This is a genomic window from Nannocystis sp. RBIL2 (assembly GCF_026626745.1).
Classification (GTDB): Bacteria; Myxococcota_A; Polyangia; order Nannocystales; family Nannocystaceae; genus Nannocystis.
In genome coordinates this window covers 5832071-5889741 of the sequence record NZ_JAPNJW010000001.1, presented here as the reverse complement: position 1 = coordinate 5889741, position 57671 = coordinate 5832071, and the positions used below count along the sequence as shown (strand labels likewise).

44 protein-coding genes (1 of these 44 cut by a window edge) are annotated in these 57671 nt (G+C 70.4%); 19 read left to right on the top strand and 25 right to left on the bottom strand.

Annotated features, from left to right (window positions below; all coding sequences use genetic code 11):
• Window positions 1-98: 98 nt before the first annotated feature.
• Window positions 99-623: a hypothetical protein gene (locus OV090_RS23420; RefSeq protein ID WP_267706441.1), complete on the bottom strand. Its 525-nt coding sequence runs from the start codon at window positions 621-623 to the stop codon at window positions 99-101.
• Window positions 624-852: 229 nt separating this feature from the next.
• Between OV090_RS23420 and OV090_RS23415 the strand changes: the two genes are divergently transcribed.
• The gene (locus tag OV090_RS23415) at window positions 853-1347 is read left to right on the top strand and encodes a CarD family transcriptional regulator (RefSeq protein WP_267706439.1); all 495 of its coding nucleotides are present in this window, start codon (window positions 853-855) and stop codon (window positions 1345-1347) included.
• 95 nt (window positions 1348-1442) lie between these two features.
• Here OV090_RS23415 and OV090_RS23410 read toward each other — a convergent pair whose 3' ends face one another.
• The 4 genes from OV090_RS23410 to OV090_RS23395 all read right to left on the bottom strand — a co-directional run bounded on the left by OV090_RS23410 (window position 1443) and on the right by OV090_RS23395 (window position 7576).
• On the bottom strand, window positions 1443-3578 hold the full coding sequence (locus OV090_RS23410) for a 4Fe-4S binding protein (RefSeq protein ID WP_267706437.1): 2136 nt from the start codon (window positions 3576-3578) through the stop codon (window positions 1443-1445).
• Window positions 3578-5050 carry a hypothetical protein gene (locus OV090_RS23405; RefSeq protein WP_267706436.1) on the bottom strand — a complete coding sequence of 491 codons (1473 nt, stop codon included), beginning with the start codon at window positions 5048-5050 and terminating at the stop codon, window positions 3578-3580. The genes OV090_RS23410 and OV090_RS23405 overlap by 1 nt, the downstream gene beginning before the upstream one ends.
• 34 nt (window positions 5051-5084) lie before the next feature.
• Window positions 5085-5699: a hypothetical protein gene (locus tag OV090_RS23400; protein WP_267706435.1), complete on the bottom strand. Its 615-nt coding sequence runs from the start codon at window positions 5697-5699 to the stop codon at window positions 5085-5087.
• A gap of 131 nt (window positions 5700-5830) precedes the next feature.
• Window positions 5831-7576 (bottom strand): hypothetical protein, encoded by a 1746-nt coding sequence (locus OV090_RS23395; RefSeq protein ID WP_267706434.1) that lies wholly within the window; start codon window positions 7574-7576, stop codon window positions 5831-5833.
• Window positions 7577-7626: 50 nt separating this feature from the next.
• Between OV090_RS23395 and OV090_RS23390 the strand changes: the two genes are divergently transcribed.
• Window positions 7627-8103: a hypothetical protein gene (locus tag OV090_RS23390; RefSeq protein ID WP_267706433.1), complete on the top strand. Its 477-nt coding sequence runs from the start codon at window positions 7627-7629 to the stop codon at window positions 8101-8103.
• Window positions 8104-8448: 345 nt separating this feature from the next.
• On the opposite strand, the gene gyrB is transcribed toward OV090_RS23390, so the two are convergent.
• From gyrB to dnaA, 4 genes are all read right to left on the bottom strand, one after another.
• Window positions 8449-10923, bottom strand: coding sequence for a DNA topoisomerase (ATP-hydrolyzing) subunit B (gyrB, locus tag OV090_RS23385; protein WP_267706432.1), 2475 nt, complete (start codon window positions 10921-10923; stop codon window positions 8449-8451).
• A gap of 115 nt (window positions 10924-11038) precedes the next feature.
• Complete coding sequence (locus tag OV090_RS23380; RefSeq protein WP_267706431.1) at window positions 11039-12196, bottom strand: DNA replication/repair protein RecF; 1158 nt, start codon at window positions 12194-12196, stop codon at window positions 11039-11041.
• Window positions 12197-12230: 34 nt separating this feature from the next.
• Window positions 12231-13334 (bottom strand): DNA polymerase III subunit beta, encoded by a 1104-nt coding sequence (dnaN, locus tag OV090_RS23375; RefSeq protein WP_267706430.1) that lies wholly within the window; start codon window positions 13332-13334, stop codon window positions 12231-12233.
• Window positions 13335-13829: 495 nt separating this feature from the next.
• The gene (gene dnaA / locus OV090_RS23370; RefSeq protein ID WP_267706428.1) at window positions 13830-15221 is read right to left on the bottom strand and encodes a chromosomal replication initiator protein DnaA; all 1392 of its coding nucleotides are present in this window, start codon (window positions 15219-15221) and stop codon (window positions 13830-13832) included.
• 888 nt (window positions 15222-16109) lie between these two features.
• On the opposite strand from dnaA, the gene rpmH reads away from it, so the two are divergent.
• Genes rpmH through OV090_RS23345 form a run of 6 tightly spaced genes read left to right on the top strand, consistent with a single transcriptional unit; the run spans window position 16110 to window position 20477 of the window.
• Window positions 16110-16259 (top strand): 50S ribosomal protein L34, encoded by a 150-nt coding sequence (gene rpmH / locus OV090_RS23365; RefSeq protein WP_096329051.1) that lies wholly within the window; start codon window positions 16110-16112, stop codon window positions 16257-16259.
• Window positions 16260-16284: 25 nt separating this feature from the next.
• Window positions 16285-16740 carry a ribonuclease P protein component gene (gene rnpA, locus OV090_RS50830; RefSeq protein WP_346660374.1) on the top strand — a complete coding sequence of 152 codons (456 nt, stop codon included), beginning with the start codon at window positions 16285-16287 and terminating at the stop codon, window positions 16738-16740.
• The gene (gene yidD / locus OV090_RS23360; RefSeq protein WP_096329049.1) at window positions 16734-16970 is read left to right on the top strand and encodes a membrane protein insertion efficiency factor YidD; all 237 of its coding nucleotides are present in this window, start codon (window positions 16734-16736) and stop codon (window positions 16968-16970) included. The genes rnpA and yidD overlap by 7 nt, the downstream gene beginning before the upstream one ends.
• Before the next feature lie 4 nt (window positions 16971-16974).
• Window positions 16975-18585 carry a membrane protein insertase YidC gene (gene yidC, locus OV090_RS23355; RefSeq protein WP_267706425.1) on the top strand — a complete coding sequence of 537 codons (1611 nt, stop codon included), beginning with the start codon at window positions 16975-16977 and terminating at the stop codon, window positions 18583-18585.
• 15 nt (window positions 18586-18600) lie between these two features.
• Window positions 18601-19158: a R3H domain-containing nucleic acid-binding protein gene (locus tag OV090_RS23350; protein WP_267706422.1), complete on the top strand. Its 558-nt coding sequence runs from the start codon at window positions 18601-18603 to the stop codon at window positions 19156-19158.
• On the top strand, window positions 19155-20477 hold the full coding sequence (locus tag OV090_RS23345) for a tRNA modification GTPase (RefSeq protein ID WP_267706420.1): 1323 nt from the start codon (window positions 19155-19157) through the stop codon (window positions 20475-20477). The genes OV090_RS23350 and OV090_RS23345 overlap by 4 nt, the downstream gene beginning before the upstream one ends.
• A gap of 429 nt (window positions 20478-20906) precedes the next feature.
• On the opposite strand, the gene OV090_RS23340 is transcribed toward OV090_RS23345, so the two are convergent.
• The gene (locus tag OV090_RS23340) at window positions 20907-22079 is read right to left on the bottom strand and encodes an aminotransferase class I/II-fold pyridoxal phosphate-dependent enzyme (RefSeq protein ID WP_267706418.1); all 1173 of its coding nucleotides are present in this window, start codon (window positions 22077-22079) and stop codon (window positions 20907-20909) included.
• Window positions 22080-22116: 37 nt separating this feature from the next.
• On the opposite strand from OV090_RS23340, the gene OV090_RS23335 reads away from it, so the two are divergent.
• Entirely contained in the window at window positions 22117-22758 is a 642-nt protein-coding gene (locus tag OV090_RS23335; protein ID WP_267706416.1) for an RsmG family class I SAM-dependent methyltransferase, read from the top strand.
• Between the two features lie 2641 nt (window positions 22759-25399).
• On the opposite strand, the gene OV090_RS23330 is transcribed toward OV090_RS23335, so the two are convergent.
• Window positions 25400-26590 (bottom strand): rhomboid family intramembrane serine protease, encoded by a 1191-nt coding sequence (locus OV090_RS23330; RefSeq protein ID WP_267706415.1) that lies wholly within the window; start codon window positions 26588-26590, stop codon window positions 25400-25402.
• Between the two features lie 215 nt (window positions 26591-26805).
• On the opposite strand from OV090_RS23330, the gene OV090_RS23325 reads away from it, so the two are divergent.
• The 5 genes from OV090_RS23325 to OV090_RS23305 all read left to right on the top strand — a co-directional run bounded on the left by OV090_RS23325 (window position 26806) and on the right by OV090_RS23305 (window position 32577).
• The gene (locus OV090_RS23325) at window positions 26806-29076 is read left to right on the top strand and encodes a DUF4388 domain-containing protein (protein ID WP_267706414.1); all 2271 of its coding nucleotides are present in this window, start codon (window positions 26806-26808) and stop codon (window positions 29074-29076) included.
• A gap of 12 nt (window positions 29077-29088) precedes the next feature.
• The gene (gene tsaD / locus OV090_RS23320) at window positions 29089-30135 is read left to right on the top strand and encodes a tRNA (adenosine(37)-N6)-threonylcarbamoyltransferase complex transferase subunit TsaD (RefSeq protein WP_267706413.1); all 1047 of its coding nucleotides are present in this window, start codon (window positions 29089-29091) and stop codon (window positions 30133-30135) included.
• A gap of 54 nt (window positions 30136-30189) precedes the next feature.
• Entirely contained in the window at window positions 30190-31038 is an 849-nt protein-coding gene (gene rsmA, locus OV090_RS23315) for a 16S rRNA (adenine(1518)-N(6)/adenine(1519)-N(6))-dimethyltransferase RsmA (protein ID WP_267706411.1), read from the top strand.
• Window positions 31022-31885 (top strand): bifunctional DNA-formamidopyrimidine glycosylase/DNA-(apurinic or apyrimidinic site) lyase, encoded by an 864-nt coding sequence (mutM, locus tag OV090_RS23310; RefSeq protein ID WP_267706409.1) that lies wholly within the window; start codon window positions 31022-31024, stop codon window positions 31883-31885. The genes rsmA and mutM overlap by 17 nt, the downstream gene beginning before the upstream one ends.
• A 77-nt stretch (window positions 31886-31962) precedes the next feature.
• Window positions 31963-32577: an RNA polymerase sigma factor gene (locus tag OV090_RS23305; protein WP_267706407.1), complete on the top strand. Its 615-nt coding sequence runs from the start codon at window positions 31963-31965 to the stop codon at window positions 32575-32577.
• A 137-nt stretch (window positions 32578-32714) separates the two neighbouring features.
• Here the strand turns inward: OV090_RS23305 and OV090_RS23300 are convergent, their stop codons facing one another.
• The 4 genes from OV090_RS23300 to OV090_RS23285 all read right to left on the bottom strand — a co-directional run bounded on the left by OV090_RS23300 (window position 32715) and on the right by OV090_RS23285 (window position 39527).
• Window positions 32715-33389, bottom strand: coding sequence for a hypothetical protein (locus tag OV090_RS23300; RefSeq protein ID WP_267706405.1), 675 nt, complete (start codon window positions 33387-33389; stop codon window positions 32715-32717).
• A 320-nt stretch (window positions 33390-33709) separates the two neighbouring features.
• Entirely contained in the window at window positions 33710-36763 is a 3054-nt protein-coding gene (locus tag OV090_RS23295) for a dynamin family protein (protein WP_267706403.1), read from the bottom strand.
• Window positions 36760-38601 (bottom strand): dynamin family protein, encoded by a 1842-nt coding sequence (locus OV090_RS23290; protein WP_267706401.1) that lies wholly within the window; start codon window positions 38599-38601, stop codon window positions 36760-36762. Before OV090_RS23290 ends, OV090_RS23295 begins: the two co-directional genes overlap by 4 nt.
• On the bottom strand, window positions 38601-39527 hold the full coding sequence (locus tag OV090_RS23285; protein WP_267706399.1) for a hypothetical protein: 927 nt from the start codon (window positions 39525-39527) through the stop codon (window positions 38601-38603). The genes OV090_RS23290 and OV090_RS23285 overlap by 1 nt, the downstream gene beginning before the upstream one ends.
• A gap of 120 nt (window positions 39528-39647) precedes the next feature.
• Between OV090_RS23285 and OV090_RS23280 the strand changes: the two genes are divergently transcribed.
• Window positions 39648-41399, top strand: a complete 1752-nt coding sequence (locus OV090_RS23280) for a hypothetical protein (protein ID WP_267706397.1) — start codon at window positions 39648-39650, stop codon at window positions 41397-41399.
• Window positions 41400-41715: 316 nt separating this feature from the next.
• Here OV090_RS23280 and OV090_RS23275 read toward each other — a convergent pair whose 3' ends face one another.
• From OV090_RS23275 to dnaX, 6 genes are all read right to left on the bottom strand, one after another.
• Window positions 41716-42564: a hypothetical protein gene (locus OV090_RS23275; RefSeq protein ID WP_267706394.1), complete on the bottom strand. Its 849-nt coding sequence runs from the start codon at window positions 42562-42564 to the stop codon at window positions 41716-41718.
• Window positions 42565-42887: 323 nt separating this feature from the next.
• Window positions 42888-43475: a GTPase domain-containing protein gene (locus OV090_RS23270; protein ID WP_267706392.1), complete on the bottom strand. Its 588-nt coding sequence runs from the start codon at window positions 43473-43475 to the stop codon at window positions 42888-42890.
• Window positions 43476-43484: 9 nt separating this feature from the next.
• Window positions 43485-43940 carry a roadblock/LC7 domain-containing protein gene (locus OV090_RS23265; RefSeq protein ID WP_346660397.1) on the bottom strand — a complete coding sequence of 152 codons (456 nt, stop codon included), beginning with the start codon at window positions 43938-43940 and terminating at the stop codon, window positions 43485-43487.
• 293 nt (window positions 43941-44233) lie between these two features.
• The gene (recR, locus tag OV090_RS23260; protein ID WP_267706390.1) at window positions 44234-44839 is read right to left on the bottom strand and encodes a recombination mediator RecR; all 606 of its coding nucleotides are present in this window, start codon (window positions 44837-44839) and stop codon (window positions 44234-44236) included.
• Window positions 44836-45162 carry a YbaB/EbfC family nucleoid-associated protein gene (locus tag OV090_RS23255; protein ID WP_224197196.1) on the bottom strand — a complete coding sequence of 109 codons (327 nt, stop codon included), beginning with the start codon at window positions 45160-45162 and terminating at the stop codon, window positions 44836-44838. Before OV090_RS23255 ends, recR begins: the two co-directional genes overlap by 4 nt.
• 89 nt (window positions 45163-45251) lie before the next feature.
• Complete coding sequence (gene dnaX / locus OV090_RS23250) at window positions 45252-47366, bottom strand: DNA polymerase III subunit gamma/tau (RefSeq protein WP_267706388.1); 2115 nt, start codon at window positions 47364-47366, stop codon at window positions 45252-45254.
• Window positions 47367-47441: 75 nt separating this feature from the next.
• Between dnaX and OV090_RS23245 the strand changes: the two genes are divergently transcribed.
• On the top strand, window positions 47442-48293 hold the full coding sequence (locus tag OV090_RS23245) for a class I SAM-dependent methyltransferase (protein WP_267706387.1): 852 nt from the start codon (window positions 47442-47444) through the stop codon (window positions 48291-48293).
• Between the two features lie 44 nt (window positions 48294-48337).
• On the top strand, window positions 48338-49147 hold the full coding sequence (locus OV090_RS23240; protein WP_267706385.1) for a HEAT repeat domain-containing protein: 810 nt from the start codon (window positions 48338-48340) through the stop codon (window positions 49145-49147).
• Window positions 49148-49178: 31 nt separating this feature from the next.
• On the opposite strand, the gene OV090_RS23235 is transcribed toward OV090_RS23240, so the two are convergent.
• The 4 genes from OV090_RS23235 to OV090_RS50825 are packed head-to-tail and all read right to left on the bottom strand — an operon-like array spanning window position 49179 to window position 53113.
• A complete protein-coding gene (locus OV090_RS23235; protein WP_267706383.1) occupies window positions 49179-50393 on the bottom strand; it encodes a hypothetical protein in 1215 nt (404 codons plus the stop codon).
• Between the two features lie 25 nt (window positions 50394-50418).
• The gene (locus tag OV090_RS23230; RefSeq protein WP_267706381.1) at window positions 50419-51078 is read right to left on the bottom strand and encodes a TylF/MycF/NovP-related O-methyltransferase; all 660 of its coding nucleotides are present in this window, start codon (window positions 51076-51078) and stop codon (window positions 50419-50421) included.
• Window positions 51079-51101: 23 nt separating this feature from the next.
• Window positions 51102-51971 (bottom strand): glycosyltransferase family 2 protein, encoded by an 870-nt coding sequence (locus tag OV090_RS23225; protein ID WP_267706379.1) that lies wholly within the window; start codon window positions 51969-51971, stop codon window positions 51102-51104.
• Entirely contained in the window at window positions 51968-53113 is a 1146-nt protein-coding gene (locus OV090_RS50825; protein WP_267706378.1) for an O-antigen ligase family protein, read from the bottom strand. Before OV090_RS50825 ends, OV090_RS23225 begins: the two co-directional genes overlap by 4 nt.
• A gap of 324 nt (window positions 53114-53437) precedes the next feature.
• Here OV090_RS50825 and OV090_RS23215 point away from each other — a divergent pair, with 324 nt between their 5' ends.
• Together OV090_RS23215 and OV090_RS23210 are read left to right on the top strand one after the other, a co-directional pair.
• On the top strand, window positions 53438-56374 hold the full coding sequence (locus OV090_RS23215) for a PD-(D/E)XK nuclease family protein (RefSeq protein WP_267706375.1): 2937 nt from the start codon (window positions 53438-53440) through the stop codon (window positions 56372-56374).
• A protein-coding gene (locus OV090_RS23210; RefSeq protein ID WP_267706373.1) for a UvrD-helicase domain-containing protein crosses the window boundary here: on the top strand, window positions 56371-57671 show its beginning. The gene runs 3208 nt beyond the window's last position; the window shows 1301 of its 4509 coding nt (coding positions 1-1301); it begins with the start codon at window positions 56371-56373; its stop codon lies beyond the right edge, outside the window. The genes OV090_RS23215 and OV090_RS23210 overlap by 4 nt, the downstream gene beginning before the upstream one ends.

Genomic DNA, 57671 nt, shown 5'->3' with positions numbered 1-57671 from the left:
CGACATGCTCTTTCGAGCAGGCTGAGGCCCTCGGCCGGAGCAGGCCGGTGCGCCCGCGCCTGTCTTAGGCGACAGGCTCCTTCGGGCAGCCGCGGCCGCTAGTTGAGGTACTTGACCTCGGTGATGAGGCCGTTCTCGACGGCGATCTCGACTTCGCTGGAGGTGCCGTCGCAGGCGAGGTTGCTGGCGACCCAGCGACCGACGCGCGGTCCGCTGGTGCAGCGGATGAAGGTGTGGAAGCGGACGCTGCGCTCGGGCGTCTTGCTCTCCTGCGTGTCGGCGGGGGCGCCCCAGGCCATCAGCGCCGTGAACTCCTTGTAGCCCGCCTTGACCTCGCCGCGCTGGGCCGCCTCGCGCTCCTCGGGCGACAGCTCCATCCACTTCGTCCACAGGCCCTTCTGCTCGAGGAACGGCTTGCGCTCGGTCTCCTTGAGCTTGAGGAACTTGGCTTTGTCCTCGGCGGAAGGCAGCGTGTAATAGAATTGGCGGTCAGGCGGGGGCAATCGGTCCGGGGTCGTCGCGCACGCCAGCGGGCCGAGGAACGCGAGGCCGAGGAGGAGCCGGGCCGCGGCCCGCTGAAAGCGCGGGCGCAGAGAGCGGCGCGAGGAGGTGCGCGGTGACATGGGGCGCATCATAGGAGAGCGGCGTTCGGGTTCAAGAATGCAGCGATCGATGGGACGGCGGCCGGCGTGCGCCGTGGATTTACTCACGCGTCCAGCGAGGTCATCCTGGCCAAACGGTCAGGACACCTGTTTTTGGCTTCGTGCTCCAGTACAAGGTTGACAAAACTGCGCTTTTTTGCCATCGTTTCGCGGCTTTTGGGCTGGGAAGGGCCGTCTTTGAAGGCGCTCCATGAGCGAGTTCAACATCGGTGACAAGGTCGTCTACCCCGCCCACGGAGTCGCGGAGGTCACTGGCGTCGATCGGCGAGAAATCGCCGGATCCGTCATGGAATTCTACGTCCTCCGGGTGCTCGAGAACGACATGAAGGTCATGGTCCCGAAGAAGAACGCCGGCTCGGTAGGCCTGCGTCCGATCGTGGACGACGTGCAGGTCCAGGAGGTCTACGAGGTCCTCTCCCGCCGCGGCGAGAAGATCTCGACGGCGACCTGGAACCGGCGCTACCGCGAGTACATGGAGAAGATCAAGACCGGGTCGCTCCTCGAGATCGCCAGCGTCCTGCGCGACCTCTGCATCCTCCGCGCCGACAAGGACCTGTCCTTCGGCGAGAAGAAGATGCTCGACACGGCCAGGACGTTGCTCGTGCAAGAGCTCGCCCTCGCCAAGGGCGTCCAGGGCGCCGACGTCGTGCGCGAGCTCGACGAGATGTTCCCCGCCCACGCCTGAGCCCGGGCTCACGTGCGGCGGACTCGAGCGCGGCTCGTCATCCGAGCCGCCTTCGCCATGTCCCGAAGGACATGCTCTTGCGAGCCGCCGACCTGTCACAGGTCGGCGGTGCGCATGAACATCGGCTGGGCCAGCAGCCACAGGCTGAGCAGGCTCATGAGGATCATGCCGACCATCATCACCAGGTGGACGCGCAGCGCGGCCTTGCGGTCGTCGGCGTAGAGGCGGTTCGACTCGCGCTGGGCGACGTAGATGCCGTAGATGTGGCCGATGACGATGAGCGCGACCTGGACGTACCAGATCGTCTCCGGCGACCACAACGCGGTCAGCGGCGCGCGGGCGGTGCCGAAGAAGTCGTGACCCCAGCCGAGCGGGTCGCTGACCAGGCGCCGGAGCTTCGACCACTCCCAGAACACGTGCACCGCGTTGTGGGCCAGGTGATAAAAGAGCGCGATCGGCAGCAGCGTGTAGCTGAACTTGACGAACAGCTTGCGCGTGGTGATGTCGCGGCGGCCGCTGGCCACGCGCATGAGCCAGCACAGCGCGGCGTAGATCGCCGCGGGGCCGAGGATGCAGGCCAGCATCATCACCGAGAAGGTCATCGTGCCGCCGTGGCTGCCGCCGAAGCCGAGCACGTCGGCGCCGAGCAGCGCGGTCTGACCGTCGATGATCGCGGTCCGCAGCGCGTTCTCCCACTCCATCCACAGCGGGATCATGGCCGCGCCGTGGAAGGCGCTGACGATGAAGATCAGCAGCGCCATGTAGGCCTCGTCCGAGCGCGAACGATGGGCGTGCAGCACGTCCTCGCCGCTCGGCCGCAGGTTCAAGGCGATATTGTCGTGCGGGCAGCTCTTCACGCACTCGGTGCAGAGCGTGCAGTACTGGTTCTCGTTCATCGCCCCCATGAACTCGTGCGTGGGGCAGGGGTAGCCGCGCGGGCTGCCGCGGTAGCAGTCCTTGGTGGCGCAGTGGCGGCACACGTCGTTGTCGCGGCGGCGCAGCTCGACCATCCCCATCATCGCGTACTGACCGGAGACGCGGCCGACGTAGCAGACGTAGCGGCACATCGCCTTGCGCTCGTACACGACCAGCAGCACCCAGCTCAGCAGGATCATGAAGATGCCGAGCACCGACGTCAGCCACGGGCGGTTGGCCGCGTCGAACACGATCTCGAGCCAGGTGATGAAGGCGAACAGCACGATCGCCGGCCACATCCACAGCTTGAAGCGCGGGTACTTCTTCGCCAGCGAGGCGACCGGGCGCACCTTGGTGAAGCTGCGGCGCATGATCCAGTCGGGGATCGCGGTCCACGGGCACATGAAGCACCACAGGTTGCCGAACAGCAGCACCATGAAGATGAGGCCGATCCACCAGATGTTCCAGGTGAGCACCGGCGCGAGGTTGCGGCCCGGCTCCTGCGAGCCGATGAGGCCGACGACGATCACGCCGAGGAACGCGAGCACCACCGGGAGCTGCACGGCCGGCTGGAACCATCGGCTCTTGATCGCCCGCTTGAGCCAGGCGAACCGGGTGAGCTCGAGGTGCCAGTAGTTGCGCGCCCGCTTGTCGCGGCTGCCGTGGCGCTCGAACAGGCTGAAGGACAGCAGCAGGATGAGCACGACGCCGGCGAAGAACGCCTCGTTCGGGATGCCCGGCATCAGGTGGACGTAGGCCTTCTTCTTGACCGTCTTGACGTCGTCGAAGGCCGTGGGGTCGAAGAAGCCGCCGCTGGCGATCTCCTTGCGCTGCTGGTTGGGCAAGCCGACCGACTCGTCGGGCTCGCCCTCCTCGAGCACGAGCGCGCCGGTGCCGGTGCGCTTGCGCCCGAAGGCGTCGGTGGACTCGCCGGGCTTGCGCGGCGGGGTGATGTCTTCGATCGGCGGAGGCGGCGGGGTCCGTGAAGGCGTGATGTCTTCGACGGGCGGACGCGGCGGCGTGATGTCCTCCACCGGCGGCTTCGGCGGTGTCGGCGTATCGTCCGCGAGAGGCCGCGGCGGCGTGATGTCTTCGATCGGAGGCTGCGGCGGGGCCTGCAGGGCGGTGTGGACGAGGACGACGGCGCGGGCGGTGTCGCGAGCCTCGACGCGACTGCTGACGATCCAGAACAGGCCGACCACCGCGAGCGACGACGCGAACCAGCGGGCGAAGCGGCCGCCCCGGAGCAGCGCCAGCGGATCTTCGTCGCCGCCCTCGAGGCGCGGTTGCAAGATCGGGAGACGCCGCCGCTGCATCACGAGCCTCCGAGCTCGGCGATGAGCAGCATGTTGGGCGCGCGCACCCACGTGCGCGGGTCGGTCGCCACGAATGTCCCTTCGGTCAGGTCGACCACATCCGTGGCCGCGACCGCGCAGCTGTCGAGCTCCGCGACGTCCAGCGTGGCCCACAGGACCTGCCCGCGGCCCTCGGCGAACGGCGGGTTGCTGACGGGCCCGGCGCCGATCGCCAGGTGCGTGCGCGTGCTGTCGAGCGTGAGCGCGAACGGGGCGTTCTCGGCGGCCTCGATCGCGTCGAGGCCGCTGACCTGACCGCACACCGTCGGCGACGCTCCGCCGCGGACGATCAGCACGCCCGGCGTCGGCGTCTCGCTGGCGAGCAGCCACATCGCCGGCTGACCGCCGCCCGCCGGGCGCAGCAGCACCGGTTCACGGACGACGCGGACGCTGTCGAGCTCGGGCGGGAGCTCGTCGCCCGGCGCCCCGGCGATGCCGCAGTTGCCGTTGATGCTCCACAACTTGGGCGGCTCGAGGATCTGCGACTGCACTGCGAGCAGGCCGCCGGCGCCGTCGGGTGCGACAAACTGCGTGGTGACGGTGCCGCTCGCCAGCGGGGTGCTGCAGGCGCTCATGCCGGCGGCGGCGGCGGCCGGGGCGAGCTCGGCGAAGTCGCCCGGCAAGCTGACGACGGCGACGGCGTCGTTGCCGTCACAGGCGAACGCGACGCGCGAGACTGCGTCGTCGAGAGCGGCGATCTTCCACCCGCCGTTGCACGGGGTGGTGTCGAGGTCGAGGCTGAACGCTCCGATCGCTTCGGATCGCAGGTCGGTCGGATCGACGACGAGGAGCTCGCTCGGCTCGGGCCAGCTGGCGGCGCGGAGGTCGTTGGCGAACACGCCGACGAGGATCTTTCCGCTCGGGTGACGCAGCAGGAAGATGGCCTCTTGGCGACCGAACGGCAGGTCGAGCACACCGGCCGAGAACTTACCTGCCCCGAAGTACTTGTCCTCGGCGAACACCTCGCCCTGCGCGACGTCGGCGAAGGCCGCGTGCGGGAAGGCGAGCAGCGAGCCGCGGTTGGTGTCGGGGTAGTGACCGATCGCCGCCCACAGGTGGTCGCCGTCGAGCAGGAGGCCGTAGGGCTCGTCGAGCAGGTTGCCCATGACCTGCTCGCCGGAGGCGTCGAACTTGAGGTCGGTGCCGATCCGTCCGCGCAGGAACGGGGCGGCGGTGACGTCGTAGACGTCGATGCGATCGTCGAGGGTCTGGCTGACGACCAGGAGGGTGCAGGGCGGGCTGGCGCACGCGAGCAGGCCGTCCTCGGCGCCGGCCGTGGTGGTGTCGCTGGTGCCGGCGGTCGGATCTTCCGTGCCCGCGGTGGCGGTCGGCTCGATGGGGTTGTCCTCGAGGCAGCCGGTCGCCAGCACGGTGCTCGTCGAGCAGAGCACGAGGCCGAGGCTGCGGACACGGAGCGCGCGGGACGATGCCATCGCCTGTGACGCTAGCACAGACGAGCGCAGCGGTTCAGCCGTCGCGGCGCCCCAGCGCGACCTTCATGAGGAGCAGCGCCTCGCGGGCGGCGTTGCCGACGAGCTGGCTCTCTTCCGGCTCGCCGCCGACGGCGACGAGGCCGCCGGTGCCCATCTTGAAGTTGGAGTCGAGCTCGCGGCCGCGGAGCTGGTTGAGGAACGCGTCCTGAGCGAGAGCGACGTTGCCGCGGTAGTCGTAGACCTTGATGCGGTTGATCTTGCCCTCGGCGTTGACACCGATCCCAACTTCGAGAGTCAAAATGCCGCCGTCGAGGATCTTCGGCTTCGTCCGCGGATCGATGAAGATGGCGACGCCGAGGAAGTTGCCCTGCGCGTCCGAGGCGATGAAGAACTCGGGCAGTTTGTCCTCGGGGTAGAGCTCGAAGCCGAGCTCGGCCTCGAGCAGCTTCACTTCGCTGTCCGAGTACTGGTAGCGCTTGATCCGCCAGCCGTTGGGGTCCGCGTCCGGAAACAACTTCATCAAGTTCCGGTGGGTAATCTCCCAACTTCCCCACTTCGCCAGGTGCGCCTCGGACTGCTGAGGCGCGAGCGCGAGGCAAAAGAGCAGTCCCAAACAAACCTTGGCGGCGAAGCGGGTCAGGCGGGTCATGAACGTCCTGCGGGCCTTCAGGGGGAAGCATCCCCGCGTGATGGCCGGGACGTCAAGGCACCCGGAAAGCTTCAGCGAGCCGAACCGCTGCGCCGTCACCCCTGTGCGCGCTCGCACGGGCGCGCGCGGCGCTAGAAGTCGGCCACTGCCTGCAGGCTGAAGGCGTCGTTGTGCACGCGGTTGCTGCGCCCGCCCTCCTCGCGCACGAACATGTATTCGCCCTTGAGGTTGAAGCGCGGCAGCACCGGGAACCGCAGACCGACGACGTGCGCCTGCAACGCCTCGTCGTAGAGATACCGATCGGCGAAGTCCGAGAGCACGTAACCGTCCTTGGTGCGGCCCGGGACGGCGCGATCGGGGTCGGCGAAGTCGAAGCGGTATTGCACGATGAGGCCAGGAAGCCTCGTCTTCTTGCGTCGCCACAGCGGCTGCGCGATCTGGGCGTAGCCGCCGAGCATGCGGCGATCGGCGAGCGCCTGCTCGCCGAGCATCATCGCCGCGGTCTTGCCGACGCTGTCGACGCCGTACACGACCTCACCGCGCAGGTGCGGCAAGGGGAAGCGGCTGGCGACGACCTCGTCGAGGTTCAAGTCGAAGTGCGCCCCGACGCGCCAGGTCGGCGCCTGCACCGTGTCGGGATAGCCCTTGCCCATGTACTGCGGCGACGGGAACTGACTCTGCGGGTGCGTGCCCCAGATGTACGAGCCTCCGAAGTTGAGCGCGGGCACCGGACGGATCTGCAGGCGAGCGAGCAGCGACTTGTTGCCGTTGTTGTCGGGCGTGATGCCGAGGACGAAGCCGTCGCCGCGCGGGACCTCGACGTCGCGCAGCTGTCGCTCGCACGGCGGCACCGCCTGGCCGACCGGTTGATAGCGGTAGAGCGCGTCCATCGTGCGGGTCTGCGTGCACGCGTCGCCGTTGACGACGCCGAGGTCGATCTCGATCGGGCGGATCGGGCGAGCGCCGCCGAAGGTCGGCTTCCACTTGATGGTGACGCCCATGTCGATCCACGAGCCGGGATAGACACGACCGACGCTCATCGCCAGCGGCCGCGTGACCCACCAGCGCACGGGTGCGTCGTGCTCCTCGTCCTCGAGGCCGAACGGGACGATGAAGACGCCGCCCGAAATTTTGAAACCCTCGGCGAACCACCGCGGCCCCTTCTTGGCCCACGCGAACGGGTTCACCTCGAGCACCGCGGCCTCCATGAGCACGATCGGGGCGTAGTTCGGGGTGACGTCGGGGGCGACGGGGCTGGCGCGGGGGATCGAGATGAACTCGAAGGCGATCCGCGCGTAGACGACGTCGCTGTAGATCGGGGCGCCGACGTAGAGGTTGGCCGCGCCGCCGCCGAAGTACGGCAAGGTCTTGAGCTGCGGGAAGGTGCCGGTCTCGGGGTCGCGCGCGCTGAGGTCGGTGCGCTGGGCGACGGTGAAGTTGAAGCCGAGGTAGCCGCGGACCTGGATGCCGCCGCTGCCGCCCGGGCCGGTATCGTCGAGCTTGCCGGGGTCGAAGAAGCCGACGCCGCCGCCGCTGACCGGCTTGCGATCCTTGGGACCGAACAGGGCCGAAAGGCCAGGTTTCTTCGCGGGCGGAGCGGCGCGCGACGGGAGCTCCTCGACCTCCGGCATCGGCGGCGCCTTGCTCGGTCCCTCGACCGGCGCAGGCGCAGCGGTCGTGACGTCGCCGCCGAAGAAGCCGCCGCTCGCAGGCTTGTTCGGCTCGGTCGTGTCACCACCACTCGTCGGCTCGGCGGGTGCTGCGGAGCCGGCGCCGGACGGTTCGCTGGCGAGCGGGACGTCCTCCGGCAAACGAGCGCTGGAGGCCGTCTCCGGTGGCGCCGGCGCGAGCCAGAGAGCGAGGACGGGCGCGAGCATGAGCCGGCCGGACTCTACCGCAAGGTCCACGCATGTGGTACGCCGGTAACGTGCCGAGGCGCATCCTGCTCACGTTCATCGCCGCAGTGGCCTGCAGCAGCGAGGCCGGCAAGCCCGCCCAACCGGCGCCGACGTCCGTCGTACAGCCCTACGTGACGATCCAGGAGACGCTGGCGGCGGACCGCCTCGACAAGCTGTCCGAGCTGTCCGCCCAGGTGGTGGTGGCGGCCGATCCGCTGCAGACCGAAGCCGGCATCCCCGAGGTCGTGGCCGGCGCAGGACGCGTCGCAGCCCAGGACATCGACACGGCCCGCGCAGGCTTCGAGAAGATGAGCATGGGCCTCATCTCGTACCTCAAGGCCCACAGCGACCAGCGCGCCGGCTACGAAGTGGTCTTCTGCCCGATGGCCTTCAATAACAAGGGGGCCTACTGGGTGCAGAAGACGGGCGAAATCATCAACCCGTACCACGGGATGATGATGCTCCACTGCGGCGACAAGGTCGCGTGGGACAAGGCGCCGGGCTGAGTCGCATGTCCCTTCGGACATGCTGAGGTCGTCGTGAAACTGCAGTCCTGAGCGGCGCGGGCCTCAAGGCGGCGAGGGCACCGCTCCGCCAGCTCACGAAAGGGCTGACGACATCTCGCGCGAACGATGTTTCTCGCGAGGTGTTGACGTCGCCGCCTCTCGAAGCCAGCCCGCCGAGGTAAGAGCGAGTCCTCGCGGAATACGATCGGGCCGGATGAGCGGCCGAGTGCATCTTCGGCCGGCTAACAAGCCAAGAAGCGCTGAAGGACATGTCCTCTCGGGCATGTCCTTCATTCACATCGACAGGAGACATGTCCTTTCGGACATGTCTCCTTGAAAACAACCTCAGATGTCGAGGTTGCGCGCGTTGAGGGCGTTCTGCGTGATGAATTCGCGGCGGGGCTCGACGTTGTCGCCCATGAGCACGGCGAACACGTTGTCGGCCTCGAGGTTGTTGCCGACGCTGACCTTGAGGAGGGCGCGGCGGCTCTTGTCCATCGTGGTCTCCCACAGCTGCTCGGGGTTCATCTCGCCGAGGCCCTTGTAGCGCTGGATCTGCAGGCCGCTGCGGCCGAGCTCGCCGATGTGATGGACGATGTCGAGCAGGCGCTTGGGGCTGGCCACGACCTCGCCCTTGCGGCGCAGGGCCAGGTCGCCCGTGCCGTAGTCGACCAGCTGGCGGCGGATCTTGAGCAGCTCGGTGAGCTGGTAACCGCCGAGCAGCTCGACGTTGACGAGCTCGTCGTGGCGCACGCCGTCGACGAGGATCTGGACGCGGAGCTGCTTGCGTGCGGGGTCGGTCGGGTCGGCCTCGACGAAGATGTCGATGGTCGGGTTGTTCTCGATCCGCCCGGCGACCTCGGTCTTGAGCGAGGCGCCGAGGGCGTTGACCGCTGCCTCGTCGGTGAAGCTGGCGGCCAGGTTGGCGTCGGCCTCGAGCTTGTCGACCAGGAACTCGACCACCTGCGCCCGGTGCTCGCGCGCGAGCGACTCGACCAGCTGCTTGTAGCGCGCGCCCTGGCGGGCGATCGCGGCGAACACCTCGCCCGAGACGGCGTGGCTCCCGATGACGAGCTCGAGGTCGCCGACGGCGTTGTTGATGATGAACTCGTCGAGCGCGGCCTCGTTCTTCAGGTAGGTCTCGACCTTGCCGGCCTTGACCTTGTAGAGCGGCGGCTGGGCGATGTAGAGGTGCTCGCGCTCGATGATCTCGGGGAAGTGGCGGTAGAAGAACGTCAGCAGCAGCGTGCGGATGTGCGAGCCGTCGACGTCGGCGTCCGTCATGATGACGATGGTGTGGTACCGCAGCTTGTTGATGTCGTAGCTGTCGGGGCCGATGCCGGTGCCGAGCGCGGTGATGAGGGTGATGATCTCCTGGCTGGAGAGCATCTTGTCGACGCGCGCCTTCTCGACGTTAAGGATCTTGCCGCGCAAGGGGAGGATCGCCTGCGTCCGACGATCGCGGCCCTGCTTGGCGGAGCCACCGGCGCTGTCGCCCTCGACGATGAAGATTTCGGCGTGCTCCGGGGCCTTCTCCTGGCAGTCCGCCAGCTTGCCGGGCAGTGACAGGCCGTCGAGGATGCCCTTGCGGGTGATGGTCTCGCGGGCCTTGCGGGCGGCCGCGCGGGCGCGGGCGGCGAGGATCGCCCGCTCGACCACGAGCTTGGCCGAGCGCGGGTTCTCCTCGAGGTACTTGCCGAGCTCCTCGTTGACCACGGTCGAGACCAGGCTGGTGACCTCGCCGGAGACCAGCTTGTCCTTGATCTGCGAGCTGAACTTCGGGTCAGGGTGGCGGATCGAGACGATGGCGACGAGGCCCTCGCGCACCTCCTCGCCAGCGAGGTTGGTCTTGTGGGCCTTGAGCTGGCCGCTGCTGTCGGCGTAGGCGTTGACGACCTTCGTCAGCGCGGTGCGGAAGCCGGTGAGGTGGGTGCCGCCGTCGCGGTTGGCGATGTTGTTGGTGAAGCAGAGGATCGTCTCCTGGTAGGCGTCGGTCCACTGCATCGCCACCTGGACGCCGAGCGTCTTCTGCTCGCCCTCGTACTCGAACTCGATGTCGCGGCTGAACGAGATGAGGTCGCCGACGACCTCTTTGTGCTGCGCGAGCAGCTTGACGAAGCTCGGGATCCCGCCATCGCCGTCGAACACCTTCTCGCGGCCGCTCCGGAGGTCGCGCAGGTGCATCCGCACGCCCTGGTTGAGGAAGCTGAGCTCGCGGAAGCGGTTGGACAGAACCTCGAAGTCGATCTCGGTGGTGCTGAAGATCAACGGGTCGGGGTGGAAGTGGACCCGCGTGCCGCGTCGCTCGGTGCGGCCCCCCGCCTCGACCGGAGTGACCGGGTCGCCGCGCTCGAAGCGGACGTTGTGGACCTTGTTGTCGCGCCAGATCTCGAGCTTCAGCCAGTCGGACAGGGCGTTGACGACCGAGACGCCGACGCCGTGCAGACCGCCCGAGACCTTGTAGTTGTTGTTGTTGAACTTGCCGCCGGCGTGCAGGACCGTGAGGATCACGATCGCGGCGTCCATCACCTTGCCGCCGACCTCCATCGCGCCGACCGGGATCCCGCGCCCGTCGTCGTCGACGGAGACGGAGTTGTCGGGGTGGATCGTGATGTCGATGTTCTTGCACCAACCGGCGAGGGCCTCGTCGATCGAGTTGTCGACGACCTCGAAGACCATCTTGTGGAGGCCGGAGCCGTCGCTGGTGTCGCCGATGTACATGCCGGGCCGCTTGCGTACGGCCTCGAGACCCTCGAGCACGGAGATCGAGTCGGCGTTGTAATCGTCGGCGGGAGCTTGCGTCTTGTCGACTTCTGACATGGGAATTCCCAGGGCGCGGGCGACGGCCCTGCGGCTGAAAACAGCGCCCGGATCCTACCACCCGAAGGTCGCGCGTGCCACGCCCAAACAGGCGTTTTTCCCGGTTTTAGGCCGGTTACGGGCCGCTGTCGCCGCCGAGTTTGATGTGACCCTTGTCGATTTCGATGTAACGGCAATCGCCGCCCGCCGGCAGGCCGATGAAGTGCGGGGCGGTGGTCGTGAGGACACACTGGCCGGCCTCGCGCAAAAGCGCCTCGAACAGCTGCGCAGAGCGCTGTGGGTCGAGTTCGCTCGAGACGTCGTCGAGCAGCAGCACCGGGGCTTCACCGGCCCGCGCGCGAGCGTCCTGCAGCTCGGCGATCTTGAAGGCGAGGATGAGCGCGCGCGCCTGACCCTGCGAGGCGAAGGCGCCCGCGTCCTGGCCGTCGAGCCGCACGTCGAAGTCGTCGCGGTGCGGGCCGACGGTGGTGGTGCCGCGCACGAGGTCGTGCCGCCGCGCGCCGCGCAAGGCCTCGGCGAGGCGCATCTGCGGGTCACCCGGCTCGGCCCCGGCCTCGCCGGCGAGCTTGCTGACGTACCCCAGGCTGACGCCGAGGTGCCGGCCGTGGATCTGGGCGAAGGCCTCGGCAAAGGCGCTGCGGAGGTCGGCGAGCAGCCGCTCCCGGCGGACCCAGATGCGGGCCCCTGCAGCGGCCAGGCCGGCGTCGTAGGCGTCGAGGAGGCTGTCCTGCTGGCCGCGCGCGATGCCGGCGTCCTCGCCGCGCAGGACGCGGTTTCGGGAGCGCAGGAGCTTGTCGTAGTCGGCGATGTCGGCGATGTGTGCGCGATCGCGCGCGAAAAGCGCGCGGTCGAGAAACTGGCGCCGGCCGGTGGGCGAGCCGCGCAGGACGCCGAGGTCCTCCGGGGTGAAGAGAATGGCGCGCAGGCGGCCGTAGAAGTCGGGGCCCGAGCGCACTGTCTTGCCGTCGGCGATGGCGAGGCGCCGGGTCTGGCGCGCCGTGCGGGTCAGGTGGACGGCGAGCTTGGTGCCGAGGCCGAGCTGCCGGTCGTGCCCGCTGACCTCGACCCGGGACTCGGAGGCGCCGTGGCGGACCAGCGGGCCGAGGTCGGCCGAGCGGAACGACCTCAAGGTGGCGACGAGGTAGAGCGCCTCGAGGATGTTGGTCTTGCCGACCCCGTTGGGGCCGTGCAGCACGGTGAAGCGGGCGCCGAAGTCGAGGTCACCGGCGGCGAAGTTGCGGAACTCGCGGAGACTGAGGTGTTGCAGCAGCACGCGCGAGCACCGAGGAGCGAGGCGGTCCCGGAGGTCAGATCCGCATGGGCATGACGACGCCGAGGAGGTCGACGCCGTCGACGGGACGGACGACGCAGGGGTCGAGCTCGCCCTGGAAGTCGAGCCAGACCTGCTTGGCGTCGATGGCCTCGAGGACCTCGATCAGGTAGCGGGCGTTGAAGCCGGCGACCAGCGGCTCGCCCTCGAAGTCGATCTCGAGCTCCTGGTGGGCGACGCCGAGGTCGGGGTTGTCGGCGGTCAGGTGCAGGGTGCCCTTGTCGAGCTGGACGCGCACGGTGGCGGTCTTCTCGGGGGCCATGACCTCGGCGCGCTTGAGGGCATCGACGAGCTCGTCACGGAGCGCGGTGACGCGGCGCTTGTGGTCGCCCGGGATGACCTTCTCGTAGGGCGGGAAGACGACGTTGTTGAGCTTGACCGAGAGGGTCAGGTCGGCGGCCTGGACGAAGATGTGCTGGCTGTCGACAGCGAGGCCGACCTCGCCCTGGACGCGGTCGAGCACGCGCTTGATCTCCAGCATGCCCTTGCGCGGGATGATGATGCCGCGCTCGAGCTTGGGACCGGCGAGCGGGAGGCTGTACTTGGTGAGCCGGTGGCCGTCGGTCGACACCATGGTGCCGGTGACGCCGTCACACTCGAACAGGACGCCGTTGAGGTTGACCCGCGCCTCGTCGGTCGACACGCTGAACTGGGTGCGCTGGATCAGGTCCGAGAGGGCGTGGCCCGGGATGGTGATGAATTTCTGACCCTTGGGGTCGGGCAGCTCGGGGAAGTCGGTGTGGACCTGCCCCATGAGCTTGAAGCTGCTGCGCGCGACCGACAGCTCGGCCCAGTGGTTCTCGGCCGACCTCACCCGGATCGGCTTGCTCGGCAGGGTGCGCACGACGTTGTGGAGCGAGCGGACGCCGAGGGTGAGCGCTCCCGGGGTCTTCACCTCGACCGGGATGCTCTCGGTGATCGAGATCATCATGTCGGTCGCGCTGCAGACGAGGCGGTTGTCCTTGGTGGTGCGCAGCAGGACGTTCGCCAAGATAGGCATGTTGTTGCTGCGCTTGTCGGCGACGGTCTGCGCGAGCGCGAGTGCGGAGAGGAACCTGGCTTGATCGATCTCGAATTCCATCGAGGCCTCGGGAGGATGTGGGCGGGAGATTTATTAAGGGTTTAAAGAGAATTTTTAAAGCTCGTCCTCGTGATCGTCGCTGTGAGTCGGGGGAAGAAGCGGCGATGGGACCGAGATGATTGGTGGATCGGGAGATCAGAGGGGGGTGAAAGACTGGTGAGCGAAGCCAGAGTTACCCCCGACGCAGGGGCGAGGCAAGGGTCCCCAGGTTGTCCGCAGGCTGTTCCACAGATCGTTGTGGAAAGTGTACGCGCCGCCGAGAAAGCACAAAAAGCCGGGCCGCTCGGGGCGGCTCGGCTGACGGTGTGATGGAGTCGTGGCGCGGCGGGGCCGGCGGTGGGTGACGGACGTGAGCCGCCACGCCACGCCTCGCCGTGAGCTACGGCGTCGACGAGGCGGAGCGGCCAGGGAGCTGGAATTGCTTGCTGAGCGCGAGGTCGGCGACCGGCGCGCTGTGGGGCGAACCGACGGACCGGGCGCTCGCGAGGGTGCCGATCAGGAGGGCAGCTGGGCGGCGTGGGCGGGCTCGTGGGCGAGGAGCTGGCGCAGCGCGGCGACTGTCTCGCGGAGCTCGCTGTCCTCGCTCTGGATGCTCTCGATGCGCTTGCAGGCGTTGATGACGGTCGAGTGGTCCTTGCCGCCGAAGCGCAGGCCGATTTCGGGGAAGCTGGCGCCGGTGAGCTGACGGCTGAGGTACATGGCGATCATGCGCGGGCGGGAGATGCCCTGGTGTCGCCGCGGACCCTTGAGGTCGGCGATACGGACGGAGAAATGGCTGGCGACGACCTTCTGGACGCTCTCGATGCTGATGGGCGCCGCCTGCGCGGGGGCGGCCGAGACGCCGAGCACCTCGCTGACGAACTCGCGGCTCAGCGGTTGATTCTTGAGCGCGGCGAAGGTGGAGACGCGGACGAGCGAGCCCTCGAGCTCACGCACGTTGCTGCGGACGTGGGTGGCGAGGTGGAGCGCGACGTCGTCGGGGAGGTCGATGCGATCGACGTCGGCCTTCTGCTTGAGGATGGCGACGCGGGTCTCGAGGTCGGGGGCCTTGATGTCGGCGACGAGGCCCCAGTTGAGGCGGGAGATCAGGCGGTCTTCCATGCCCTGCATGTCGCCGGGCATGCGGTCGGCGGTGACGACGATCTGCTTCTCGGCCTCGTAGAGCGCGTTGAAGACGTGGAAGAACTCGTCCATCGTGCGGTCGCGGCCGGCGATGAATTGGATGTCGTCGATGAGCAGGACGTCGCACTGCTCGCGGTAGCGGGCCCGGAACTGGTCGAACTGGTTGAAGCGGACGGCCGAGATGAACTCGTTCATGAACCGCTCGGCGCTCTGGTAGACGATGCGCAGGTGCGGCCGGTGGACGTGGATGTGCTGGCCGATCGCGTGCAGCAGGTGGGTCTTGCCCAAGCCGACGCCGCCGTAGATGAAGAAGGGGTTGAAGCGGGCGCCGGGGTCCTGCGCGGCCGACCAGGCGGCCGAGGCGGCGAGCTCGTTGGAGCTGCCCTTGATGAAGTTGGAGAAGCGGTAGCGACTCGACAACCCGATCGGTGGCAGCGCGGGCAGGGGCGGCAGCGGAGGCGGCGGCGGCTCGGGCTCCGACTGGGGCTCGGCGGCGGCAGCGGCGGCGTTCGGAGAGGCCTCGCCGGCGGCGGAGATATCGATCTCGATGTGATAATCCTGCGCCGTACGCGCCCGGAGCTCGTCGAGGACCACGTCACGATAGTGGTTCTCGAACCACTCCTTCATGAACCGGTTGGGAGCCGTGAGAAGAAGGCGCTGGCCTTGAACCTGGCGCAATTCGAGCGGCCGGATCCAGAGGTCGTAGGTCTGTGCGCCGAGCCTCGGCTGCAGTCCTTGAATCGCCTCGCTCCAGATATTGGTCATGAAGCCTCCGTCCACAGGTTCCGAAGCCCTGTGGATTGCGTGAATTGCCCAATAGTCTCGGATGGATCGCCGAATCGGTTCGGCGATTCTCCACAACTGTGAATTTCAGAGCCCGCGCGTGCCGGGCAAAAATTCAGGGCCCGGGGGCCGAATTTCGGCCTGCCGGGCCGGAGACAACTAGGGCTAACTGTCCGGTCTGGGGGGTGACCGTGGAGCAACTGTCCGGTCTTGCTGTCCGGTCGCTCCGGTCGCTGAGGTTCCAGCCGCGCCGTGCCCAGGAAAGGGTGGCGACGCGGGAGGGCTCTTTTACTCGGGCGGTGGGAGAGGGGGCAAGGGAGGAAGGGCTGGAAAGTGTAAGTGACTGTTTTTGCTCGTGAAAGGGGGCGCATCGCGCGCGGGATCTGCGCGGTATCGATCTGCCGCGGGAGCCAGGTCGAGCCTGGCACCTACCCTGGGCCGAGCGTAATCCCGTGCTGTGGGGGAGGGTGGTAAAGCGGCTCTCCAGGCAAGCGACTTTGCGTGGGTCGGGGCGCGGAAGTTGGCTTGTGGAGCCGACGAGAGGGCCGCACTGAAAGTCGGGTCTCGCCGCCGGGCCGGTCGCGGAGCCGGCGCGGCTTCGCGTGGGGACTGAACAGATGAGGCGGGGGCCGCTGTTCTGTGCCACTTTGGTGATGTGAACTACTGTGGAGGCGGAGCATTGCAGGCGAGAGAGAGACCGCGGCGACATGAGAGGGATCGCAGGGCCGCGGACGGGCCGCCGCGCGGGCTGGCGTTTGACAGGAGGGAGGTCCGCTGGTATCGATCCGTCCCCTTGTTCACAGGCGCTCGTCCGGGGCAATTCCCGCTTCCGCGACGACGTAGCCGCCGAGTCACCCAGGGAACGTCCCGATGAAGCGCACCTACCAGCCCCACAACGTCAGCCGCGCCCGTACGCACGGCTTCCGCGCCCGTATGTCCACCCGTGGCGGTCGCCAGGTCATCGCGGCCCGTCGCCGTCGCGGTCGCAAGCGGCTCGCGGTCCAGCTCAGCGGCAAGTGAGCCGCGCTGGCTCTGGACTGTCGGGATGAAGCCAGAAGGGTTCCCTGCGATCTTCCGGTTGCGGAAGCGCAGGGACTTCTTGCGGGTCCAGAACGGCGGCCAGAAGCACCACACGCGACACTTCCTCGTGTTCGTGGCGCCGGCCGGTCAGACGCCGGCGGGCGAGCAGCAGAATGAGGCCGAAGAGCTCGCTGCGATGGTTCGCCTCGGCATCACGGTGACGCGAAAGGTCGGCCCGGCCGTCGTGCGAAATCGCATAAAGCGCCTCGTACGCGAGGCTTTCCGGCGTAAACGCAGCCAGTTCGCCTCACCGTGCGATATGGTCTGGGTCGCCAAACAGAGCGCGTCGACCGTGCGCTATGCTGAAGTCGTGGCGGCGATGGACGCCATGTCTCGACGAATCTCTCCGCGGCCCGCCGGGCCGGGAACACCTCCACGGCCCCCCGGGCCTGGACCTCTGCCAGGGTCGTCTGCGTGCTAGGGCGCATCATCATCGCGTTGATTCGCGGCTACCAGGTGGCGATCTCGCCGCTGCTCGGGCCGTGCTGTCGATTCACGCCGAGCTGTTCGCGCTACGCCTGCGCGTGCATCGCCGACCACGGAGTGCTACGCGGCGGTTGGCTGACCGCGCGGCGGCTGCTCCGCTGTCACCCGTGGCACCCCGGGGGCGTCGACCTGCCGCCGCCGGCTTTACCACCCGAAAGCTGCTGAAGCCGTGGATTTACAGCGTCGTACCCTGTTGGCGATCGTCTCGTGCGTCCTGATCTGGCTGGTCTACGAGCGCTTCTTTGCGCCGCCGCTGCCCGAGCCCCAGCCGCAGGAGCAGGCGACCAGCGTCAAGACGGAAGCCGACGCCAAGGCGGCGGAAGAGCGGGCTGAGGAGCGCAAGGCCGCGGCCGCGGCGCCCAAGGTCGCCGTCGCGGACCACCGCCTCAAGACGGAACTGCTTGCGCTCGACGTCACCAACCACCGCGGCCTCGTCCGCGGCACGGAGCTGCTCAGCAAGCACTTCATCAACCCCGACGGCAAGGGCGAAGACTTCCTGAAGCTCGACGGGAACCGCAGCCTCGTCATCGGCTTCGACGGCTCGGAGACCGACTTCAAGTTCCCGCGCGACCCGGCGTGGGAGCCGACCGGCCAGAGCGACACGCAGTGGGCCGTCGCGTTCAAGAACGGCGACGTCGAGGTCAAGGGCACGCTCGACCTGACGACCGGCTACGAGGGCACGCTGACGGTCGACGTGGCCAACCGCTCGGCCGAGACGCAGCAGCATCGCCTGACGCTGCTCAGCGCCTACAGCATCGGCGGCGAGAACAGCTACGACATCCATCGTGGCGTGTGCGCCACGGCCGACGACTGGGAGGCCTACACGCCCAGCGACGTGAAGGACAGCTCGGGCGAGGTCCGCGGCCGCATCCGCTGGGCAGCGCTCGACAGCAAGTACTTCGCGTCGGCAGTGGTGCCGGCCCCGGAGGTCGCGGTCCAGGCGTGCCGCGTCGGCCAGAGCAGCGACGGCAAGGCGCTGACGACGACCCTGGCGGTCGAGCCGGTGACGCTCGCGGCCGGTGAGTCGCATCAGTACGTGTTCGGTGTCTACTTCGGCACGAAGGAGCTCGAGCGGCTCGAGAAGTTCCAGGCCGTGCCGGGGGTCCACCTCGAGGACGTGATCGACTGGGGCTGGTTCGGCGGCCTCAATCGCATCCTCGGCGAGTGGATGATCTGGCTGCTGCGCGCCTTCTACAACCTCACCGGCGTGTGGGGCGTGGCGATCATCCTGCTGACGATCGTGGTCAAGGTGCTGACCTTGCCGCTGACGTTCAAGCAGATGCGCTCGATGAAGAAGATGCGCGAGATCCAGCCGGAGCTCGAGGACATCAAGAAGAAGTACGGCGAGGACCGTGTCCGCCAGGCGCAGGAGATGCAGGCGCTGTTCCAGCGCGCCGGCGTCAACCCGCTGGCCGGCTGCCTGCCGATGCTCATCCAGCTGCCGATCTGGATCGCGCTCTACGCGACCCTCAACACGGCCGTCGAGCTGTACCGCGTGCCGTTCCTGTGGCTGCCCGACCTGACCCAGCAGGACCCGTACTACATCCTGCCGCTGGCGATGGGCGCCCTCATGTACATCCAGATGAAGGCCACCCCGTCGGGCGTGGACAACGAGCAGGCGCGAATGATGGCGTGGATGATGCCGATCATCTTCACCGTCATGATGCTCTTCCTCCCGTCCGGCCTCGGGGTTTATATCTTCGCCAACGTGTTGCTGTCGCTCATCCAGACCCTCATCCAGGTCCGACCGACGCAGACCGCGGCCGTGAAGAAGTCCTAGGAGGCGATCAACAGCATGCCCGAAGCCAACGTTAACGACGCGCAGCTCAGCGCCGACGAGCGCTACGCCAAAGCCGTCCCCGTCGTCCGCTCCTTCCTCGAGTCGGTCCTCGGCCTCCTCGGCGTCGAAGTCGAGGTCGACATCGATGTCGAAGAAGACGGCCTTCACTGCGACCTCAACACGTCGGAAGAGGACGGCGGCCTGCTCATCGGCCGCCACGGCGCCACGCTCGACGCGCTGCAGTACCTGACGCTCCGCGTCCTCCAGGCCGAAGGCTTCGAGCGCATGCGGATCACCCTCGACGTGGGCGGGTACCGCATGCGCCGCGAGAAGAGCCTCCGCGAGCTCGCTCAGGGCATCGGTCAGAAGGTGCTCAGCACCGGCAAGCCGTACCACTTCGACCCGATGAGCGCGATGGAACGCCGCGTCGTCCACCTCGCCCTCGTCGACGTCAACGGCCTGCGCACCGAGTCCGAAGGCGAAGGCCGCTTCCGCCACGTGGTCGTGTTCCCCGCTCGCGACGGCGACCCGCCGCGCCGCGGTGGCAACGGCTACGACGACGCCCGCGCTTGACCCGGCCGCGCGCCTCGCAGAGCCCTGATTCGACGATCGTCGGCGTCGCCACCGGAACCCCCGACGGCGGCGTGGCGATCGTTCGTGTCAGCGGAGCCGAGGCGCGCTCGATCGTCGAACCACTCGTCGAGTCGCTCCCGCCGCCGCGAGTGCTCGCGCGTCGCCGCCTGCGCGACGGCGAAGGCGCGGCCGAGGATGCGCTCCTGGTCTGGATGCCCGGACCGAAGTCGTTCACCGGCGAGGACGTGATCGAGTTGCACGTCCACGCGGGCGTGCGAAACGTGGAGCGGATCGTGGCGGCGCTGCAGGAGCGAGGCGCCCGGGCCGCGGAGGCCGGCGAGTTCACGCGGCGGGCGTTCGAGCACGGGCGACTGAGCCTCGAGCAGGCGGAGGGAATCGCCGCGCTGATCGCCGCGCGCACGTCGGCGGCGATCGATCAGGCACGACGCCTCGTCGCCGGGGAGCTCGGTCGCGAGGTGGAAGCGCTTCGAATTGCGGTGGGAGATCTCCGGGCGGAGGTCGAAGCCAACCTCGATTTTCCCGAAGATGTCGCCGAGGGAGACGTGAGCCGCTGGCGCGAGGAATTGTCACGGCACGAGGCGACGGCGCGAGCGTGGTTGCAGAACTTCGCGGCCGGACAGCGGGCCCGCGAACGTGCGCGCGTGGTGATCGCGGGCCCACCCAACGCCGGCAAGAGCGCGCTGTTCAACGCGCTGCTCGGCCGCTCACGCGCGATCGTCTCACCGACGCCGGGGACGACCCGCGACTATGTAGAGGCGGAGCTGCAGATCGACGGGCTCGAGCTGGTGGTGGTCGACACCGCCGGGCTGCGCGGGGCGACCGACGATGCGATCGAGCACGAGGGGATCGGCCGCAGTCGCGAGCAGATCGCCGGTGCGGAGCTGGTGCTGTGGCTGGAGCCCGCCGACGCGGAGCCGACCGACGTGAGGCCGTCGGAGGCGCTGCGCGTGGAGAGCAAGCGCGACCTTGGGGCCCGTCGCCCGGACTGGCTCGGAGTGAGCGCGCAGAGCGGCGAAGGGCTGGCAGAGTTGCGCGCGCAGATCGCCAGGTCGGTGCGGGGAGACGAGACGGCGCCGTGGATCGGGCTGGCCCGTCACCGCGACCGAGCGTCCGAAGCGGCAACGGCGATGGCCTCGGCGCAAGCGCTGCTCGAGCGCACTGCGCCGCTCGAGCTGGTGGCGTTCGAGCTCGGAGTGGCCGAGCGCCAGCTGGCGGAGATCACGGGGCGCGACGCGCTCGGCCCGGTCGGCGAGGATGTGCTCGGGCGAATCTTCAGCCAGTTCTGCATCGGCAAGTGAAGTGCTCGCCGGACCAGAGTTGCGACGGCGAGCGAAGCTCGCGCGAAGCGGCTTGAGCGGAGCCAAGGGACAGGTCGTTGGACCAGCGAGTCGTCGCGGGGAGACTTGGATGGTGCACCGAGTCAGCTCTGGCAAGCTGGCTGAGCTGAGCGCCCTGCGTCAGCTGCTGGGCGCGGCGCCTCGGGCTGGGCGTCGCGCCCGCGTCTCTGCAAGTTGAAGCGTGAGGCTCGCCCGATGCTCACCCGAGCCAGCCCTGCACCGGCAATCGAAGCTCGGGCGAAGCAGAGCTGAGCTGGTCGAAAGGACAGGTCGTTGGGACCTGGTTCGATCGAAGCTGACCGAAGGGACAGGTCGCACATCTGAGGCGAGCGAGGCCTCAGAGTTGTGCCTGCTCGAAGAGACAGGTGTGAAAAGGCAGGTTGCGACCGGTCAGCGGAGCTCGACCGGCGGCTGCGTATCGGCGAGCGAGAGGCCGAACTGCTGCAGGAGCGTGCGTAGATCGGCCACGAGGCCGTGGATCTGCGCCTCCTCGTGAGCGGCGGTGATGGTGATGCGCAGGCGGGCGGAGCCCACTGGGACCGTGGGCGGGCGGATCGCCTGGACGTGCCAGCCGCGTTCGAGCAAAGCGCGGCTGACGGTCACGGCGAGGTGGTTGGCGCCGATCACCAGCGGGAAGATGGGAGAGGCAGGAGCGGGTCGCTCGAGCGCGGCCGCCAGGAGGCGCGCGTTGGTCCACATGCGGGCGCGACGCTCGTCGCCTTCCGGGCCGGCCAGCATCTCGGCGGCGAGTCGTGCCTGCTCCGCGAGTACAGGCGCGTTGCCGGTGCTGAACACGAAGCTGCGTGCGCGAGTGCGGATCCACGTGCACACCTCGTGGCTGCCGGCTGCGAATGCGCCCGCCAGGCCGAACGCCTTGCCGAGGCCGCCCATGAGTACGGCGGGACGGATCTCGTGATGCCGGGCGAAACCGGCGCCTCCGGGGAAGAGGCCGAGGCTGTGCGCCTCGTCGAGGTAGAGCATGCCGCCGCGGTCGCTGAATTCTCGCAGGAGGGCGGGCTCGGCGGTGTCGCCGTCCATGGAGAAGATCGACTCGGTCACCCACCAGCTCGGGTCGCCGCTGTGGCCCGGGGCGCTGCGGTGCGGGAGGATCTCCGGACGCGAGCGGGCCAGGCGGAGGCCGTCGATGAGGCTCGCGTGATTGAGAGCGTCGCTGAAGACGCGGTCCTCCGGCTCGATCAGCGCCGGCAGCACGCCAACGTTGAGCTGAAAACCGCTCGGAAACAGGACTGCGTCGGCCGCCCCGACCAGCGCGGCGAGCGAGCGCTCGGCGGCACGGTGACCCGGAAGATCGCCGGCCACGAGACGGGATGCGGTCGCACCAGCCGCGTCGACGGTCTCAAGAGAGGCGAAGTTCGCGGGGCGGAGGCGCGGGTGGTTGGCGAAGCCGAGATAGTCGTTGCTGCAGAAGCCGGTGACCCACTTGCCGTCGAGCTCGTAGCGAACCCCGTCGCGTCGACCGATCCGCGGCAACTCGCGGGTGAGACCCTCTTCCTGCAGGGCGGCCAGGCGGCGACGAAGTCGCTGGTTCAACAGCTCGGACATGCTTGACAGAAACGAAGGCTCTTCTTACTCCGCGAGCGTGCAGGGGAGCAACGTCGATGTTGGCCACCGGTTCGAGGCGGCGGCGACGCGTCTCGGGTTCGAAATCGAGGCCGCCGCGGTAGATCGGCTGCGGCTGTTACTGGGGATGTGGCACCGCTTCGGTCGCGCCTTCAACCTGAGCGGGGCGACCGATGAGGCAGGTCTGTTGGGACATGTTCTCGAGGGCTTGCAGGTGGTCGCCCTGGCCCACGAGGTTGGTGTCGAGTCGGCGCAGCGCTGGCTCGACGTGGGGTCGGGCGCGGGATTCCCAGGGCTGGTGATCGCCGCGTGTCTCGAAGTGCAAGTGACGCTGGTCGAACCGCGCGAGCGTCGAGCGTCCTTCCTCGACATGGCGGTCAACCAAATCGGGCGACGAGACTGTCGCGTGCTCCGCGGGCACATCGAAGGATCGGCCTGGCGACCGATCAAGCCGGGGGAGGTGGTGGTCGCAGGCAGCTTCGACTGGGCGAGCGCGCGAGCGGTGTTCGCTCCCGAGGTCTGGGTCGAGCTGGGCAAGCAGTGGGTCAAGCCTGGCGGCGTGGTGGTCGCGCACGTGAAGGCGGAGCGCGGGGCCTTCGCGGGCGAGGTGGCGCGGGTCGATGACGAGCGCTGGTCCGTCCGCGGGGTGCGGGGCGGGTGATTCTTTTAAAAGGTAAAAGAGCCGTGAACGTGCGGGTGCGATCTGGGCAGGTCGCGGCCAAGCGCCGGATAGCGTTCGATCGGTGGGGATCTGAGGGTCGGTGGGGGCGAGGTTGCGCGGGTCGATGGCGAGCGCTGGTCCGACCGTCCGGGGTGTGAGGCGCGGGTGGAGCTCTGGGGCGCAGGAGTGACCTGAGCGGCCGGCGGAGCGCGAGTTGGTCTTCGTTTTCCTGGGGCCGTGGCCGAATCGGGCGAGGTGGCGCGGCTCCATGAGGAGTGCTGGTCCGGCCCTGGCGAGTGAAAGTTCTTCGCCGTGAGCGAGGCGAGGGTGGGCAGCGAGATGCGGCCGATGGGGTGCGCGCCGGTTGCGGCCAGTCCTGTCCACGCAATTGCGAGCGACGTTTCGCTCCGATGGTCTGGCGGGACCGGCACCTTCAGGCGAGGGGCGCGGGGGGTGCGAAGATGGTCCATTCGCGGAATCAGGGGGTGAAGTGATGCCTCGTAATGAGGGCGCGACCCGGCCGATGGGGACGCGGGCGGTGGCGGGAGGCCCTCGTCGAGAGGGAGTGGTTCTTGCTTAGGGAACTGCTTCGCGGGCGGCGGGTGAGGGTTGATTGGGGGAGCATGGATGTGGGCGGATGGATGTTCCACGTGGAACGTTGAGCGCGCGTGGCGGGCCCTGCAACGGTCGGCGTCGGGGCTGATCGGAGAGGGGTTGCGAGGGGGGTAGAGCAGCCCCCTTCCGCGTGGGCCCGATTGCTGGCGGGTGCATCTCGGCAGACGTGCCCCGTTGGCTGTTGGCAAGCGGGTTCGGGTAACGGAAGGGGGCAGGGCGACGCTGGTGGGCGAGCGGCGCCCGCCGATTACGCCGCCGCCGGGCCGCGTTTGTCGCTCCCGAGCCGATGGGGTGGGCGAGGGTCAAGACGGTAGGGCGCGCCACCCGGGAGGGAGACAGGCGCGCAAAGGAGAGGCGGCCGCCAGCGGGGCCTGGACCTCAAGACGCAGGGAGGTGCTGGCCGCCGCGAGCGGCGGCGCCAGCGGGTGCACATGAGCACGAAGTTTAAGTCAGTGCTCTGCCGGCGCGCCCCGGCATGGACGACGCTTGCCTTGAGCACTGAGCAGGACTTGGGTGCGAGGGAGACGCCACCAGAGAGCGCAGAGCAGGGGGCCGGGTCGGCTTGGCAAGCGCGAGAGCGAGAGCCCTTTGAGCTGCTTGCTCATGCAATAGCGGGTGCCCGATGGACTCCGAGTGGTGCGGCTCGATGGGCGCTAAGGGGGCGTCCAATCGGACAGGTTTCACGTGGAACACTGGGTCGCGCGGCACAGTGTGGCAGCCGGCAGGAGCAGCTCTGCTGCCACCTCGCTGCCGGAGAACGGGACGCCGAGGAGCTCGAGGATCGCGGGGGCCTGCGATTCACGGCCGCGCCGCTGAAGCCCTCGGCGAGGTCGAAGACGCCGATATCGGGCGACTGAACGCGATTCGACGGGGATGCGCGAACCGGCAATGCGGGGGCTGCCGGCCTGGCGAGCGCCGAGGGCGAACTGCGAATGGCCCCACTGCCCAGGATCGGCTCGCGCGGGTGAGAGCGTGGCGGAGTCCCGACGCCGGGCGAGGACGTCGCCCGGCGCCGCGTCGCCGAACCGGGGTGCAGATGGCGTCGGACCGCCGACCGCGGCGGTCTGGGCTGCGCCGCAGGGAGGACGTGGCGGCGGCGACCGGTGCGCGCGCGTCTGTCGGCTTGGTCTCTATAATGAGCGGCTGGCTCGTGACCGAAGGTATCCGCTGCCAGGCGGCGCTCCGTTGGGCGGGCCGATGGGACGCGGGGGAATTGCGCGCGCCCGGCAGATTACGGGCACAGGTGGACCGGGCCGCTGAAATAGCCCTCGATGAGAAACTGTGTGCAGCCGCTTTGGAGGATGCGACCGGCGCCTTGGCCGCGGCTCACCGTCGAGGAGGATCGCTACGTTTCTGAGGGCGGCTAAGAACGCAAGCTCTCGTTGCCGGAACCGGACCGGCGGAGGGGCAATCGGTTGGCGGGGCGAGCTGGGGGGAGGCTCATGTTGCCGATGCCTGATAGTAATCAGCCCATGGTGGCCGGCCGGGCGTCGGTGTTTCACGTGGAACGTTGACTAGGCGAGCGCGTAGCGAGCGAACTGCCGAGCTTGTCCCGATGTGACCGGTACCTGGGCGGTGAATCTGGGAAGCCTGAGGGGGGCGCGCCGACTGGAGGGGTGCTTTCCTGCGTGGGCAAGTACAAGCCTTCGACAGGCGAGCCCGCGCTGGCCGGCGCGCAAGAAGAAGTCAAGGCCGTGGAACGGATGTTCCACGTGGAACACTTGGCTTGGCTCGAAACCTGGACGTTCCACGTGGAACGTTGCCGATGGACCAGCCCCCAGCAAGGGCGCGGCCGGGCTCGGGTGCGAGCCAGAATTGGGCGCGGGCAGCGGGGGCGCGTAGCGCTTGGTCTGGAGGAGCACGGCCAGACTCGGGTGCGTGCCAGGGATGGGCGCGAGCAGCGGGTCGCGTAGCGCTCGGTCTGGAAGGGGCGCGGCCAGGCTCGAGTGTGCGCGGGGGCCGGCGCGAGCAGCGGAGCCTGCCGGGCTCGGACCGGAGCGTCGCAGCGTGGACTCGCCGGAGCAGCTCAGGGGATGGCGGCCGAGGGGCAGCCGGCGAGGTGCTCGTCGGGTTCGGGGAAGCGTTCGGCTGCGAGCCAGGCGGCGGCTTGCAGGACGCGGGTGCCGGCTTCGGCGTGGCCTTGTCGGCACCAGATCCACCCGAGAGTGTCGAGGTAGCTGGCGTTGAGGTGGTTGGGCTGGAGCGCGGCGAGGGAGAGGGACTCGGCGCGGTCGAGCTCGACGCCGTCGAGGGCCAGCTGGTAGGCGACGGCGTTGCGGAAGTTTGCGTTCTCCGGGTCGCGCTCGAGTCCTCTATTAAAGAGGATGAGGGCGTCGGCGGGCTGCTCGTCGGCGAGCAGGCGGAAGCCGAGGATGGCGTAGTAGTTGGTGCGGTGAGTCGGGTGCGCGCCGAGCCACGCCAGGCCGCCGAGGAGGAGCGCGAGCGCGAGGGAGAGGGCGGCTTTGAGCCAGCGTGCGCGGGCGACCCAAGCGCCTCCGAGCAAGAGGCCGGCCGCGAGGCCGCCGAGGTGTCCGGCCTGCGCGATCCCCGGGATGGCGAGGCCAAGGCCGAGGCAGATCAGGATCAAGACTGCCAGGCTGGTCGCGGAGATCGGCGCGAGTTTTTCCTGGAGATCGACGGAGCCCCAGCGACGCGCGAGCCACAGCGCGCCGGCCTCACCGAGGATCCCCGCCGACGCGCCGAGGACGATCGGCGACTCGCACCAGGCGAGCGAGGCGAGTGCGCCGCCGATGCTCGCCAGCGTGAACAGCGCGAATGTGCGGAAATGGCCCCAGGCTTCTTCGATCCACTCGCCGACCGAGAGCAGGGCGACGCTGTTGAGCACCAGGTGGAGCAGGCTGCCGTGCAGGAGGCCGGTGGTCGCCACGCGCCACCACTCGCCGTCCAGCCACACGCGCGAGAGCTCGAGGGCGCCGAGCTGGCGGAAGATGTCGGTGCTGTCGGTGAGGCTCAGGCTCCAGAGACTTCGCAGGGCGGTGTCCAGCGGGTCGGCGGCCTGCGCGAGGGTGGCGACGAAGGTGATCGCGTAGAGGACGATGCACACGCCCAGCAAGCCGGCCGTGACCGGGGCGCGGCGGAGACGGACGCTCAGCGGCTCGGGCGGGGGCGGCAGCGCGGAGGGCGGGGGCTTCGCACGGAGCGCTCGGGGGTCTCGCGGCGACGTGTCCTCTGCGACATGTGACGGCACCCCGGCCACGGCGACAAGCTAGCAGAGAAACCCTGCGCGCGGGAAACACGAGAGGCGCACTAACGTCCATGGCCTTTGGGACATATTGGGCCGCCAGCGCGCGGCGCGGCCGCTTGCCGCCCGGTTCGCGGGGTTGCTATCGTTTTACGAGCCGTGGGGAAGTCGGGGCGAGCAGGCGCGTCGTGGAGCCGGAGAGCCGGGGGCTCTCGCGCAGGTGAAGGCACATGGCCCGGCAGAACCTGCTGATCGTCGACGCCGACGCACGGACACGGCGGGTGCTGGAGGTCAGCCTCCGCAAGGCGGGCTACAGCATCACGGCGGCCGAGAACATGCAGCAGGCGCTGCAGTTCCTCGATCTCACCGACCCTGAGCTGATCGTGTCGGATACGCGGCTACCCGACGGCAGCGGCTTCGAGTTCTGCCGGATCGTCAAGAGCCACGCCAAGTGGGGCCAGATCCCCTTCATCTTCCTGACCTCGGCCACCGAGCTGGAAGACAAGGTCCACGGGCTCGAGCTCGGCGTCGACGACTACCTGACCCGGCCGATCTACGTCAAAGAGATCATGGTCCGCGTGAAGATGCTGCTGCAACGAAAGCAGCAGGAGCGGATCGGCAAGAAGGACGCGCGCACCAAGTTCAGCGGGCAGCTCGCCGACATGGCGATCGTGGACTTGATGCAGACGATCGAGATCTCCCGCAAGAGCGGGACGATCGAGTTCGAGACGGACCTCGGTCCGGCGGCGGTGTGGTTCCGCGACGGGCGGCTCATCGACGCGCAGATGGGGCGCCTGCAGGCCGACGCGGCCGTGTTCCGCCTGCTCGGGCTCAGCGACGGGCGCTTCGAGGTCGAGTTCAAGTCGATCAGCCGGGTGCCGACGATCGAGGAGTCGACGCAGAGCCTGCTGATGGAAGGGATGCGCCGGGTCGACGAGTGGGGCCGCCTGCTCGAGGGCCTGCCGCCGCTCGACCACGTCCTCATCATCGACATCAACATGGCGTCGAAGTCGGACATGGAGCTGACGCCGAAGCAGCAGACGATCCTGCGCCGCTTCAACGCCAAGCGTTCGATCATCCAGGCGATCGACGACTCGGGCCTCGACGACCTCGAGGCGCTCGAGTACGTCAGCGAGCTCTACTTCAAGGGGTTGCTGCTCGAGCCGGGCGAGTCGTCGCTGGAGGAGCGGTCGCAGGAGACGCCCGTCGAGGGGAACCTCGAGCTGTGGGATCTGCACAGGGCGACGTCGATGGCGATCCAGGTCCCGCCGTCGCTGGCTGCGCAGCCTCCCGAGGCGGTCGCCGATCTGCCGCCGCTGCCGAACTACCCTCAGCCGTTCCCGGGGGCCAGCGGGGCGGAGCACGACGACGTGCTGGTCGGCGGAATTCCTGACGAGTCTCACGGGCCAGGTGACTCGCCAGACGAGGGGGCGGTGGGTCATCCTGATCGCGTGACCGATCGCCTGGGCCCGTTCACGATCGCGTCGCCGATGGGAGCGCCGAGCGCGGAGGCCGTCGGTGAGCTGGTGATGCCGCATGACGTGCCGGCGCCGCGGGCACGGCCCTCGTCGTCGGTGATCGTGCATCGGCGCGAACACAGCGGGGCGATCCCGACGGTGGGCGCGCTCGAGTCGTCGTTCAGCGGGAATCAGCCGTTGCTGTCCGACAGTGCGGCCGACCTGGGTCGCCTCAACGATCTGGTGGCGCAGACGCTGGCGATGAACTCGGGGGTGACGCCGGCGCCTGCGCCGTCGCAGCTGTCGGCGGCAAACTTCGCGGTGGCGGCCGAAGAGGTGCCGCGGCGGCGCTCGCTGTGGCCGTGGGGTTTGATGGCGGTGGGGACGGCGGCGGCGATGGCGGCGCTGTTGTGGCGACCGACGGCTGCGGATGTCCCGAGAGACAGGTCGGTCCAGGCGGTGGCGGGCAAGCCTGCGCCGCCGGAGCCGGTGGGAGCGAGCGAGCCGGGGCCGGCGAAGGCGGAGCCGACGAAGGTGGAGCCGACGAAGGCGGAGCCGACGAAGGCGGAGCCGCCTGCTCAATTGACGCCGCCGGCGCCCGAGCCGCCGGCGCCGACGAAGGCGGAGCCGCCGAGCGCGGAGACGCCGCCGGAGCCGTCGGCGATCTCGCCGGAGCAGCAGGCGAAGCTCGAGCAGGCGCAGAAGCAGTACAAGAACGGCAAGGCGAAGGACGCCGAGGCGACGCTGGTCGAGCTGGTGACGGAGGCGCCGCGCTACGCGGAGGCGCAGGCGCTGCTGGCCAACGCGCGGCTCGATCAGGGCAAGTTCGCGGAGGCCCTGCCGGCGGCCAAGGCCGCGGTCGAGGCCGATGCGAACCTGGCCGACGCGCAGCTGGCCCTCGGGGTGATCGCGGAGGAGCTCGGCGAGGTCGCGACCGCGGTCCACGCATACGAGCGCTACCTTGAACTGGACCCCAAGGCGCGCTACGCCAGCACAGTCCGCGCGCAGTTGCGCTCTCTCCAGCGCAAGCTCCCTGCGCCGTGACCGACCTGGTCGATGGCCGCTCCTCGCATCCTCGCGCTTGAATCGTCGTGTGACGAGACGGCCTGCGCCGTGGTCGAGGGGCTGTTCGTGCGCGCGAGCGTGGTGGCGTCGCAGGTCGAGCTGCACGCGCAGTTCGGCGGGGTGGTGCCGGAGCTGGCGAGTCGGCATCACTTGACCGCTGCGGTGCCGGTGGTCCGCGAGGCGCTGGCGCGCGCGGGCGTCGGCTTCGAGTGGTTCGACGCGATCGGCGTGACCGAGGGGCCGGGGCTGGTCGGCGCGCTGCTGGTGGCGGTGCAGCTGGCGCGCGGCCTGTCCCTTGCGACAGGTCTGCCTCTGGTCGGGGTGCATCACATGGAAGGCCACCTGGTGTCGCCGTTCCTCGGTGACGCCGACTCGCCGCCCGCCGAGTTCGCGCCGCACCTGGCGCTGTCTGTGTCGGGCGGGCACAGCGAGTTGGTCCACGTGCAGGCGCTCGGCCGCTACGAGGTGCTGGGCAGCACCCGCGACGACGCGGCCGGCGAGGCGTTCGACAAGGCGGCGAAGCTCCTCGGGCTCGGCTACCCGGGCGGGCCGGTGATCGATCGACTGGCGGCCGACGGCGATCCGACCGCGGTGCCGTTCCCGCGGGCGATGCTCGGGTCGCGCGAGAACCTCGAGTTCTCGTTCTCGGGGCTCAAGACCGCGGTGGCGGTGTACGTCGATCAACACGGGCAGCCGTCGTCGCGGCAGGCGTTGGCCGACGTGTGCGCGTCGTTCCAGGCGGCGGTGGTGGCGGTGTTGGTGGCGAAGCTCCGCGCGGCGCGACGACGCGTGGGGACTTCTCTGGTGACGATCGTCGGCGGTGTGTCGGCGAACAGCGGGCTGCGAACAGCGCTCGCGGAGGCGGCAACGCGCGACGGCTTCACGTTGCGCGCGCCGCCGCTGCGCTACTGCGGCGACAACGCGGCGATGATCGGCGGGGCGGCTGCGCTGCGCTGGGCAGCCGGGCTCCGCCGCGAACCACCGGTCGAGGTCTACGCGAGCCTGGCGCTCGACGAGGGGCGGGCGCGCGATGGCTGAGCTGGCCCCGGGGACAGGTTTTAGAAGGTGTCCGCAGGGACAGGTCGAGGGAGCATGACGATCGATTCACCAGGGGCGCTGCTCCGCCGCTACGGCCTGCACGCGCGTCACAGCTGGGGGCAGAATTTCTTGATCGCGCCCGAGGTCCACGCAGCGATCGCGGTGGCGAGCGGGGCGCGGCCGGGGCGGCGGGTCATCGAGATCGGTGCAGGCCTGGGGACGCTGACGGACCGCTTGCTGGCGACGGGCGCGGAGGTGTGGGCGATCGAGCGTGACCGCGATCTGTGCGCGGTGCTGCGGGCGGAGCTCGGCGAGCGGCCGAATTTCACGCTGCACGAGGCGGACGCGGTGCGGTTCGACTACGCGGCGGCGATCGCCGGGCAGGCCGAGCCGGTGGCGATCGTCGGCAACCTGCCGTACCAGCTGACGGGTCCGCTGCTGTTCGCGCTGCTCGAGCAGGCGCCAGCGGGCGGGCCGTGGGTGGTGATGGTGCAGAAGGAGGTCGCCGACCGGCTGTGCGCGCGGCCTGGCGAGGACGATTACGGCGGGGTGACTGCAGTGCTGTCGCGCGTGCGGACGATCGCGCGGGTGCGCAACGTGCCGCGAGGCTGCTTCCTGCCGGCGCCGCGGGTCGATTCGGCGGTGATCCGTCTCGACGCCCGACCGGAGCCGCTCGGGGCGGTGGCCGACGAGGCGGGGCTGCGGCAGCTGGTGCGCACGGCGTTCCAGCAGCGACGCAAGGTGCTGGTCAACTCGCTGGCTGCGCTCGGGAGCCGCGCGGAGGCGCAGGAGTGGTGCGCGGCTGCGGGGATCGATCCGGGGGTGCGGCCGGAGACTCTGGGGCCGGAACAATTCGCGGCGCTACAGCGCGCGAGGGAGGCAGCCGGTGCCGGAGCTGCCTGAGGTCGAGTCGGTCCGCCGCGGGCTGCAGGCGGCGCAGCTGCGCGCGCCGGTGGTCGAGGTGTGGCGCAGCACGTTCAAGCTGCGGGTCGGCAAGAGCTGGGCGGCGGAGAATCTCGCCTGTCTGAAGGACAATGTCCCGAAGGACATCCGGCGGCGCGGCAAGTACATCGTGTGGGAGTTCGCGGGCCCGGGCGGGGAGACGAACGGGCTGGTGATCCACCTGGGGATGAGCGGCCGCTGCGGGGTGACGACGGCGGCGCAGCCGAAGGTGACGCACACCCACTTCGCGCTGCGCATGGCCGACGAGCGCGAGGTGCGGCTGGTCGATCCGCGCCGCTTCGGCGGGCTGCGGGCGGGGCCGCTGGCAGAGCTGATGGCGAGCGAACCGCTCGGGGCGCTGGGGCCCGAACCGCTGGACCACGGGTTCGGCGGGACGGTGCTGGCCGAGCGGCTCGGGGCGTCGCGCCGGCCGATCCGCGACGCGCTGCTCGACCAGGAGGCGATCGCCGGGCTCGGCAACATTTATGCGGTCGAGGCGCTGTTCGCGGCGGGGATCTTCCCGCTGGTGGAGGCGCAGCGGCTGCACGCGAGCGCGTGGGAGCGACTCGCAGGGACGATCGTGACGGTGCTCCAGCGAGGGATCGACAACGGCGGGACGACGCTCAAGGACTTCCGCAACGTCGAGGGCGAGGTGGGCCGCAACCAGGACGACCTGCGCGTCTACGGACGGGCCGACGAAGCCTGCCCGCGCTGCGGGGCGAAGCTGGTCGGATTCGTGTCAGGCGGGCGCAGCGGGGCGTATTGCCCGCGCTGCCAGCCGCGACCCCGCACGCGCCTGGTCCGCTGAGCCGCTCGCGGCCGCTTTGGCCTGAGTCTTGCCAGAGCGCTGGGGGTGGGCGCACACTGGGGGCCGCCATCGAAGGCATGGACGACCCGCACCGCAACGGCCGCCCGCCCGAGCCGCGCAGCGACGAGGCGCTGATGCTGAGCTTCCGCGACGGCGACGCGCGGGCGTTCGAAGAGCTAGTCGCGCGCCACCGCCGCGGGCTGTTCAACTTCCTGCTGCGCAGCGTGCAGAACCGCAGCCGCGCCGAGGAACTGCTGCAGGAGGTGTTCCTCCGGGTGGTGCGCTCGAAGGACCGCTACGAGCGCACGGCCAAGCTGACGACCTGGCTGTACACGATCGCCAGGAACCTCTGCGTCGACGAGAGCCGCCGCGCGAAGTTCCGCCGCACGACGTCGCTCGACACGCCGCGCCGCGGGGCCGACGACGAGGGCCCGGCGATGGTCGAGACCGTCGCGGCCGACGACGTGCCCACCGACGATCGCGCCGCTGCCCCGCAGATCCGCCAGCGGATCGCCCGCGCGATCGACCTGCTGCCCGAAGACCAGCGCGAGGTGTTCCTGATGCGCCAGATCAACGGGCTCTCTTTTAAAGAGATCGGCGACATCGTCGGGGCGCCCGAGAACACGGTCAAGAGCCGCATGCGCTACGCGCTCGAGAAGCTGCGGCAAGACCTGGCCGACTTTAATGCTTGAGGTAGCGAAGGACATGTCCTTCGCTACAGGGTCTAAAGAGCATGCGTGAGTGGACATGTCATGAGAGACATGGCTTCACGAGCATGTTGTGAGAGACATGAGCGAAGAGACAGCCTCGCGGTCTCGCGCGACCCGGGTCAGTCCGCCATGAGCGAGAGCTGATCGCCGGCGTCGACTTTCTCGGCGCCCCAGCTCTTGCGGGCCTCGGGCGGGAGGCGGGCGTGGACCTTGTTGTAGGCGTCGAGGAAGCGGCGGGTGGCCTTGTTGAGGTAGCCGCCGCCGGCGATCGGGCCGAAGTCGGCGGCGTAGCGGGCCGCGATCGCGGAGAAGGCCTCGTCGCGGGCGTGCTTGGCGACGATCGAGGCGGCGGCGACTGCGACGTGGGCCGACTCGCCCTTGTCGACGGCGCACAGGCGCGGGTAGCTGCGCTGGAGCGGCGTGAAGATCCGGCAGCCGTCGGCGATGATGTGGGCGTCCTCGGGGGTGCCGGCTTCGGCGAGCAGCCTGAGCGCGGTGTTCTGCTCGAGCACGTTGAGCTGGCCGCGGTAGGTGTGCTCGTCGATGACGTCGACGTGGATCTCGACGCACACGCACACGCGCGCGAGCCGGCGGATCTCGACGGACAAGCTGGCCCGAAGTTCCTGTGCCTTGGGACCTGCCCCAAAACGCTTGCTGTCCTGCACGCCGAGGCCGCGCAGCTTGGTCGCCGCGCGGCGGTCGAGGGACACCAGCGCCAGGGTCATGGGGCCGAGGATCGGGCCGCGACCGGCCTCATCGAGGCCCCAGGCGGGCCAGGTGTGTTCAAGGCTCATGGCTCGAAGCCGGACAATAGCGCATCGCCGCGCGCGTGGAACAGGGCAGACCCGAGGACCGGGGGCGCCTGCGGGGCGGCAAAAATGTAGACAGAGGCGGCCGGACGCGAGGCGCGAGCCAGCGGAGCGCCGCGGGCTGCGCGCGGCCCGGCCGGCCTCGCCGCGGTCGGCGGCGAACGCTGGGGCGGGCCTGACTCGAGGTTCGAACGCAGGGGCGACTGTTCGAGGGCCCGAGGCGACGCCAGTAAGGGCGACTCGAAGGTCGCGGATCCCCGAGCAGCGCGTCGGTGTTGGCGCGCGCTCGGGGATTGGGTCGAGGCTCAGGGGGCGACTTGTTCGAGGCCCGAGAGCAGCGCGTCGACACCGGCGAGGGTCGTGGCGCGCAGGCGCAGGGCTTCGGCGCTCGGGGCCGAGGCGGTGCGGTGCTGCATCTGCGCGATGCTCTGGCGGATCGCCCGGACCTGGCCGCGGATGAACTTGCGCCAGCTCGCGGCGACCGGGGCGAGCGCGCTGCGGTAGCGCTCGCGCAGGGCCGCCTCGCCCTTGGCGACGCCGTGGCCGTGCTCGTGGATCAGCGAGGCGATGAAGCCTGAAGACTCGAGGCTGTCGAGGTAGCCCTGGGCCCACGGGACCAGGCGGGCCGCGAGGATGTCGGAGAAAGCGTCCGAGTCTGGCTCTTGGGACAGCTCGCCGAGGTCGGCCTGGAGGGCGCGCAGGATGCTGTCCCGAAGGACAGCCGTCAGGTAAGTGACGTCCTGCTCGGTGACGAGGATCTTGCCGCCGGCGCCGGCCCGGAGGACGCCGAGGGCGAGGCACTCGCGGGTGAGAAGGTCGTCGAGGGCGAGGAGCTGGCCGTAGACCTTGTCGCCGAGGGCGACGAGGCGCGCCTCGAGGTGGGTGGGGTCGGAGCCGACGGGGCCGGTCTGGCTGGCGCGGGTCTCGAGGCCGGCGATCGCCTCGCGGACGGCGGTACCGGTGCGGGCGAGCGCGTCGCCGAGGCGGCGGGCGGCGAGTGAGCGCTTGAGCTCGCGGGCGTGGGCGAGGAAGTGCTTTTCGAGCGCGTCCTCGACGGCGCGGAACGGGTCGTCGTGGCGCGCCTCGGGATCGGCCGAGCCGGTGCGCAGCTCGAGCGCATCGCTCGCGCACACCGGGATGATGTCGAGCAGGACGTCGCCGAACTGCTGCTTGAGGTAGTCGGTGAGCTCGGCGCGCTCCTCGGGGTCGAGGGTGTCGACCTTGTTGAGGACGCCGAGGACCTGGCGGCCGTCGGCGCGCATGCTCTTGAGCACGCCCGCCTCCGAAGCCGCGCCGCCGCGCGTGGCCGAGAAGATCCAGATGATCGCGTCGGCCTCGTCGACGAACTCGCGGGCGACCCGCTCGTGGAAGCCGTCGAGCGCGTTGAGGCCCGGCGTGTCGACCACCGCCGCCTCGCCCATGCGCGCCGAGGTGCGCTCGATCTCCATGTGCCGCACCCGGCTCGCCGCCACGTCGTCGAGGCCGCGCAGGAAGGTGTGGACCTCGCCGCGCGCGACAGTGCTGATGCTGCCGTCGCGGTAGTGGACGCGCGCGCCGCCGGTCGGGCCGCGGCGGAAGAAGTTGATCGTGGTGGTGGTCGGCAGGACGCCCATCGGCGCGACGACCTCGCCGAGCAGCGCGTTGACGAAGGTGCTCTTGCCCGAGGAGAACTCGCCCATCACGGCGATCGTCAGCGGCCGGGCCAGGCGCTCGCGCGCCGCGATCACGCCGCTCAGCGCGTCGGCGACGCCGGTGATCGGGACGCCGAGGACGCGGCTCGGGATCGCCGCGAGCAACGCGGTGGCGGCGGCGAGCAGGTCCTCGAGGCGGTTGCTCTGCAGTGGTTGCGCGAGCTGGGCGAGGAGGGCCCGGGCCCGTGCGTGCTCGGGCGCCTCGGTGAGGACCTCGACCAGGTACTCCTGCGCGGCCTCGTGCAGGTTGACGGGCTGGCTGTCCCCGGAGACATGGCTCTTGAGGCAGAACTCGGCGGAGGCCAGGGCCCGCTGGCCGCGCAGCACGCCGAGGCGCTGACTGGCGTCGCGGAGGGGGGAGATCTCGTCGGGGCCGAAGGGGCCGCCGAGGTCGGGCTGGCTGCGGAAGCGCGGCGGCGGACCGGGGAGGAAGTCCTCGCCGGCGCGCTCGTCGTTGTCTTGCAGGCGCCGGCGCGCGTTGACGAGCCGCAGCTCTTCGGGAGCAGACGCGGCGCCGTCCTGCAGGCGCCGGCGGATCAGCGCGACTGTCCCATCGGACAGGAGATCGGCCCGCAGGGCGACGTGGGCCAGCTCTTGGAGGTGCCGCTCCTGCCGCTCGCCGGCGGCCGAGGCAGCGGCGTCGACGAGGGCGTCGAGCACGCTGGCGCGGATCGAGGAGTTCGCGTCGCAGCCGCCGACGGGCCAGGCCGCGACCTCGCACAGGGCCCACAATCGCTTGCGCCGCGGGCTCTGCGGGTCCTGCTGGAGGTGGCGGAGGGCGAGGGCGCGCGCCTCGGCACCTGTCCCGAGGAGCAGGTGAACGCGGACGAGATGCTCCTCCCACTCGGGGCGGGCGGGGACCTTCGCGCGCACTGCCTCGGCGCCGACGCGATCTCCCTTGGCCGCGAGGGCCACCGAGAGGTAGGCGCGCGCGGCGGCGGTGCCCTGGTCGACCTCGGCGGCGGTGTTGCCGAGGTCGGCCTCGCCGGTGAGCCAGGCGATCGCCTCGTCGAGGTGATCCTCGGCGAGCAGCAGCTGCGCGCCCTCGCGGACCAGCAGCGCGCGCAACGGACCACGTGTCCCTTCGGGCAGGCGCGCGCGGGCCCGCTGGAACTCGAGCAGGCCGCGCTCGAAGCGGCCGCGCCGGACCTGCAGCAGGGTGGTGAGGAGGTTGAGGAGGAAGCGAGCGTCGTGGAGGCCCGGCTCGCCGGCGTCCTCGACCAGCTTGCGGCCGCGCCGGAGCTGGTCGAGCGCGGGGTCGAACTCGTCGCGCAGGAGCAGGCGCGTGGCCTCGGCCAGGGTCTCCGGCAGGGCCCGCTCGCCGCGCTTGTTCGGCGGCTCGGCGAGCTCGAGCAGCACACTCAGGTGCGCGTTGCCGGTGAGGACCTGGGCGACGCGGGTGATCGCCAGCGCGAGCTTGAGGTGCGTGTCGCCGGGGCGCTGGGTCAGCGGCTCGCGCAGGCGCGTGGCGGCGCCGGCGTAGTCGCCGGTGAGGCTGAGCTCGCGGGCCTGGGAGATCGCGCGGGCGACCTCCTCGGGCGGGCCTTGCTGGGTGACCTCGCTGAGGATCGTGCCCATGCGCTTGGCCCACCCGCCGAGGGCGGAGCCCATCGAGCGCAGCGGGTTCTTGTCTTCGTCCTTCGGCTTGCGGGTGTCGTCGCTGCTCATCGCGCTTGCTCGGGGGCGATCTGGACCGCGGCGATCTGGGCGCGGAGGTCGGCGAGCCGGGGCTCGAGCGCGCGGAGCTCGGCGGCCGCGGTCTTGCGCGCCTCGCTGGCTGAAGAGACAGGTTGTGGTGCGGGCTCGCTCGCGGGCGGTGGCGTCGGCGGCGGATCGGCCGGCGGCAGCGCGGCGTGCTCGTCGAGGTCGATCACGCGCTGCAGCAGCGACTGCAGCTGGTCGCCGAGCTGACCGTGGGCGAGCACGAGGATCTCCTCCAGCGTGGCGACGTGGTCGTCGACGGCGCGGACCAGCGCCGACTCGAGTTCGCCGAACGCGGTGGCCAGCGCCGACGGGACGCTCTCGCGCGCGGCGGTGCGGACCTCGCGGACGGAGCGCTCGCGCAGGACCATGGTGGCCAGCGGAGCGGCGACCGTCATCACCAGGCCGGTGACGATGTTGCCGAAGTACATCACCGCGGTGCCGGCGATGCCGACGGCCAGAGTGCCGGCCTCGACGAACACCGAGGGCGGGCGGATGTGGATGACCGGGCCGCGCAGGCCGAGGCTGAGCATCGCGGTGGCGAGGCGCCGCTGCGCCTGTTCGCCGCAGGTCTGCATGACCTCGCGCGTGAGGCCCTCGAGCGCGAGGCGCAGCCGCTCGGCCTCGCTGTAGACGAAGTGCATGAGCGCGTCCTGCGAGGCGGTCGGCAGCAGCTCGGCGGTGATGCGCAGGTCGGCGCGTTCGAGCTGCTTGAAGATCGCCTCCTCGAGCTCGCCGCGGAAGTTGGCCAGGTGCTCGCGCGTGCGGGCGACGATCTCGGTTCGTCGGGTGGCGATGGTGGCGCGCTGCTGCTCGACGTCGAGCTGCTGCTCGATGAAGGCCTTGCGCACGGCCTCCAGCTCGTCGCGCACGGCCGCGTGCTCGAGCCGCAAGGCGCGGGCCAGGGTGGCGGCGTGGTGGGCGAGCAGGTCGGCGTTGCGCAGCAAGTAAGTGCGAGCGCGCGGCGGCGACAGGTCGCGGGTCCGGCCGGCGAGCTGCTTGAGGCGCTCGCGCAGGCGCAGCACCTCGCGCACGCCGAGGCTATCCTTGGCCGGGTCCTTGGCGGCGGTGCGCGCGTCGGTCTGGAAGATCTCGAGCGGGCCCGGGATCATGCTCGCGAGCTGGGCCTCGATGTGCGAGAGGACCGCCGGGCGTTCGGCCTCGGGGATCAGGTCGACGCGGTTGAGCGCGAGCAACAACGTGGCGCCGCTGTCGCCGAGCCCGCCGACGGCGATCAAGGCGTCGCGCAGGAAGGCGAGCTCGGTGCGCTTGAGGACCTGCGTGGCGTCGAGGACGAGCAGCAGGGCGTCGCCGCGGGGCAGCTCGCCGCGGCTGATGAGGGTGCGCAAGCGGAGGATGTCGTTGATGCCGGGCGTGTCGATCAGCTCGAGCTCGGGTGGGAGCTGCTCGCTGGTGGTGGTGACGACCAGCGAACCTTCGATCGGCGACTTGCCGCGCGCGAGCTCGGCGAAGCGCTCGGGCGCGAGGACCTCGGAGCCGGCGGCGCCGTGGAGGCGGCGCTCGGTGGCGTCGCCGCGGACCAGCTGGACGACCGCGCCAGTGGTCGGCGTGACGCCGGTGGGCAGCAGCGCCTCGCCGAGGATCGCGTTGATCAGGGTGCTCTTGCCCTGCTTGATCTCCCCGAGCACGAGCACGCGCAGGCGCGACTCGGTGAGGCGACGGGTGGTCTCCTCGAGGACCTGGGCGCCGAGGCGGGGCAGGCCGAGTTGGTCGGCGGCCTGGCGCAGGCCGTCGGCGAGGTGGAGGAGGGCGGAGGAAACGGGGTCCGTGGGAGAGCTCGTCATTACAGGAGCCTCAGTCGCGTGGTGAGGCGCTGATCACAGCGCGCGAGCGGCCAGGCGTCGGCCGGGACCTCGGCGGCGGGAGCGTCCGCCGGCTGCGCAGCGGCGCTGGTCGCCTCGTCGGCCTCGAGCGCCGCGACGATCTCCTCGGGCGAGGCTTGCTCGCGGCGGTGGCGTTGTTGCGAGCGAATGCGCGCGACGACGCGGCTGCGCTCGAACTCTCGCAGGGCGCGCTCGCGCTCGGGTCGCGGCGAGAAGCTCGGGAGCCAGTCGGGCTGCGGGCGGCCGCGCCGGTCGAGCGCCTGCAAGGCGGGTTCGAGCTCGCCCGCGGCGAGCAGCCCGGCGCGGTCGGCCGAGAAAACGGCGACCTGACTCCACGAGCGCAGCGCGGCGCGGACGAGGCCGTGCGTGACGCGGTCGCGCGCACTCATGAGGTGTGCCATGAAGAGGCCGCCGTGGCCGCATTGCAGGTGAGCGAGGCCCTGCGCGAGGAAGAAGGCGCGCACGGCCGGGGCCTCGGTCTGCAGGCGGTCGTGGTCGAGGACGAGCCACGCGTCGCCGCCGCGAGAGTTGGCGAGCGGCGCCACGAGCGGCCACATGCCCGACGCGCGACCCTTCGCAGAGACGAAGCGGATGCCGGGTAAGCCGGCGTGGAGGAGCTCGGCGATCTGGATGATCTCTTGCAGAATCGGGAGACTCTCGGCACCTTCGGGGTACTGTAGGTCCCCCGCGGTCATCAGCGTCGTCGCATGTGTACTCCACCGCAACTCGAGCGCGCGCATGGCGGTTTGAGCCGCCAACGAGTGGCTGAGCCACTGGAAGCGGCGAAGGTCGACGCCGTAGGCGTAGGTGGCGCGGGCGAGGTCCTGCTCGTAGCCGCGGAGCTGACGGCGCTGGACGAAGCGGCCGAGGTCGAGTGGGGAGCTCACCGGAGCGATTCTAGCAGGCGTGTCACGCGATCTGTCGCCGGTCCGGCCGAAAAGCCCGAGCGGGCGCAAACTAGCTTGCAGGCCTGCGCCGATCTAGGTATGCCCGGCTGCGGATAACTCATGGCAGGTCCCAAACACAGCGAGCTCCCGGCCGTCGTGGTCCCGCAGCACCTCTGGCTGCGGAGCCCCCGCCCCGTCCAGGGGAAGGTCGTGCAGTGGGCCGTGCCCGGGGTGCTGATCCTGATCGGGCTGCTGATGTCGACGACCGCGCTGCGGGTCAGCTTCGTGCTCGGGGGCTTCGGCGTGTTCCTGCTGCTGCCGGGCCTGGTGACCAGCCGCCTCGAGGCGCTCGGCCGCGAGGTCCTGGCCGCCGATCGCTCCCGCGCCAGCGAGCTCATCACGGAATTGCCCGAGCGGCCGATCGTCCGCCTGTTCGCGCCGGCGGCATGGTGCTCGCTGCAGCTCGCGCTGCTCAACCTCAAGCTGGGCGACGGCCACGCGGCCGCGGCCGGCTTCGCCGAGACGGCCGAGCTGTGTGGGCAGCCCGAGGCGGTGATGCTGATCAGCGCGCAGGCCCACGCGCACGTGCTCGCCGGCGAGCGCACCAAGGCCCGCGACCTGCTGCAGAAGCTGACGCAGGCCAACCTGCTCGGTCCGCGCGACCAGCTCGACCTCGGCATCGTCCTGCTGATCGAGAGCAAGAAGTTCAAGCAGGCGCTGAGCTACATCGAGAACGCGCGCAAGACGATCGGCGAGCACCCGCGCGTCGTCGCGGCGCAGGCGCTCGCGTTGCAGAAGCTCGAGCGCATCGACGAAGCGTCGGTGCTGCTCGAGCAGGTGCAGATCGCGACCAAGGACGCGACGAACGACTCGGTCGCCGACGACCTGATCAAGCGCGCCCGCAAGGGGCTGCAGGACTACCTCGAGGCGCAGCTCCGCCGCGAGCGTCGCGCCCGCTCGCGGCGCACGACGATCGTGGTGTCGAGCGAGGCCGCGGCCAGCGAGATTGTGTCGGGCGAGATCGGCAGCGGCGGCGAGCCGACTGCCAGCGAGACCGGCATGAACCACGAGGCGCGCTCCGAGGCCGCCGAGCCGACGCGGAGGTTCGCCCCGGCCGAGGCCCCGACGCCGGCGCCCGTGGCTGCGCCGCCGAAGCCGGCCGCGCCGATCGAGCGCGACCCCGACGCGCCGCGCCAGGGTCTCGAGATCGATCTGTTCTCGACGCCGCACACGTCGGCGCCGCCGCTGTCGGAGCTGCTCAAGGACAAGAACAGCGACGACTCGAAGCCTCGCATCGACTCGGTCGCCGCGGCGCTGTCGTCCGAGCTGCCCGCGAAGCCGGCCGCCCCGCCGAGCCTCATCGTGCCCGACATCGGTCACACGCCGCTGCCGGTCGCGCCGCCCGTCATCGGGGCGCCGCGCGTCGGCGGGACGATGCCGTTCACGCCGGGCCCCGCTCCCGAGGTGAAGGCCGCGGCCCCGGCCGCAGCTCCGCCGCCGGCTCCGACCCCGCGGGCGACGTCGCTGTTCATGCCCGGACCCGTGACGCCGCCGGCCGCGACGCCGCCGGAGGCCAAGCCCGACAGCGACGCGCCGACGATGCGCCGGCGACAGACGCTGCTCGGCGTGCGGCCGACGAACGAGCCGAGCAAGCCGCCGGCTCCGAGCTTGCCGTCGCTCAACAACGTCGGCGCACCGCCGCCGCAGGGTCCGTTCGCGCCGGCGATGCCGCGGACCGGGTTGCCCACGCGCGGCACGACGCGGCTCGATCTGCCGGCGATCGGCTCCCAGCCGCCGAACCCCGCCGGCCCCGCGCCGGTGTTCCGCGCGCCGCCGAAGCCGGGGCAGAAGAGCGACGAGAAGAAGGAGTAGCCCGTCGCTCCGCGGTCTCGCGGAGTCGGCGAGCCGTTGCGGCGATTCGCAAGCAGCGACTTTCGGGCTGCTGAAGCGGCTCGACGCGCAAGATGACCGGCATCGAGACGCATCGATGCGGCAGTCGGACACGCCGAGGCGTGACGAGCAGAAGGAGCAGCTCGTCGCTCCGCGGTTCAGCGGAGCCGGCGATTGCGAGCGGCGTCCGGGTTGCTGAAGCGGCTCGCCGCGGCGCAACCCACGAGCCCATACTCAAAATGTGCGAAGGGCCATGTCGCAAGCGACATGGCCCTTCCAACATGCCCGAGAAGGCAGCTCAGCGAATGCCGGCCAGCGGGTCGTCGGTCGACTCGATCTTGGTGGCCTTGTCGTCCTTCTTCTTCTTCGGCTCCGTGGAGGAGGGCGTGCTGCTGCTGCCGCCGCCACTGCCACCGCCGGTGCGGCGATCGGTCTCTTTGATGTGGGCGCCGTGGGTCGCGTCGATCTCGCCGCCCTTGGCGGTGCGGGGGCCCTGCGTGTCGGGCGGGACCTCGCCGCTCTTGATCACCTTGAGCTCGGTGGGCGCGGCCGGCGGGGGCGCCTCTTCGGCGGGCTTGCGGCCCAGGGCGAAGTAAGCACCGGCGCCGCCGAGCACGAGGACGAGGCCGATGATGATGCCGATCTTGCTGCCCGAGCCGCCGCTCTCGACGTCGTCGCCGGAGTCGAACGAGGCGGCGGGCGTCGAGGCGAACGCGGGCGTCGAGGCGAACGCGGGGGCGTCGGCGGGCGGCGAGCTGAACGGGGCCGCCGAGGGCACCTCGCCGAAGGGCGAGACAGGGGCCGCGCTGAACGGCGCGGCGGCGGGCGGCGAGCTGAACGGGGCCGCGGCGGGGGCGGCAGGACGGGCGGGAGCGGCACGAACGGGCTCGGGGGCCGCGTCGTCGAGGTCGTCGCCGGCATCGGCCTCATCGGCATCGGCGTCGTCACCACCGTCCTGAGCGGCGACTGCTTCGAGTTCGGCGTACAGCGCCCGGATCTTCACCTCGAGTCGCTCGACGGCCTGCGTGTGCATGCGGAGCGTGGCGGGATCGCTGGCGGTCTCCAGCGCGTCCTCGTGCTTCTTCCGCTCCTCTTCGAGGCTCTCGAGCCGGGCGAGGGACTCCTGAATCCATTCTTCCGTGGCCATGATTGGGCTTCCGCTTCGGTCAGGCGGCTCGCGCGAGGCAGCGCGGACCACTCGAGGGGATAATACACAGCGTTAGAGGCGCTCCAACTGATTAATTGTGGCCTCTCGCGGCCGTAAGGCGGGGAACGCGTCGACCGAGCGGCCGGTGTGTCACGGCTGGGAGCGTCGTCCCATGCAGTCGCGGCCCCGCGGCTGTGACTTTAATCTCCACGCGGGCGCGACCACGCGACGGGCGCCGGCGGACCGCACGAGGCTGTCGCAAGAGACCTGTCCGATGCAACATGTCCGGACGTACAGAGAGAGCGAGCTGCGCTCGCAGGGCGCTAGGTGCCCTTGCGCAGCTCGGCGAGCACTTGCTTGGCGAGCGCCTTGAGCGTGTCGAACACGCCTTGGCCGTTCGGTGCGATGGCCTCGAACTCGGGGACGCGAGTCGGGTTGAGCGCCGCGGACAGCTCCTCGATCGACATCGCGTTCGGGAGGTCGCGCTTGTTGTACTGCATCACGTACGGGAGCTTGTCGAGGTCGTAGCCCTGCTCCTGCAGGTTGATGCGCAGGTTCTCGAGGCTCTCGATGTTCGCGTCGTAACGGGCGTCCTGCGAGTCGGCGACGAAGCACACGCCGTCGACGCCCTTGAGGATCAGCTTGCGGCTCGCGTCGTAGAACACCTGACCCGGGACGGTGTACAGGTGGAAGCGCGTCTTGAAGCCGCGGATCTCGCCGAGGCTGAGGGGCAGGAAGTCGAAGAACAAGGTCCGCTCGGTCTCGGTGGCGAGCGAGATCATCTTGCCCTTCGCCTCCGGACGCGTCTTGTTGTAGATGTACTGCAGGTTCGTCGTCTTGCCGCAGAGTCCAGGCCCGTAGTAGACGAGCTTGCAGTTGATCTCGCGCGAACTGTAGTTGATGAACGACATCGGTTCTCGCTAGTCGTTGAACAGGTTGTCGATGTCCTGGTCGGTGATCTCCGCGAACGGGGCCGACTGCGTGGTCACCTTCTTGGCCAGAGCCTCGAAGATCGGCACGAGCTCGTCCTGGGCCTTCTTGACGCGGAGACGGACCAGCCCCTGCGTCGTGTTCTTGTCGAACAGCACGACAAGGATGATCCGCCGGCCCACCAGCGACATGTGGATCGACATGCCCTTGCCCTCGTGGAACTGGGCGGTGAACTCGTCCTCGCGCAACAGTTGAGCGATGCCACCGGTCGCCGCGACGTTGCCGGCCACCAGAGAGCTCAACGAGGTCGTGTCGAGGGCGGCGCTGTCGCCCGCGGCGGCGACGAGCTGTCCGTTCTTGTCGATGAGGAGAATCGTTCTCGCTCGCGAGTCCTGATGGAGCCGCTCAGCGATCGCTTGGATCTGCTTCTGCTCCTCTTCATACATCACGAGCTGGGGATTCAGCGGGTTCAAGGGTGAGACTCCTGAGGCTCGACGTGGGGACCCGGACCTATGTCCATGGGCGCCAAAACCGTAACAAAGTCATTCGGGCAAGTCCATCACGGATGGCAGCCTCGAGCGAATGCCGGCGCAACACCTCTCCGGGGCCATGGCCCGACGTTCAGGGTCACGCGAGCGCGCGGCGCTCTGTCCGCGTGACGCGGCCATGGCGCGCGTGGGCATCGGGACCCCGACCGGACCGCGTCCTCACGACGAGTCGTTCCGCGCGCCCTCGGGCCCTACAGCGCGCGCCGATCCGCGAGCGCCCGATTCAAGGTGTTCATGTCGGCGTACTCGAGCTCTCCGCCGACGGCGACCCCGCTGGCGATCCGCGACACCTGCACCCCCAGCGGGCGCAGCAGCTTCGCCAGATACACCGCGGTGGCGTCGCCCTCGACGTTGGGGCTCGTGGCCACGATGACCTCGCGGACGCTGTCACCCTGCAGGCGCCGCAGCAGCTCCTTGACCCGCAGCTCGTCGGGCCCGACGCCGCCGAGCGGGTCGAGTACCCCGTGCAACACGTGGTAAAGCCCGTGATAGGCGCCGGTACGCTCGATGGCCATCCGGTCTTGCGGCTGCGCGACGACGCAGATGATGCCGTGGTCGCGGCGCCGGTCCCGGCAACGCTCGCAGGCGCCGCCGGTACACAGGTCGAAGCAGACCTCGCACAGCCCGAGCTGACGATGGACCCCGGCGATCGCGTCGGCCAGCGCCGCCACGTAGTCGCCGTCGGCCTTGACCAGCGACAGCGCCAGGCGCATCGCGGTCTTCTCGCCGATCCCGGGCAAGCGGGTCAGCAGCGCCGCCAGGCGCTGCAGGGGGTTCTGCGCGTCGTCGCCGGTCACAGCCCGGGGAAACCGCCAGGGCCCATCATCCCCGGGGGAATCAGGTTACCGACCCGCTGCTGCTGCAGCGACTTGGCCTTGTCGAGCGCGTTGTTGACCGCGGCCACGATGAGGTCCTGCACCATCTCCCGGTCCTCGGTCATGGCCGCCGGGGCGAGCTCGATGCTGATGAGCCGCTGGGTCCCCGAAGCCTTGGCCTTCACCAGGCCGCTGCCCGCGCTGCCCTCGACAACCTCGTGATCGAGGTTCTGCTGCATGCTCTCAAGCTGCTGGCGCAAAACCTGCGCCTGCCGCATCATCGCTCCGAGGTCAAACTCGCTCATGATGGGTTCATCCTACTCCGGAAAGCGTCCGGGCACAGGTCCAAAGGCTCGGGAGCCCCTCGTGAGCGCCAATCCTGCGCCCGGATTGCTCACTTGGCCTGCGGCGCGACCAGCGGCCGGACCACCTTGAGCTGACCCTCGAATTGGGCCAGGAGCGCCTGGATCTGCGGGTGCGTGCGGGCTTCCTGCAGCACCTCGGCCTGCAGCGCTTCCTGGCGCTGACGCTCGATCTGGCGCAGCGACGGCGCGTCCGGTAGCGCGGCCTCGCCCTCGATCAGCTCCAGGCGGAACGGCATCCCCATGTGCAGGTGCAGCGCCTCGTCGATCTGGCCGCGGTGCTTCTGGAGCATCTCGCGGTAATAGCTGCTGCCGATCAGGCGGACGACCCCTTCGCCCACCCCGAGCAGCCCGAATTCGGCCAGGAGAGCGAAGATCGCCATCTCCTCGCGGCGCACCCGATTCAAAAATTCCTCCCAGGCGGTGAACGGCGGCAGCGTGGCCCAGGCGATCGTGCCGGTGCCGGTGGCTTCCCGCGGGGTGCCCGGGCAGACGGCGCAGGCCTCGGCCGCCGGGGTTGCCGAAGCCGGCGGAGCGGCAGAGGCGGGCGGAGCGAAGGCAGGGGCGGGCGGGGGCGAGAAGGAGGCAGGGGCCGGCGGCGGGGGCGAGAAGGAGGCAGGGGCCGGCGGCGGCGAGAAGGAGTTGGGGGGCGGCGAGAACGCCGGCGGAGTAAACGGAGCCGATGCCGGTGCCTCAGGTCGCCGCGGTGGGGCCGGGGCCGGCGAGCGGGCGGCCTCTCGCGGCGGGTCGGGCTGGCGTGGCGGCGGGCTTGCCGGCTGCGGCGGGCTTGCCGATTGCGGCGGAGGACCTGAGGGGGCCGAGGTGCTCGAGGGCGGCTTCAGCTGCGCGAGGAACGTGTCGATGTCCGCCGAGGGTGCGCTGGCGCGCTGAGGCGGTCGCGCGGGGAAGTCCGGGGTCGCGCGCTGAGGTCGAGACGCCTCACCGCCGCCGCGCGGTGCTGAACCTCCCGGAGCGAAGCCGCCGCTGTTGCCGCCGGGTCCCGGAGCAGAGATCTGCTCCAGGCGATCGATGAGATCGCCGAGCGGCATGAGCGGCTCGGTGTGGACCAGGTCCAAAAGACCCATCTCGAGCACGAGCCGCGGCACGCGCGTGCGCTGCAGGGCGTCGACGACCCGGGTGAAGCGGTCGAACAGCTGCGACAGCGCGGTCGCGTCGACGCCCGCGGCCTGGCGCGTGAGCTGCTCGAACTCCTGGTCGGAGGCGTCGAGCAGCACGTCGCGACTGCCGGTCAGTTTGACGACCGTGAGGTCGCGGAGGTGCTTGAGCAGCTCCAGCGCGAGGGCCAGGAGATCTTGCCCGGAGGTGAAGATCTCGTCGAAGCGCCGCAGGGTCAGGGTGGCGTCGCGGGCCAGCACCGCCTCGACCAGGCCGGCGACCGCGAGCGTGCTCGGGACGCCGAGCACGACCCGGACCTCCTCGGCGCTGATCTTGCCGGTGTCGCTGGCGAACGCGATGACCTTGTCGAGCAGCGTCAGCGAGTCACGGACCGAGCCGTCGCCGGCGCGAGCGACGGTGTAGAGACCGGCCTCTTCGACGCTCACGCCTTCGCGGGCGAGGATCGACTTGAGGTGGCCGACGAGCTGCGCGCTCGACAGCCGGCGGAAGTCGAAGCGCGACACTCGCGACAGGATCGTCGCCGGCAGCTCGTGGACCTCGGTGGTGGCGAAGATGAAGGTGACGTGCGGCGGCGGCTCCTCGAGCGTCTTCAACAGGGCGTTGAAGGCCGAGCCGGTCAGCATGTGCACCTCGTCGATGATGTAGATCTTCCGCCGGGCGGTCTGCGGCAGGTAGCGGACCTGCTCGCGGATGTTGCGAACGTCTTCGACGCGGTTGTTGCTGGCGCCGTCGATCTCGATGACGTCGACCGAGCGGCCCTCGGTGACCGCGACGCACTCGCTGCACTCGTTGCAGGGGTCGATCGTCGGGCCCTTCACGCACACCAGGCACTTGGCCAGGAGGCGCGCGGCGGTGGTCTTGCCGAGGCCGCGCGCGCCGCAGAACAAATAGGCGTGATGGACCCGGTCGTGGGCGATCGCGTTCGCCAGCGTGCGCGTCACGTGCTCCTGGCCGACGAGGTCGGCGAAGCGCTGCGGGCGGTACTTGCGGGCGAGGACGACGTAGGCCACGGGGGCTCGAACCCTAGCACGGCGGGGGCGCCGGCGGGCTGGCGAGCCTCCGCCGCCCGTGTTAATCAGGAAGGCGTGAACTCGGCGGCCCGCCCGTGCCCGGCCTGCGACGGCCCTCACGCCGACTTCGCGTTCCGCGTCCGCGACTTCGACCACGCCCGCTGCCGCCGTTGCGGCACCGTGTTCGTCACGCCGCTGCCCGACCCGCAGGCGCTCGAGACCCTCTACCTCGCGCCCGACTACCACGGCAGCGCCGAGGGCCAGGAGCAGCGCATGCGGGAGGAGGGCGACGCGCGCGCCGCCATCCTCCGTCGCTTCGGCGTGCGCTCGGTGCTCGAGGTCGGCTGCGGCCCCGGCCACTTCCTCGACGCCTGCCGCGACCTCGGCCTGCAGGTCGAGGGCGTCGACCGCGCTCGCACTGCCGAGGGTCCGCGCCGCCGCGGCCACACCGTCCACGAGGTGTGGTTCTCCGACTTCGGCCCGCCCGCGCCGCGCTTCGACGCCGTGGCGATGTGGGAAGTGGTGGAGCACGTGGCTGACCCAAAGGACATCTTGCTGCAGGCCCGCAAGTGGCTGCGTCCCGGCGGCTTCCTCGCCCTGTCGACGCCGTCGAGCTCGGGCCTGCCGGCGCGCGCGCTCGGGCCTCGTTTCCCGATGGTGATCCCGCCCGACCACCTGTCGCTGTTCAGCCGCCGCGGCCTGCAGACCCTGCTCGGCGCCGCCGACTTCGACCCGGTCCGCTGGACCAGCTTCTCCGGCCTCGACCGCGCGGCCCTCAGCCGCGGCTTCCAGCGCTTCGTCCTCGGCAGCTCGCTGCCCGCCCGCGCCGTGTCCGCCGGCCTCGCCCTGGCCGCCGAACCGGTCGCCCGCCTGGTCGACCGCGCCGGCCTCGGCACGGGCTTCGAGGTCTACGCGGTCGCACGCTGAGCCGCGACTGAGTCGACAACACCGACGCGTGCGATGCTCCGCAAGTGTCCGAGCCGACCCTCTCGACGCTGCTGGCCGTCCTCGGAGGCCTCGACGCTGCGAGCACCATCGCCGCCTACTGCGCGCGAGGCCCCGCCAGCGTCCGCGAGTTTCTCGCCGCGCTCCTGACCGAGAACCGTCTCACCACCGCCAGGGGCCCGAGCCGCCGCGCGATCGAGAACGACGCTCACGCGTGCTTGATGAAGCTCGTCGAGAGCTACCCGCAAACATTTTTAAAAGAAGTACGCGAGCATCCGGCGACCATCGATCGGGCCGAGGTCGTCAGCGCGCTCGCCAAAATCCCCGGCGCGGACGCGGCCGAGCTCCTGATGGCCGCGCTCGGCCATCGCAAGGGCACGATCCGCTGGCACGCTCTCTACGCGTTGCTCTCGCGCGGCCAGGTCGAGGTCGCCCCGCGACTGGCGAAGTTGCTGCTCGACCGCGACGGCGCGGTGCGTGAGACCGCCGTCGAGGGCCTGCGTCGCTGGGGGACCGCCGACGATCTGCCGGCGCTCGTCGCCTACACCGCCCGCGTCGCCACGCACGACCGCAACGCCCCGCTCGACGCCGTCGAGACGATCTGCGTCCGCGCGGGTCAACCTCTGCCGGCCTCTCACCCGGGCGCGCGGCTCGAGGTCTTCACGGTCCGCGGCCAGGTCACGATCGAGGTCCCTCGGAGCGCGCTCGTGTCCGCCGGCGACCCGCTGGGCACCGTCGACGGCGCGCCGCTCCTCGCCCCGTGCGACGGCGTCTTCATCGCCGCGGATCGCGACTCCGAACACACCCGCGTGACGCTGCGGCGCCTCGTGCCCTGAGCGACCCATCCGCTGGTACGCCGACGAGAAGTCACTCGCCCTTGCGTCGCGGCCCACGCCACCACGCGCCGAGCTGCACCAGCTCGGCGAAGGCCAGCCCGATCGGCGACGCGATCAGCCCCACGAGCCCCGCACCGAACCCGAGGATCAGCGCTCGCCCCGCGAGCCCCCCGAGGTCCCACGCCAGCAGCCCGCGCGGGTCGGCGGCCACCTGTGACTGCCGGCCGATCGTGTTGGCGAGGCGCAGCCCGGCGAACGGCACGCTCCACAAGATCAGCACTCCGGTCTGCGCCGACACGTCCCAGCCGATCGCCCTGTCGACCACCGCTGCCGCGGGCGCCCATGCGAACAGCAGGCCCACCGCCGCGACCGCTCCTGCACCGGCGACTCCGCCGAGCACCGCCCAGCGCCGCAACGCCGCGTGGGCGCGCGCGGGATCGCCGGCCGAGGCTCGCAGCGCCACCACGGTCGCCGCGGCCGACGGCACCATGATCGCGGCGTTGACGAACAGGTAGGCGTAGTTCAGCCGCGCGAACCCGCCGACGGCGAACAGGTGCGACAGCGCCGCGTCGAGCAGCCCGAGGTTGGCGTACACCAGGGCGTCGACCAGCAGCGCGGTCGTCCTCCCGGGTGTCTCATGGGGCATGTCCTTTGTAGCATGTCCTCCTGGACAGCGAGCCGCCGGCCACACCCCGACCACCCCGACCGCCAGCCCCGCCACCAGCCCGAGCGAGGGTCCGAGCGCCCCGCCCGGCAGCAGCGTCGCCCCTGCGATCGTCCCCAGCGGGATGCCCCACTCGAGCGCGAAGCCGCGGCGCTCTCGTCCGGCCCGCTCGGCCAGGGCGCGCAGCGCCGAGCCGTGGACCGCCAGGCCCACGCCGAGCGCGAACACCCACACGGTCGGGTTGGCCCACGCGCGCGGCCCGACGATCGCCAGCAGCGCGGCCACGCCGGCGACGGCCATCGCCAGGCTGACCCATCGTTCCTGTCGCAATAGTACTGTCCCGAGGACCTCTCGGGGCGCGGGGAACCACCGCGACCGGTAGAGCGACAGGCCGACCATGCGCGCCGCCGAGACCGCGACCAGGCCGCGGAAGAACAGGTCGGCCGCGCCGCTGGCCCGCAGCTCGCGGGCGATCAAGAACTCGCGGGTGGCCCCGAGCAGCAGCGTCACGACCGACAGCCCGGCCATCCACACGAACGCCGACGCGTGTCCGCGCGGGGCCTGCTGTCGCGCCTCGCTCACCGCGCGTCACTCGCCCGGCCGTTCACTACCGCACCCTCTCGAAGGCCACGCGCGCGAGGATCCGGTCGCAGCCGACCAGGCGGAAGTCCCACTCGGGGTGCGTCGCCCAGAACTCTTCGAATGCGCGCAGCTCGTGGTTGCGGTCGGCGAACTCGTCAAAAAGCAGATATGTCCCGACGGACATGTGCGGCTGAAGCGCCTGCAGGGCCGTGCGCGTCGAGCTGTAGAGGTCGGCGTCGAAGTGCAGCACCAGCCGCTCGTGCGGCGGCACCACGAACGCGGGCAGCGTCGCGTCGAACCAGCCCTTGACGAACGACACCCGCCCGTCGCTCACCACCGGCGCCGCGCCCCCGGTCGCGAACGTGCCCTTGCGGTCGATCGCCGTCCAGTCCTCGGGCAGGCCCTCGAAGCTGTCGAAGCCGACGAAGCGGCAACCTGTCCCCGAGAGCAGCTCGGCCCAGCGCGCGATCGACTCGCCGCGGTGGACGCCGAACTCGAGGTAGAGCACCTGCGCCTCCCCGAGCTCGCGCGCGATGTTTTCATAGATCTCGAACCGATGCGCCACACGCCGCGACGTGTCGAACCCGCGGGCCGCCATCCACCGCCCGACCTCGACGTAGTTGATCGTCGCGTTGAGGTTGTGAACTGTCCGCGAGGACAGGCGAGCACCGACCCGCGTCAGCATCTCTTTAATAAAGCGCGCCGCCACTACGCGTCCTCCCCGCCCCAGCGGGGCGCGAACTCCTCGTCGAGCTTGCCCGCGCGGCGCAGCAGCTCCTCGTGGATCAGCAGGTCGATCAGCATCGGGTACCACAGCGCGTGCATGCCGGCGTGGAGGACCCCGGGGATCCCGTCGCGCCAGGCGCCGAGGCCGAGCGCGCGGCTGAAGTTGATGAACGGCCGCACGAACAGCGGCAGCTTGTTGTAGATCCGCCGCAGCACGGCCACGCGGCCGGCCTTGGTGCGCAGGTGCAGCTCGGCGAGCCGCTGCTGCTGGCTCAGGCCGTCGACGTAGACCTTGGCCTCGCGGGCCGCGTAGCCGACGTGCTTGCGGAACAGCTCCGACATCGGCTTGGCGTCGCGGTGGATCATGCGCGCCTTGAGCACGGTGATCCGCAGGTCCTTGTCGTCGACGCGCTCGTTGATCCCGCGGCTGAAGCGGGCCACCTTCGGCCGCATCAGCCGCAGCATCATCGCGTGGGTGAACTCGCCGTGCTTGAGCTTGCGCCCGAGGATGCGCACGTCCCAGCGGACGTAGGCGCCGTCGAGGTCGTCGCGCTGGATCGTCGCCTGCACCTCGTCCCACAGCGCCGGCGTGAACTCCTCGTCGGCGTCGAGGAAGTAGATCCACTCGAAGCGGTCCTCGACCTGCTCGAGCGCCCAGTTGCGCTGCTTCGAGTAGTCCTCGAACTTGTGGACCACGAACTCGGCCTTGTACTCGCCCGCGATCGCCTCGGTGCGGTCGACCGAGTTCGAGTCGACGATCAGCACCGGGCAGCGGCCCGCGATCGACGCCAGCGCCTTCGGCAGGTTGAGCTCCTCGTCACGCGTGAGGATGACGACGGCGAACGGTGTCATGAGCGGGCCCTCGAGACATGTTGTTGCAGCGCCGGCGAGCCGCCCACCTGGGCCCGCGCCGGCAGCGAGACCTGCAGCGCCGCGCCGACCACGATGCCGACCATCGGCACCAGGATGTAGCTCTTGTACGACGCGGCCGTGACCACGTACAGCATCACTGCCACCGCGCCCGAGAAGATCGTCGCGCGCAGGTGCACCGGCGTGCGCATCGCCTGCCGCGCCAGCGAGAACACCGGCAGGGCGAACAGCGCCGAGCCGAACAGTCCGAACTTCCACAGGTGGTACGCGACCATGTTGTGCACGTAGCTGGCATGATGGCCGTCGACCTCGAGTTCCGCGCCCAGGCCGGCGCCGAAGATCGGGTTCTCGGCGAAGATATGCAGGCACTCTTCGATCTCCCGCACCCGCGCGTCCACCGTGCCCTGCTGCCCGAGGCGCAGGTACGTCACCGCGAAGTCCGACAGCACCGTGGCGAACACCACCGCCGCCAGCACCCCGAGCCCGACCACCAGCGCACCTTTTCGCGGCGAGCGGATCGACAGGCTCGTCAGCCACCCGAGCGTCATGCCGAGGACCATGCCGCGGCTCACGGTGGCGATCACCACGACCACCAGCACCGCGCGCGAGAGCGAGCAGACCCGCCGCAGCGACCGGCTCTGCACGAAGTGCAGCAGGAACGTGGCGCAGAACAGCCCGACCAGGGGGTGCCCGATCGCCATCTTAAAGTAGTTGTAGACCGACCGGTAACGGCTGAGGTCCCACGTCGGCATCAGGTACAGCGAGGCCAGGCCGTCGGCCACCGCGACCAGCAGGACCGCCGCGAACAGCCACCGCGGCCGACTCGCGGCCCGCCCGGCGCACAGGCCGAGGGCGAACAGCAGGTACGAGAGGGCGTCCTCCAGCGACTGCCCGAGCGAGTTGCCGCCGATCGTGCCGACGGCGAGCCCGACGATCAGCGCCAGCACCCACGGCAGCAGCAGGGTGACCTGCGCTCTGGCCGCGGACGAGCGCAGGAAGCCGCCGAAGCCCGCCAGGGTCACCAGCAGCAGGTACATCGTGATCAGGATGGTCAGGCCCTGCGGGAAGGGCGGCAGGGCCAGGGTCAGGACCATGGCGGCCGCGGCGAAGACCGTCGTGAACACCCGGTCCTCACGCTACCACGCCGACCCCGCCGGACGCCGACCCCTGCCGCGCGTGAGGGTCACGGCCATGGCGCCGCCGCGGAGCCTGTCAAATTTTCGACAAATCCGGCGAGGCCGCAAAAAGCCGCGAATCTCCGGCGATCGGCCGAACTTCCGAGTCTGTATCGGACCTCACACTCGCGGCGGTCACCTGGCCGATCTGTCCGATGGATCTAGCAGCCCCCAGCCGCGCTCGAGCGATCTCCGGCGCGCCGCGGCCCTTGCACGGCCCCTTTTCGTTTCGTAGGTTGCCTGTCCGGCAAGAGGCCCATGCAGCGTCAATGGTTGGACTGGCAAGGGCCGCTGCTCCCCGCGGCCGCCGCCTGGCTCATCGAGCGCCACGCCGAAGGTCGTCGCTGCGACCTCCGGGCGGTCCGCTGCGTGCTGCCGGGCGCCCGTGCCGGCCGCGTCCTGCTTCACCTGCTGCTCCGGCAATGCGCCGAGCGCGGCCTCCGCCTGGTCCCGCCGCAGGTCCTGACCCCTGGGGCGCTCGCCGAGCTCCTGGTCCCCGGCGACTCCCGCACCGCCTCGACCCTCGAGTGCACCCTCGCGTGGATGCACGTCCTGCGTGAGGCCCGCCCCGAGCACATCACGCCGCTCGTGCCGAGCCGCCCCGACTTCTACGACTGGCCGGCCTGGCACGAGCTCGCGGGCACCGTCGCGGGCGTCGTCGACGAGCTGTCGGCCGAGCTGCTCTCGCTCCGCGACGTCGCCCGGGTCGCCGCGCGCATGAACATGGAACGCGAGGCCGAGCGCTGGGCCGTGCTCGAGCGCCTCGAGTCCCGCTACCGCGAGCGCCTCGCCCGTGAGGACCGCATCTGCCCGCACGAGCGGCGCCGCGAGGTCATCGCGGCCCTCGTCGACGGCGCCACCCCCGTCGACCCCGATCATCAGCTCGTGCTCGTCGGCGTCGTCGACCTCGCCCGCGTCCACCGGGCCATCGTCCGCGCCTACGGCGACCGGGCCACCGCCCTGATCCACGCGCCCGAGAACCTCTACGCCGGCTTCGACGCCGACGGCTGCGTCGAGCGCAACTTCTGGTCCGGCCGCCCGATCGAGATCCCCGACGAGCAGCTCATCATCGCCGACCGCCCCGCCGACCAGGCCCAGGCCGTCATCCGCTGCCTCGCCGACCTCCGCGGCGCCTACCGCCCCGAAGAGGTCACGATCGGCCTCGGCGACGAGAAGCTCGCCCCCACCATGACCCAGGCCGGGCAGTGGGCCGACATCGCAGTCCACGACCCGCGCGGCCTCCTGGCCCTGCACGGCCGCCCGTTCCGCCTGCTGCAGGCCGGCCTCGAGTGGGTCCGCGACCCGCGGTTCTTCCCGTTCGCCGCGCTGATCCGCCACCCCGACGTCGAGGGCTTCGTCCGCCGCCTGCTCGGCAAGGCCAAGCCGCAGGCCGGCCCCGCGCCCGAGTGGGCCGAGAGCAAGCCGGTCGAGCAGGCCCCCGCGGACGTGCCCTTCAGCGCAGGTCTCGAAGGACAGGGCCCAAAGGACAGCAAGAACGACGTCGCCGCCGACGACCACACGATCGTCGAGTGGCTGACGGTGCTCGACCGCTATCACACCGAGCACCTGCAGGACAACCTCGGCAGCGCCTGGCTCGGCGACGAGAAGGTCGCGCGGCGGATGCAGATCCTCCACGACATCGTCGCCAAGCTGTACTCGCCGCTGGTCGGCGACCGCCGGCCGCTGACGCAGTGGTTCGAGCCGATCCTCGAGGTCCTGCGCAACGCCTACGGCCACCTCGACGTCCACGCCAAGGCGATCAGCGACCAGCGCGTCGCCAACACCTGCATCGAGATCGCCAAGAACCTCGGCGGCCTCACCGGCGCCGCGCCCGGCCTCCAGCCCGACGTCGACGGCCCGACCGCGCTGCGCCTCGTGCTCGCCCAGCTGGCCGGCCTGCGCGTCCCGGAGGACCCGCGCTCGGGCCAGATCGAGATGCTCGGCTGGCTCGAGCTGCACCACGACCCGGCGCCGGTGCTGGTGCTCGCCGGGTGCAACGACGGCGCCGTGCCGCAGGCGGTCACCGCCGACGCGTTCCTGCCTGACGGCCTGCGCGAGCACCTCGGCGTGCTCAGCAACGGCCGCCGCTACGCCCGCGACGCTTATCTGATCGAGGCGATCCGCCGCAGCCGCGTCAAGTGCACCTTCATCGCCGGGCGCCAGGCCGCCGACGGCGAGCCGCTCACGCCCTCGCGCCTCCTCCTCGCCGGCGACCTCGAGCGCCTGCCCGCGCGGATCCTCCGCCTCTGCGATCCGAACCACGCGCGCCGCTGGGCCCTGCCGTACGGCGCCCCGCCCTCGGGCGCCACCTCGGGCTTCCGGATCCCCGAGCCCGGCGCGTTCGTCGAGCCTCCGGCGATGACGGTGACGGAGTTCGGCTGGTACCTGCGCTGCCCGTTCCGCTACTACCTCAAGTACGTCCGCCGCCTGCGCCTCGTCGACGACAGCGCCGTCGAGCTCGACGCCCTGCAGTTCGGCAACCTGACCCACGACGTCCTGCAGCGCTTCGGCGAGGACCCGGCGATCGCCGACAGCGTCGACCCCGAGGCGATCGCCAAGTACCTCGACGGGGTGCTCGACGACCGCGCGCGTGACACTTTCGGCGCGCGCCCGCTGCCGGCGATCCGGATCCAGATCTCCCGCCTCCGCCAGCGCCTCGTCGCGTTCGCGCCGCACCAGGCCCGCCGCCGCGCCGACGGGTGGAAGATCCGCCGCTGCGAGTTCGAGCTGCCCGAAGAGACATTTCTGCAAATTCCCGATCAGGCGCCGATGCGGCTCAAGGGGAAGATCGATCGCATCGATCAAAACATCCGCGACGGCTCGTGGATGATCATCGACTACAAGACCAGCGAGTCCGGCCACAGCCCCGACAAGACCCACCGGGCGGCGCGCGGCTCGGCGAGCCAGTGGAGCGACCTGCAGCTGCCGCTCTACCACCACCTCGCGGCCCAGCACGGCTACACCGGGCCGGTGCAGCTGGCCTACATGAACCTGCCGAAGAAGCCGGAGCAGGAGGCGCTGCACATCGCGCGCTGGACCCCGGCCGACCTCGACGACGCCGTCGGCACCGCGCGGGACATCGTCCGCAGCATCCGCGCCGGCCGCTTCGACATCATGGGCGACTTCGCCGCCCGCTACCAGGACGACTTCGCCAACATCTGCCAGACGCGCGTGTTCGGCGGCGCCGACGACCTGGAGGCCGAGGCGTGAGCGACCCCGAGAAGCCGCCGCGCCCCGAGTCGCTGTGGCTGTTCGGCGAGCCCGAGGCGGCCGCGGTTCAGCCTCCGCCTGTCCGCAAGGCCAGGCGCAACCGACCCGCGCCGCGCCAGGTCGCTCGCCCCGCCCGCGACCTCTTCAACGCGGTCGCCGGCGCCTTCGCCCGCAGCGCCGAGGCAGCCGCCCGGCCGGCGCCGCAGCCCGCGGAGCCGATCGCCGAGCCGCGCAAGCGCGGCCGCAAGGGCGACCGCGGCGAAGGACATGTCCCTGCGGACAGGCAAGCCCGCGGCGCGAGCGACACGCAGGCCGGTGGGTCTGTCCCGACGACCAGGAAGACGCCCCGCGCGAGCGACACGCCCGAAGGCGGGCCTGTCCCGACGGACAGGAAGGCGCGGAGCGCGAGTGACACGCCGACAGACGGACCTGTCCCGACGGACAGGACGGCGCGGAGCGCGAGTGACACGCCGACGGACGGACCTGTCCCGACGAACAGGAAGCCGCGCGGTACGAGCGACGTGCCTGTCCCGACAGACAGGCAGCTGCACGCGACGGACGCGCAAGCGAGCGGAGCTGTCCCGACCGGCAGGAAGTCGCGGGGCGCGAGCGACACGCCGGCGAGCCCAGGAGCCGTCGTCGCGGGAGCGACGGGCGAGGCGGAGCGGCCTGTCCTCGCGGACAAGCCCGAGGTTTGGGGTGTAGCGCTCGATGAGCGCTACCTCGCGGAGCCGACGGACGCGGAGCGATCGGTTCCTGCGGCCAGGCGCTCGCGGGGCGTGAAGCCTGAGCAGACCGCCGGGGGTGGCGCCCAGGAGTCGAGAGACACGCACCCTCGCCGCGCGGATGCCCGCGCCGCGCAGACCGATGTCGTCTCGCACTCCGAGCGCGAGCCTGGTCTTGAGAGCATTCCTTCGGAGGACCTCGAGTGGTCGCGCCTCGAACCGTCGGACCCCGAGCTGGGCGCCGAGCGGGAGGTCGTCGCCGAGGACATGCGCGCCGGCCTGGGCGAGCTCGACGCCCTCGACCGCCACCGCGAGGCCGCCGATCTGCCTGGCCCGGCGGACAGCCTCGCCGACGCGATCGCCCTGGCCGAGGCGGTCGTGCTCGACCCGCCGCACGCCCGCAAGCGACATGCGCGAAAGGACAGGTCGCAGGTCCTCGAAGAACTTCCGCCGGCGCCGCGGCAGGACGTCCTCGCGGTGATAGCAGAGGCCGAGCGGGTCGCCGAGGCCGCGCTCGACCTGCCGCCGGACCCGCGGCTCACGGGCGGGCACCGGCTCGAGCACATGCGGAT

Bases quoted from the DNA above. Each gene is read 5' to 3' on its own strand.
- OV090_RS23420 (WP_267706441.1), bottom strand. From the start codon at position 623: ATGTCACCGCGCACCTCCTCGCGCCGCTCTCTGCGCCCGCGCTTTCAG.
- OV090_RS23415 (WP_267706439.1), top strand. From the start codon at position 853: ATGAGCGAGTTCAACATCGGTGACAAGGTCGTCTACCCCGCCCACGGA.
- OV090_RS23410 (WP_267706437.1), bottom strand. From the start codon at position 3,578: ATGCAGCGGCGGCGTCTCCCGATCTTGCAACCGCGCCTCGAGGGCGGC.
- OV090_RS23405 (WP_267706436.1), bottom strand. From the start codon at position 5,050: ATGGCATCGTCCCGCGCGCTCCGTGTCCGCAGCCTCGGCCTCGTGCTC.
- OV090_RS23400 (WP_267706435.1), bottom strand. From the start codon at position 5,699: ATGACCCGCCTGACCCGCTTCGCCGCCAAGGTTTGTTTGGGACTGCTC.
- OV090_RS23395 (WP_267706434.1), bottom strand. From the start codon at position 7,576: ATGCTCGCGCCCGTCCTCGCTCTCTGGCTCGCGCCGGCGCCACCGGAG.
- gyrB (WP_267706432.1), bottom strand. From the start codon at position 10,923: ATGTCAGAAGTCGACAAGACGCAAGCTCCCGCCGACGATTACAACGCC.
- dnaN (WP_267706430.1), bottom strand. From the start codon at position 13,334: ATGGAATTCGAGATCGATCAAGCCAGGTTCCTCTCCGCACTCGCGCTC.
- dnaA (WP_267706428.1), bottom strand. From the start codon at position 15,221: ATGACCAATATCTGGAGCGAGGCGATTCAAGGACTGCAGCCGAGGCTC.
- rpmH (WP_096329051.1), top strand. From the start codon at position 16,110: ATGAAGCGCACCTACCAGCCCCACAACGTCAGCCGCGCCCGTACGCAC.
- rnpA (WP_346660374.1), top strand. From the start codon at position 16,285: ATGAAGCCAGAAGGGTTCCCTGCGATCTTCCGGTTGCGGAAGCGCAGG.
- OV090_RS23350 (WP_267706422.1), top strand. From the start codon at position 18,601: ATGCCCGAAGCCAACGTTAACGACGCGCAGCTCAGCGCCGACGAGCGC.
- OV090_RS23340 (WP_267706418.1), bottom strand. From the start codon at position 22,079: ATGTCCGAGCTGTTGAACCAGCGACTTCGTCGCCGCCTGGCCGCCCTG.
- OV090_RS23325 (WP_267706414.1), top strand. From the start codon at position 26,806: ATGGCCCGGCAGAACCTGCTGATCGTCGACGCCGACGCACGGACACGG.
- tsaD (WP_267706413.1), top strand. From the start codon at position 29,089: ATGGCCGCTCCTCGCATCCTCGCGCTTGAATCGTCGTGTGACGAGACG.
- rsmA (WP_267706411.1), top strand. From the start codon at position 30,190: ATGACGATCGATTCACCAGGGGCGCTGCTCCGCCGCTACGGCCTGCAC.
- OV090_RS23305 (WP_267706407.1), top strand. From the start codon at position 31,963: ATGGACGACCCGCACCGCAACGGCCGCCCGCCCGAGCCGCGCAGCGAC.
- OV090_RS23300 (WP_267706405.1), bottom strand. From the start codon at position 33,389: ATGAGCCTTGAACACACCTGGCCCGCCTGGGGCCTCGATGAGGCCGGT.
- OV090_RS23295 (WP_267706403.1), bottom strand. From the start codon at position 36,763: ATGAGCAGCGACGACACCCGCAAGCCGAAGGACGAAGACAAGAACCCG.
- OV090_RS23290 (WP_267706401.1), bottom strand. From the start codon at position 38,601: ATGACGAGCTCTCCCACGGACCCCGTTTCCTCCGCCCTCCTCCACCTC.
- OV090_RS23280 (WP_267706397.1), top strand. From the start codon at position 39,648: ATGGCAGGTCCCAAACACAGCGAGCTCCCGGCCGTCGTGGTCCCGCAG.
- OV090_RS23275 (WP_267706394.1), bottom strand. From the start codon at position 42,564: ATGGCCACGGAAGAATGGATTCAGGAGTCCCTCGCCCGGCTCGAGAGC.
- OV090_RS23270 (WP_267706392.1), bottom strand. From the start codon at position 43,475: ATGTCGTTCATCAACTACAGTTCGCGCGAGATCAACTGCAAGCTCGTC.
- OV090_RS23265 (WP_346660397.1), bottom strand. From the start codon at position 43,940: ATGTATGAAGAGGAGCAGAAGCAGATCCAAGCGATCGCTGAGCGGCTC.
- OV090_RS23255 (WP_224197196.1), bottom strand. From the start codon at position 45,162: ATGAGCGAGTTTGACCTCGGAGCGATGATGCGGCAGGCGCAGGTTTTG.
- OV090_RS23230 (WP_267706381.1), bottom strand. From the start codon at position 51,078: ATGCTGACGCGGGTCGGTGCTCGCCTGTCCTCGCGGACAGTTCACAAC.
- OV090_RS23225 (WP_267706379.1), bottom strand. From the start codon at position 51,971: ATGACACCGTTCGCCGTCGTCATCCTCACGCGTGACGAGGAGCTCAAC.